Origin of the sequence: Dapis brunnea BLCC-M229, assembly GCF_050015995.1 — a bacterium.
Taxonomy (GTDB): domain Bacteria; phylum Cyanobacteriota; class Cyanobacteriia; order Cyanobacteriales; family Microcoleaceae; genus Trichodesmium.
The window spans coordinates 1-49,450 of sequence record NZ_JBNHEP010000107.1; the positions used below are offsets into that span (position 1 = coordinate 1).

General features: G+C 35.3%; 35 protein-coding genes, 1 other RNA gene and 1 pseudogene. 29 read left to right on the forward strand and 8 right to left on the reverse strand.

Annotated features, from left to right (window positions below):
• The first annotated feature begins 378 nt into the window (after positions 1 to 378).
• Together ACP6PM_RS13000 and ACP6PM_RS13005 are read left to right on the forward strand one after the other, a co-directional pair.
• Positions 379 to 1,308, forward strand: a complete 930-nt coding sequence (locus ACP6PM_RS13000) for a M28 family peptidase (RefSeq protein WP_426585208.1) — start codon at positions 379 to 381, stop codon at positions 1,306 to 1,308.
• Positions 1,309 to 2,088: 780 nt separating this feature from the next.
• Positions 2,089 to 6,564 (forward strand): GUN4 domain-containing protein, encoded by a 4,476-nt coding sequence (locus ACP6PM_RS13005; RefSeq protein ID WP_426585210.1) that lies wholly within the window; start codon positions 2,089 to 2,091, stop codon positions 6,562 to 6,564.
• An 812-nt stretch (positions 6,565 to 7,376) separates the two neighbouring features.
• Here ACP6PM_RS13005 and alr read toward each other — a convergent pair.
• Positions 7,377 to 8,588 (reverse strand): alanine racemase, encoded by a 1,212-nt coding sequence (gene alr / locus ACP6PM_RS13010; protein ID WP_426585212.1) that lies wholly within the window; start codon positions 8,586 to 8,588, stop codon positions 7,377 to 7,379.
• 231 nt (positions 8,589 to 8,819) lie between these two features.
• Here alr and ACP6PM_RS13015 point away from each other — a divergent pair, with 231 nt between their 5' ends.
• The 10 genes from ACP6PM_RS13015 (at position 8,820) to ACP6PM_RS13060 (ending at position 18,390) form a co-directional block, all read left to right on the forward strand.
• Positions 8,820 to 9,317, forward strand: coding sequence for an HNH endonuclease (locus ACP6PM_RS13015; RefSeq protein ID WP_426585214.1), 498 nt, complete (start codon positions 8,820 to 8,822; stop codon positions 9,315 to 9,317).
• Positions 9,318 to 9,668: 351 nt separating this feature from the next.
• Positions 9,669 to 10,175, forward strand: coding sequence for a phosphohistidine phosphatase SixA (sixA, locus tag ACP6PM_RS13020; protein WP_426585216.1), 507 nt, complete (start codon positions 9,669 to 9,671; stop codon positions 10,173 to 10,175).
• Positions 10,176 to 10,272: 97 nt separating this feature from the next.
• Positions 10,273 to 11,415 (forward strand): citrate synthase, encoded by a 1,143-nt coding sequence (locus tag ACP6PM_RS13025; protein ID WP_426585217.1) that lies wholly within the window; start codon positions 10,273 to 10,275, stop codon positions 11,413 to 11,415.
• Between the two features lie 460 nt (positions 11,416 to 11,875).
• Positions 11,876 to 13,249, forward strand: a complete 1,374-nt coding sequence (locus ACP6PM_RS13030) for a chloride channel protein (RefSeq protein WP_426585218.1) — start codon at positions 11,876 to 11,878, stop codon at positions 13,247 to 13,249.
• 402 nt (positions 13,250 to 13,651) lie between these two features.
• Positions 13,652 to 14,134, forward strand: coding sequence for a GAF domain-containing protein (locus tag ACP6PM_RS13035; RefSeq protein WP_426585220.1), 483 nt, complete (start codon positions 13,652 to 13,654; stop codon positions 14,132 to 14,134).
• Between the two features lie 270 nt (positions 14,135 to 14,404).
• Complete coding sequence (gene nuoH, locus ACP6PM_RS13040) at positions 14,405 to 15,523, forward strand: NADH-quinone oxidoreductase subunit NuoH (RefSeq protein ID WP_293101194.1); 1,119 nt, start codon at positions 14,405 to 14,407, stop codon at positions 15,521 to 15,523.
• Positions 15,524 to 15,783: 260 nt separating this feature from the next.
• On the forward strand, positions 15,784 to 16,398 hold the full coding sequence (ndhI, locus tag ACP6PM_RS13045; protein WP_426585223.1) for an NAD(P)H-quinone oxidoreductase subunit I: 615 nt from the start codon (positions 15,784 to 15,786) through the stop codon (positions 16,396 to 16,398).
• A gap of 275 nt (positions 16,399 to 16,673) precedes the next feature.
• The gene (locus tag ACP6PM_RS13050; RefSeq protein WP_426585225.1) at positions 16,674 to 17,297 is read left to right on the forward strand and encodes an NADH-quinone oxidoreductase subunit J; all 624 of its coding nucleotides are present in this window, start codon (positions 16,674 to 16,676) and stop codon (positions 17,295 to 17,297) included.
• A gap of 196 nt (positions 17,298 to 17,493) precedes the next feature.
• A complete protein-coding gene (gene nuoK / locus ACP6PM_RS13055) occupies positions 17,494 to 17,799 on the forward strand; it encodes an NADH-quinone oxidoreductase subunit NuoK (RefSeq protein ID WP_426585432.1) in 306 nt (101 codons plus the stop codon).
• A 390-nt stretch (positions 17,800 to 18,189) separates the two neighbouring features.
• The gene (locus ACP6PM_RS13060) at positions 18,190 to 18,390 is read left to right on the forward strand and encodes a hypothetical protein (RefSeq protein WP_426585227.1); all 201 of its coding nucleotides are present in this window, start codon (positions 18,190 to 18,192) and stop codon (positions 18,388 to 18,390) included.
• 667 nt (positions 18,391 to 19,057) lie between these two features.
• On the opposite strand, the gene ACP6PM_RS13065 is transcribed toward ACP6PM_RS13060, so the two are convergent.
• Entirely contained in the window at positions 19,058 to 19,210 is a 153-nt protein-coding gene (locus ACP6PM_RS13065) for a hypothetical protein (RefSeq protein ID WP_426585229.1), read from the reverse strand.
• Between the two features lie 339 nt (positions 19,211 to 19,549).
• Here ACP6PM_RS13065 and ACP6PM_RS13070 point away from each other — a divergent pair, with 339 nt between their 5' ends.
• The 5 genes from ACP6PM_RS13070 (at position 19,550) to ACP6PM_RS13090 (ending at position 25,709) form a co-directional block, all read left to right on the forward strand.
• Positions 19,550 to 20,836, forward strand: coding sequence for a ribulose bisphosphate carboxylase small subunit (locus tag ACP6PM_RS13070; protein WP_426585231.1), 1,287 nt, complete (start codon positions 19,550 to 19,552; stop codon positions 20,834 to 20,836).
• A gap of 533 nt (positions 20,837 to 21,369) precedes the next feature.
• Complete coding sequence (locus ACP6PM_RS13075) at positions 21,370 to 21,735, forward strand: hypothetical protein (protein ID WP_426585233.1); 366 nt, start codon at positions 21,370 to 21,372, stop codon at positions 21,733 to 21,735.
• A gap of 189 nt (positions 21,736 to 21,924) precedes the next feature.
• Positions 21,925 to 22,125 (forward strand): hypothetical protein, encoded by a 201-nt coding sequence (locus tag ACP6PM_RS13080; RefSeq protein ID WP_426585235.1) that lies wholly within the window; start codon positions 21,925 to 21,927, stop codon positions 22,123 to 22,125.
• Between the two features lie 162 nt (positions 22,126 to 22,287).
• Positions 22,288 to 24,618: a MinD/ParA family ATP-binding protein gene (locus ACP6PM_RS13085; RefSeq protein ID WP_426585434.1), complete on the forward strand. Its 2,331-nt coding sequence runs from the start codon at positions 22,288 to 22,290 to the stop codon at positions 24,616 to 24,618.
• A 764-nt stretch (positions 24,619 to 25,382) separates the two neighbouring features.
• Positions 25,383 to 25,709 (forward strand): hypothetical protein, encoded by a 327-nt coding sequence (locus ACP6PM_RS13090; RefSeq protein WP_426585236.1) that lies wholly within the window; start codon positions 25,383 to 25,385, stop codon positions 25,707 to 25,709.
• 64 nt (positions 25,710 to 25,773) lie between these two features.
• On the opposite strand, the gene ACP6PM_RS13095 is transcribed toward ACP6PM_RS13090, so the two are convergent.
• Positions 25,774 to 26,097 (reverse strand): Uma2 family endonuclease, encoded by a 324-nt coding sequence (locus ACP6PM_RS13095; RefSeq protein WP_426585238.1) that lies wholly within the window; start codon positions 26,095 to 26,097, stop codon positions 25,774 to 25,776.
• 457 nt (positions 26,098 to 26,554) lie between these two features.
• Entirely contained in the window at positions 26,555 to 27,121 is a 567-nt protein-coding gene (locus ACP6PM_RS13100; RefSeq protein WP_426585240.1) for a 2'-5' RNA ligase family protein, read from the reverse strand.
• Between the two features lie 23 nt (positions 27,122 to 27,144).
• On the opposite strand from ACP6PM_RS13100, the gene ACP6PM_RS13105 reads away from it, so the two are divergent.
• From ACP6PM_RS13105 to rsmI, 5 genes are all read left to right on the forward strand, one after another.
• Positions 27,145 to 27,411, forward strand: coding sequence for a YciI family protein (locus ACP6PM_RS13105; protein ID WP_426585242.1), 267 nt, complete (start codon positions 27,145 to 27,147; stop codon positions 27,409 to 27,411).
• A 23-nt stretch (positions 27,412 to 27,434) separates the two neighbouring features.
• Positions 27,435 to 27,531, forward strand: an RNA gene (gene ffs, locus ACP6PM_RS13110) — signal recognition particle sRNA small type.
• Between the two features lie 29 nt (positions 27,532 to 27,560).
• Positions 27,561 to 27,932 (forward strand): phasin family protein, encoded by a 372-nt coding sequence (locus ACP6PM_RS13115; RefSeq protein ID WP_426585244.1) that lies wholly within the window; start codon positions 27,561 to 27,563, stop codon positions 27,930 to 27,932.
• Positions 27,933 to 28,010: 78 nt separating this feature from the next.
• Complete coding sequence (locus ACP6PM_RS13120) at positions 28,011 to 28,424, forward strand: hypothetical protein (RefSeq protein ID WP_426585246.1); 414 nt, start codon at positions 28,011 to 28,013, stop codon at positions 28,422 to 28,424.
• 565 nt (positions 28,425 to 28,989) lie between these two features.
• Positions 28,990 to 29,829, forward strand: a complete 840-nt coding sequence (rsmI, locus tag ACP6PM_RS13125; RefSeq protein ID WP_426585248.1) for a 16S rRNA (cytidine(1402)-2'-O)-methyltransferase — start codon at positions 28,990 to 28,992, stop codon at positions 29,827 to 29,829.
• Between the two features lie 429 nt (positions 29,830 to 30,258).
• Here rsmI and ACP6PM_RS13130 read toward each other — a convergent pair whose 3' ends face one another.
• Entirely contained in the window at positions 30,259 to 30,498 is a 240-nt protein-coding gene (locus tag ACP6PM_RS13130; RefSeq protein WP_426585250.1) for a hypothetical protein, read from the reverse strand.
• A gap of 1,683 nt (positions 30,499 to 32,181) precedes the next feature.
• Here ACP6PM_RS13130 and ACP6PM_RS13135 point away from each other — a divergent pair.
• Entirely contained in the window at positions 32,182 to 33,444 is a 1,263-nt protein-coding gene (locus ACP6PM_RS13135; protein WP_426585252.1) for a bifunctional folylpolyglutamate synthase/dihydrofolate synthase, read from the forward strand.
• Here the strand turns inward: ACP6PM_RS13135 and ACP6PM_RS13140 are convergent.
• Complete coding sequence (locus ACP6PM_RS13140; protein ID WP_426585254.1) at positions 33,424 to 34,713, reverse strand: response regulator; 1,290 nt, start codon at positions 34,711 to 34,713, stop codon at positions 33,424 to 33,426. The two genes, ACP6PM_RS13135 and ACP6PM_RS13140, sit on opposite strands and share 21 nt — an antisense overlap.
• A gap of 599 nt (positions 34,714 to 35,312) precedes the next feature.
• Positions 35,313 to 35,543 (reverse strand): annotated as a pseudogene (locus ACP6PM_RS13145) (transposase); the annotation flags it as partial.
• Positions 35,544 to 35,557: 14 nt separating this feature from the next.
• On the opposite strand from ACP6PM_RS13145, the gene ACP6PM_RS13150 reads away from it, so the two are divergent.
• Both ACP6PM_RS13150 and ACP6PM_RS13155 read left to right on the forward strand, forming a co-directional pair.
• Positions 35,558 to 36,817, forward strand: a complete 1,260-nt coding sequence (locus ACP6PM_RS13150; RefSeq protein ID WP_426585255.1) for an ABC transporter substrate-binding protein — start codon at positions 35,558 to 35,560, stop codon at positions 36,815 to 36,817.
• Between the two features lie 40 nt (positions 36,818 to 36,857).
• Complete coding sequence (locus ACP6PM_RS13155) at positions 36,858 to 38,852, forward strand: pentapeptide repeat-containing protein (RefSeq protein WP_426585257.1); 1,995 nt, start codon at positions 36,858 to 36,860, stop codon at positions 38,850 to 38,852.
• A 722-nt stretch (positions 38,853 to 39,574) separates the two neighbouring features.
• On the opposite strand, the gene ACP6PM_RS13160 is transcribed toward ACP6PM_RS13155, so the two are convergent.
• Complete coding sequence (locus tag ACP6PM_RS13160; protein ID WP_426585259.1) at positions 39,575 to 40,852, reverse strand: ABC transporter substrate-binding protein; 1,278 nt, start codon at positions 40,850 to 40,852, stop codon at positions 39,575 to 39,577.
• A 2,038-nt stretch (positions 40,853 to 42,890) separates the two neighbouring features.
• Between ACP6PM_RS13160 and pilM the strand changes: the two genes are divergently transcribed.
• From pilM to ACP6PM_RS13180, 4 genes are all read left to right on the forward strand, one after another.
• A complete protein-coding gene (gene pilM / locus ACP6PM_RS13165) occupies positions 42,891 to 43,988 on the forward strand; it encodes a type IV pilus assembly protein PilM (protein ID WP_426585261.1) in 1,098 nt (365 codons plus the stop codon).
• 6 nt (positions 43,989 to 43,994) lie between these two features.
• On the forward strand, positions 43,995 to 44,810 hold the full coding sequence (locus tag ACP6PM_RS13170) for a PilN domain-containing protein (protein WP_426585263.1): 816 nt from the start codon (positions 43,995 to 43,997) through the stop codon (positions 44,808 to 44,810).
• 2 nt (positions 44,811 to 44,812) lie between these two features.
• Positions 44,813 to 45,604 (forward strand): pilus assembly protein PilO, encoded by a 792-nt coding sequence (locus tag ACP6PM_RS13175; RefSeq protein WP_426585265.1) that lies wholly within the window; start codon positions 44,813 to 44,815, stop codon positions 45,602 to 45,604.
• A 911-nt stretch (positions 45,605 to 46,515) separates the two neighbouring features.
• Positions 46,516 to 48,939 carry an AMIN domain-containing protein gene (locus tag ACP6PM_RS13180; protein ID WP_426585267.1) on the forward strand — a complete coding sequence of 808 codons (2,424 nt, stop codon included), beginning with the start codon at positions 46,516 to 46,518 and terminating at the stop codon, positions 48,937 to 48,939.
• Positions 48,940 to 49,450: the final 511 nt, after the last annotated feature.

A 49,450-nucleotide genomic window follows, 5' to 3' on the forward strand; every position in this document is an offset into this window, starting at 1 on the left:
GGTCGTTTGCGGAGCAGTCCGTTAGGATGGGATGGCGAGGTCTCCCGCTCTTGCACAGCCACTTCGTTAACGCCATATCCAATCGACCAAGAGAAATGAATTTTTTCCTTATTGGTCAATCCTCTTCCTTTTAGGGAGAGGTAATTATCCATTATCCATTATCCATTATCCATTAATGAATTCTCCCTGTTCCCTGTTCCCTGTTCCCTGTTTTCCGGAGAGGTCTATTCATAAGAATACTTTTAATAATTGTCTATCAAGGTTTGCAAACTACTGACTCCTGACTCCTAACTACCAAAGATATTTAGCCAAACTTTTGTATTTTGTCTGACTCAATTTTATCGATCTTGAATAAATTATTTAACAGAGAATAATTCTATGCTAAAAATGCCTGGAGAAAGTTATCGTGGTCTTTTACCACAACTAACAGAAGCAGAAATTTATCTCAAATATTCACTACAACAGGATTTACACAAATTAGCAGTTGAAATTGGCGAACGTAATTATTCAAATTATTCTAAACTAATAAATACTACTGATTTTATTGCTAGTGAATTTAGTAAATATGATTATCAAGTTAGACGACAAAGCTATCAAGTAGATACTCAAACATTTGAAAACTTAGAAGTAGAAATTCAAGGCTCCTATCAACCAGAACAAATTGTAGTAGTGGGTGGTCATTATGACTCAGTTTTTAATTGCCCAGGAGCTAATGATAATGGTACAGGAACGGCAGCAGTATTAGAATTAGCTAAGGCATTTGCTGGGAAAAAAACATCTAGAACTTTGCGTTTTGTAGAATTTGTGAATGAAGAACCACCTTTTTTTATGACTCCTAATATGGGTAGTTTTGTTTATGCTAAAAATTGTCGGCAAAACCAAGAAAATATTGTCGCAATGTTCAGTTTAGAAACTATTGGTTATTATTCTGATGAATTAGGCAGTCAAAAGTTTCCTCCAGGTCTCGATCATTTTTATCCTTCTACGGGAAATTACATTACTTTTGTGAGTAATATGGCAAATAGAAAATTAGTATGTGATGTTATTGCTTCTTTTCGTCGTCATACTAAATTTCCTTCAGAAGGTGCTGCACTTCCAGGATTATTTACTGGAGTAGATTTATCAGACCACTGGGCATTTTGGCAGCAAAATTATCCAGCTTTAATGATAACAGATACTGCTTTTCTTCGCTATCCTTATTATCATCAACCAGAGGATACTCCTGACAAAATAGATTTTGATAGATTTACAAGAGTTGTGGCAGATTTAGAGAGAGTTATTGCAGATTTTGTTGGAATAATTCAATAGTATTTTTCAGTAAAAAAATATCACAATAACATTACTATTCTTAAAAGAAATAATAAAATTAAAAAAGCAATAATTTTGAGGTTTATAGGAGCCATTTGGTATCTCCAGAAAAGAGGGAGTAGGGAATAGGAAATAGGGATTCATTAATGGATAATGGATAATTGATAATTACCTCGGGTTTTAACCGTTACGGAATTGAATATAAGGAATATTTTCTTTTCTCTTGGTCGATTGGATATGGCGTTAGCGGAGCGGCTCTGCAAGAGCGGGAGACCTCGCCATCCCATCCTAACGGACTGCTCCGCAAACGACCGCTCTCTTGGTCGATTGGATATGCCGAGGAGACCTCGGCATCCCATCCTAACGGACTGCTGCCTCTTGCAGAGGAGCTGCGCTAACGCAAACGACCGCTTTTTCCCCTATCCAAGGGGAGGCTTCAAGGCGCGAATTATTTAATTATTAATTCTTGAATTACCTATTTGTAAGGAGTAGGAAGAAAGAATTAATTTATGGCTCTTAATTTCTACCTTTCCCCATATTTCCCATTGATATCAAAGCTAAAAAACCTACTGGACTGACACACCTTAAATGGTGCGTTACGACGGATTACTTAATCCCTTTCATAGTCTGAACTTAAGCCGTCTAACGCACCCTACAATTTTGCACTAAATTAGCTGTGTCGGTCTACTACCTTTGTAAGCTTCCCCCTCTTCCTCCTCTCCCCCCTCTTCCCCTTGGTTCTATAGGAGCGATCGCTGTTGATGTCTGCCAAAATAGATAATGTATTTTGGAAATAAATTTCTAAATTGGCCTCTGACCATAATGAACCCAGAAGCAAATTCAACCTACTCCTACCAAGTCGGCGGTAGTCTACCTGTGGATGCTCCGACTTACGTCAAACGACAGGCAGATGATGAACTTTTTAATGGCCTAATGGATGGGGAGTTTTGTTATGTCCTCAACTCGCGCCAAATGGGCAAGTCTAGTCTGCGAGTTCAGACAATGCGACGTTTACAAGCATCTGGGGTAGTTTGTGCAGCGATAGATTTGACGGCCATTGGTAGTCAGGATATTACCTCGGAACAGTGGTATGCGGGAATAGTTTATAGTTTGGCCAGTAGTTTTGATTTATTGGATAGTTTTGATATTTTAAGTTGGTGGGGCGATCGCTCTTTTCTTTCTGCTTTACAACGTTTAAATGCTTTTATTGAACAAGTATTACTGAGAGAAATAACGGAAAATATTGTAATTTTTATTGATGAAATTGATAGTATCCTCAGTTTGAGTTTTAATGTTGATGACTTTTTTGCTTTGATTCGTTCTTGTTATAATAAACGGGCTGATAATTCTGAATATCAACGTTTATCTTTTGCTTTATTGGGAGTAGCTACACCATCAGATTTGATAAAAAATCGAAATATTAGTACACCTTTTAATATTGGTCAAGCTATCGAACTAGAAGGTTTTAAATTGCAGGAGGCTACACCTTTAGTTGCGGGTTTTTCGGGTATTTTTAATGATGGCATGGCGGTATTGAGAGAAATTTTAAATTGGAGTGGGGGGCAACCATTTTTAACTCAAAAAGTTTGTCAAATAATTTTATCTTACTGTAGAGAGGTTCAATTTAATATTTCCAGAGAAAATGAGGCTGAGTTAATAGGAGAAATTGTCAGGTCACAAATTATTGAAAATTGGGAAGCAAAAGACGAACCAGAACATTTGAGAACTATACGCGATCGCCTCATTTATAGTAATCAATCTTCTGGGGAATTACTATTATTATATCGGCGGATATTACAGCAGGAAAAAATTAAAGCCGATAGTCAAGAGTTGCACAGGGAATTACGGTTGACGGGAGTAATAGTAAAACACAAAGGAAGGTTAAAAATTTACAACAAAATCTATGCAGAAGTATTTAATCTTGATTGGGTAGAAAATAAATTGCGAGAAGCCGGTTTATTATCAGAATCAGCAGCAGAAAAATTGATATATTCTGAGACAGATATTCAAGAGATTGAAAAAATTACAAATGAGGCTTTATTAGAGTTTGAATTTAATCAAATAGAAGGATTGATTTTAGCAATACAAGCAGGAAAAAAGTTAAAACAAATCGTTCAAGATGATTTATATTTACAAGAATATCCGACTATAAATCCAATATCGACACTACAAAAAATCATTGGTAATATTCGTCAACAGAATAAATTTATTAGCAATTACATCGGAGTTAAAGACATCAGCTTTAGCTCAAACAAAGAATACTTAGCTATCGCAGAAAGAGACGGCACAATTTTATTACAACATTTATTACAACCTCAATCCATCAAACTAAAAGGTCACGAAAAAGAAGTTTTGTGCGTCAAATTCAACCCCAACAGATACCTTTTGGCAACAGCAGGAAAAGACGGCACTATTAAACTTTGGAATTTCCAAGGAAAACAAATAAATCAGTTTAAAAGTAATCAGGGAGCAATTTACCAAATCAGATTTAGTCATGATGGCGAATATTTAGCAACCGTAGCAGAAAAAGGAGTACAACTATGGAATATTTCACGGCAAACCCGTTCGCGTTCCGGAACATCATCCCTCAAGCAACGAAATATTCATTCAAGTTGGATGACAACTGTAAGTTTTACCGATGATGGTGAGTGTATTGCAGTTGCAGTCAGAGAAAATATAGTCAGACTGTGGAAAGGATTAAAACGACAACCATTAGAATTGAAAGCAGATCCGAGCGACGAGTTTACCCTAACAAATGTAAACATGAGTTGGGGTGGAGAATATCTCCTTTGTATTGGTAAAAATGGAATTCTCCGACTCTGGAATTTTCCACAACGACGCTTACTTGACTGGGAAACCCACCAAGCAGAAATTACAAACATTTGTTTTAGTCCGAGCGATCGACATATTGCCACAGCAGCAGCAGATGGTACAACCAAAATTTGGGATTTATCAGGAAAACTTTTAACTGAGTTTAATGCTGACCGGAACTCAGTTACAGCTATCAGTTTTACTCCAGACGAAAAACAAATTGCCACAGTGGGTGCTGACGGTACAGTTCGCATCTGGAATTTATTTCCAAAACAACCGACTCAATGGAAAACTCAACAAGGTACAGTTTGGAGCGTTGGTTTCAGTTTGACTAGAAAAATAGCGACTGGAGGAGAAGATGGTAGTGTCAAAATTTGGAATATATCTGGTCAAATATTGACTCAGTGGGAAAGTAGTCGAGGTAGACTTACCAGCATTAATTTCAGTCCTGATGGCAAATACCTAGCTACAGCAGGGCGTAATAATATTTCAATTTGGAAGGAAGATGGGCAACTTGTCAGTCAATGTCATCCCAAGCAAGACCTAATATTAGATATAAAATTTAGTCCTGATAGTAAATCTCTTGTAGCAGTGGGAGCTAATGGCACGGCAATATTACGCAACTTGGAAGGAGAGCAATTAGCAATATTGAAACGCAGTAACCGTAGAATTGTTGCTAGTGTTAGTTTTAGTCAAGATGGGGAACGCATTGTTACAGGTGGGTGGGATGGAAAAGTCTGTATCTGGAATTTGTCTGGGCAACTGTTAGCAAACTGGGATGGGCATCGAGATAAAGTTAGAAGTGTCAGTTTTAGTGCTGATGGAAACCAAGTTGCTTCTGCGGGTAGAGATAGAATCAAAGTTTGGAATGTATCTGGGGAGTTTTTGAGAGAATGGAGCGCTCATCAGGAAAAATTGGTAGATGTATGTTTTAGTTTAGATTGGCAACGGGTAGCAACTGTAGGAAGTAACTATACTGTTATATTGTGGGATTTTTCTGGGCGGAAACTGGCGGAATGGAAGACTCCAGAAACGGAATTAACCAGTATTAGTTTTAGTCAAGATGGTCAATATTTGGTTGCGGGTGGGAAGGATAGTATAGTTTATTTGTGGCGAGTTGAAAGTTTGGATGAACTTTTGGTGCGTGGTTATGAATGGTTGCAGCATTATTTTGTTACTCATCCCGAAGAGTTGGAAAAATTGGAAGTATCTCAGAATCAAAATAGTGTGGTTGAAAATGTTGATTTAAGTGATGTTGTTTCTCAAGAAATAGTTAAGCAACCTACAGAAATTCCTGTTAGTTTTAGTCTTAATTCTAATTATGAAATTAACTATATTCGGTTACGGGATTTATTAGCAGCAGGAGAATGGCGAGAAGCAGATTTAGAAACTACTGCTATTATGCTCAAAATAGCTGGTAGAGAATCAAAAGGTTGGTTAAGAGCGCAAGATATTCTTAATTTTCCCTGCCACGATCTACTGAAAATAGATAATCTGTGGGTTAAATATAGTAATGGTAAATTTGGCTTTAGCGTTCAGAAAGAAATTTGGAAAAGTTGCGGTGCAACTAAAGATAATAGCTATCAAATTCATGACCATTACAGTTATTATAACTGTGGTCAAAAATTAGGTTGGAAAATAGGAGATCAACTTTTAACTTATGAGGAATTGAATTTCGATATAAATGCCCCAAATGGTCATATTCCTGGAGGAATATTGAATTGGTTATGGTTCAGTTTTTATTTAGGAAAATATAAGATTTCCAGTGAAGAAACTATTTGGTGGGATATCATTCCTGCAATAGCAATGAAATTAGATGTGTGTCAGTCCGACAAATTAGTAAAAATTTATCAATCTGATGGAGAAGGATTTTTGGGTGAATTTTTAGTACATGACAAGGTAGTAAAAATTTATCAAGGTGATATTACTGATTTAAAAGTAGATGTAATTGTTAGTAGTATAGGTGGTCTAGTCTGTGACCGAATTAGGCAAGTAGGTGGAGAAGAAATTTGGCAACAAATGATTAAATCAAGGAGATATATGATGAAAAATACTGCTTTGCGTGGTTCAGCTTTGAGAGAAATAATTATGACAAATGCTGGTAAAATCCAAGATCAAAAAGTATTTTATGGATTATTAAGCCCTCCATATAAAAAAGTAATTCAAGAGTTGGTTAATACTTGTATGATAATAGCTAATAATTGCAGTTTTCAAACTATTGCTTTTCCTTTATTTGGGACTGGAGCAGGTGTTTTATCTGCTCAAGAATCTTGGAAAATTATGTTATCACAAATAGTCAAAAGTTTATCTGACGAAAATCAAACTGTCAGGGAAGTTATTATATGTATATATGGCAGAAAAGCAATAGAGGAAATTGATGTTATAAGAACATTAGAACAAATTAAAATTTCAGGTTGGGAATCAGTTTTTTTCCAAGATATCTAAAATAAACGATCGCTTATTTATTGGAGATATTTAATCAAACATCTCTACATTTTTTTAATGCCTATCTCTCTTAATTAATATGTAATATCATGTTCACTTGAATACTTATAATTATATGAAATAGAAAAAATTATGCTACTTATGAATTTACCGAATAATTAAGGTTTAAAGCCTCTGCTTTAAAGGAGAAACAAGAAAAAATTTTCACGCCCCGTGTCAATCTAATCTGTTTTAGGGAGAGGTAATTATCCATTATTCATGGCTTTGTTGCATGAAAGTATCGATAAAACATCCGTTCCGCTTTTCGGTTGTCCCCGACATGAAAGGTGAACCTAGTGGCAGCTATATCACTCTCTTTCTATAGATTGATGTTTTATTCATCTGTTGGACAATAGTTAATAGCCTCAAAACCTCTACAGGCAAAAGTTTCAGCCTTTTTATATCAAAGTATTGATGTTCTATTTATCTATTGGACAATAGTTGTGTAGAAGTCTGAAGTACAGATGCTTAAGCTTGTGCGGTAGCTATATGCTTTCATACAACAAAGCCATTATTCATTATCCATTATCCATTAATGAACCATCTCCCTATCAATATACCGGTAGCAAACATTAACCTATTTCATATATAGGTTAGTAGTTAGGCTTTAGCGCGCTAAATATCTATCTGGGCTAAAGCCCAACTACAAACTAATACTTTTAATTCTCCCTCAATTTCTCAATTGCTTTTCTCTCCTCCTCTCATCAATAGCTGTTAACGCTGTTAACGTAGTTCCGACCCAGGAGGCTGGCTGAATGCTTACCCTAATATTTCTACACTTCTACACGGGGTAACCTATGCTTAAAACCACAAAGAATTTCCCAAGAAATAGTTCCTAAAGTATTTGCCCAGTCTTCAGCAGAAATTTGATGTTTACCAACCTCTCCTAATAAAGTTACCACTTCACCTGTTTCTAGATCGGGAATAGCACTCACATCTAACATCAACTGATCCATCGTAATAGCTCCCACTTGCGGTATCAATTGATCGCGCACAATGACTTTCATCTTATTAGAAAGGTTACGAGGTACACCGTCAGCATAACCAATACCCACCACTGCCAAACGCATCTGCTTTGGAGCAATAAACTGATAACCATAACTAACACCAGTACCTGCTTCAATAGTTTTGACTTGTGTCACTCTAGCTTTAACCTGCATCGCTGGTTTTAAGTCAATTTTCTGCTGTAGATGAGGTGCTGGATACAGACCATAAATAGCTAAACCCACCCGCACCATATCGTAGTGCAAAGTAGAATCAGTTAAAGTTGCTGCCGAGTTAGCTAAATGAAGTCGTACATCACCAGAAAAACCTTTTTCTCTAATACCACACAAATTTATTGCTTCCTCAAATCTTTCATGTTGTTGTCTCATCACTGTCTGGTCTGGGCAATCTGCTGTAGCTAAATGGGAATAAATACTAGCAATTTTTAAATTTGGTAACCCCTGCACAAATTGTACAAATTCTACTGCCTGTTGCCAAGATGTTCCCAAACGAGACATTCCCGTATCCAACTTGAGATGTACTGGCATTGCTTCAGTATAGTAGGAAAGAGTTTCTGAGAAAACTAAAGCTTGTTGAGGCGTACAAATAGTTGGTTGTAGTTGCCAATGAGCGATCGCTTGAATTTGTTCGGGTCTATCTGTTGCGCCTAAAATTAAAATTGGCGCTTCAATTCCAGCTAACCTTAATTCTATTCCTTCTGGCACTGTTGCCACTGCTAACCAATCTGCACCAGCTTCTAAAATAGTTTGAGATACCTTACACGCTCCATGTCCATAAGCATCTGCCTTTACCACTCCCATTAATTGAGTTTTACCTGATAAAAGACTCTTAAGCTGTTCAATATTATAGGTCAATGCTTGATCGTTAATTTCTACCCATGCTCTTTGACAAATACCCCCATAAACATCACTTTCTATTGCTCCCTGATTTAAACTTTCTGTTGCGAGAGTTTTAAAAGAGGTATTTTCCCAGCTCAACATTTTCACTCACTCCTCAATAAGTTAAATTTTTTATTTATTAAACAATCTACTCCCCAAATTTACAAAATCAGGTTGTATATAGGAAATCAAAAAGATTATTTTTAAAAAAATAAAAAAAGATATTTTTACACCTAATAAATTTGGTGAAAAACTGCTTAACTCTAAACTTTTGTCCCTAAAAATGTCAATTGTGCTAATATCTGAGAAAATATTCTCTTTTCAGAAATATCAATGGCCAATGTTTTAGTGTTGAACGCTTCTTACGAACCGCTCAATATCACGAGTTGGCGACGAGCGATCGTCTTGTTGCTCAAAGGTAAAGCGGAGCAGATTGAACACAACGGGGTATATATCCTCCCTGATATTCCCCTACCTACAGTCATCCGACTGCGGTACTATGTCCGAGTTCCTTACAAAGACATTCCTTTGACGCGCCGAAATATTATGCACCGAGATGGTCATTCTTGTCAATACTGTGATTATAAGGGTGATAATTTGACCTTAGATCATGTAGTACCGCGATCGCGTGGTGGTGGTGATACATGGGAAAACCTTGTGACGGCTTGTGTTCGCTGTAATGTCCGCAAAGGAAGTCGCACTCCAAGAGAGGCTAATATGGCTTTGCGTTATCCGCCTCGAAAACCCCATAGTGGCCTTTACTTTGAATTGACTAAACACGTTAAAAGTGGTAACAACAAAGAATGGCAAAAATATGTGATTGGTCTGTGAAAACCCTGCCCATCTGAGTGCAGGGTTTTTTTGTATCGAAAATAACCATCTGTAATTAATGACGATCGACAGCACATACTATTTCTAAGTCTAAGTTAGGTTTTGATCGATGTGTTACTAATTGCTATTGGTATCGTAAGTAATCGGACAGAATTATTGACAAACTTAGATATATTAGTATCTTCGCTGGATCGGGGTGGAAAATTTAATGAGCGTGTAATTTAATTAATTTTGTCTAACTACTTATTATCAGGGGTTTCATTCAAATAACCCCCTCTATTCAGTCTTTGTACTTGTAAAATTTGACTTTTATCCAGTAAAGTGATAGTAAAACCAAAGCTGGGTATAATAATGATTATAAGTACAAATGTTTATTTGATCCGTCACGGTATAGCCGCTGATGCACAAAACTATGCCACAGATGCAGAACGTCCTTTGACAGAAATAGGCGATCGCAAAACTCACAAAATTGCTCAAAAATTCAAACAACTAGGTCTTCATTTCAACCTAATTCTCACCAGTCCCTTAGTTAGAGCAAATCAAACAGCTAAAATTTTTCAAGCTAATAAATTAAGTTCCAAAGTAGAAGAATTTTCTCCTTTAGCCCCTGGTGGAGATATTAATCTCTGGCTACAATGGCTAGAAACATGGCAACCTAAAGAAAATAGGGAATTAGCTCTGGTCGGCCATCAACCAGACTTGGCAAACTGGGCAGAAATTCTGATATGGGGAGAAGCTAGGCAAGTATTAATACTTAAAAAAGCTGGCGTAATAGGCGTTTCCTTACGGTCAGTTGGTTCACCAGTAGGCAATAGTCAAATGTTTTGGTTGACACCGCCAAGATTTATACTGGATTAACCAAAATTATTAATATTTTATTGTTAAAACAACAACACAACTAAACTACTTGATAATGTAGCTTGAGTATATTCATATCTAAGTAAAGGTGATCGTCATGTCCGTCGTCTGCATCGAATTTAAGCCTGGTTTAGAAGGTGTTCCCGCTACCCAATCAAGTGTCAGCTACGTCGATGGACAAAAAGGCATATTGGAATACCGAGGCATTAATATTGAAGAATTGGCAAAAAAGAGTTCTTTTCTCGAAACAGCATATTTGTTGATTTGGGGCTATCTTCCTAGCAAAGAAGAATTGGAAATCTTTGAGCATGACATTCGCTATCACAGAAGAATAAAATATAGAATTCGGGACATGATGAAATGTTTCCCGGAAACTGGACATCCTATGGATGCTCTACAGACTTCAGCAGCAGCTCTGGGCTTATTTTATTCTCGTCGTGCTCTTGATAACCCAGAATATATTAGGACAGCAGTAGTCAGGCTACTGGCCAAAATCCCCACAATGGTAGCTGCCTTTGAGTTAATGCGTAATGGTAACGATCCTGTACAGCCAAGAGATGATTTGGACTATGCAGCCAACTTCTTATATATGCTAAATGAACGGGAACCAGATCCACTCGCAGCTTATGTATTTGATGTTTGTCTGACTCTTCATGCTGAACATACTATTAATGCTTCTACATTCTCCGCAATGGTAACTTCTTCTACCTTGACCGATCCCTACGGAGTTATAGCTTCAGCAGTGGGAACTCTGGCTGGGCCACTACATGGAGGAGCAAATGAAGATGTGATTACTATGTTGTCTGAAATTGATTCGGTAGAAAATGTTAGACCATATCTAGAAAAATGTTTGGAGACTAAGGCCAAAATTATGGGTTTTGGTCACCGAGTCTATAAAGTGAAAGACCCAAGAGCAATTATCCTTCAGGAACTAGCAGTAAAGTTATTTGACAAGTTTGGCTACGACAAATATTATGAAATCGCTTTGGAGATGGAAAAGGTTGTAGATGAAAAACTAGGCCATAAAGGTATTTACCCAAATGTGGACTTTTACTCTGGTCTTGTTTATCGAAAATTAGGAATATCTAGCGATCTATTTACACCAATATTTGCTATTGCTCGTGTAGCTGGTTGGTTAGCTCATTGGAAAGAGCAATTAGCAGCTAATCGGATTTTTCGTCCGACACAAATTTATACAGGAGACCATAACGTTTATTATACCCCGATCCAAGAACGTTAAGTATTTTAGAATTTTGAATTTTGAATTTTGAATTATGACTTCTGAATTCAGAAGTCATATAGCGCGTAGCGCTAGGGAATAGGGAATAGTAGACTGATAAAGGGTTTTAGGATTTAGAAATGTCCTAACCTCAATGCGTAGCGCTATAAAGTTAAATTATTATTGTTTGACGACGCACTGAATTTGGAATTGAGAAATTGTTTTTTCGGCTTTCCTCTACATGAAACGGTACAGGAAATGAAAAGTTTAGCTTCTCTGGAAGAAACAAGCATGACAGAAGGAAAAAACTCATAAGTGCGTAGCATAGATAGATTGTTCAGGATAAACAATATCTCCAGAGCAACTTCGGGAAAATATCAAAGATGTGGCTACAAATCGATTTTTGTAACCTATGAATATTTTTGTTTCTATCTTTATAATAAACTCGATCATATTAGCGGGATTCCTTAGTCGACAGATTTTGATTGAGAAGAAAATTCCACGGCTTTTCCCCAGTATGGATAATCAAAATGTCAAAGACAACGAACCAAAATTAACCAGTCAGACTCAAGAATTGTTGTATTCCAAAGTTCTGCTTTATACCAGTGCTGTTGGCATTATGGGAGGATTGGTTGCTATAGCTTACTACTTTGTTTTAGAACAGTTTTTAGATTTGGTATGGGAAACAGGGAAGCATTACTTCACAGGAATTTTTCCAGATTGGTTACCAGCATGGAATTATACCTGGATAGTGGCAACAATTGGGGGATTTGGTGTTGGTTTGTGTCTCTATTTCTTTGGTCAACCTGGAGAAATGGCCAAGGTGATTGATAAAATTCACGATCCTGGTCGTTTGGACCCAAGTCAAACACCAGGGATGATTGCTACTTCCTTAGTATCAATTACTGCTGGTGGAAGTTTGGGACCTGAAGCACCTCTAGTACAAATCAATGGCAGTTTAGGAAGTTGGATTGCAGATAAACTGAATTTGAGTCTCAAGGAAACACGAATTATGACGTTTTGTGGTATGGGTGCAGCATTAGCAGCATTCTTTGGCGATCCTGTTGGAGGCCCATTATTTGCCCTGGAGATTCCCCATCGTCGTGGTATTCAGTATTATGAAGCGATTATTCCGGCAGTTGTTGCAGGGATTTTTAGTTTTGGCGTGTTTCGGTTTGGTACTGGGTTAGAAATCGGAGGTATCTATCATTTTGACTACTTTGATACTATTCCTGCTTTGAGTTGGCTAAACCTTCTGGAAGCTTTAGTCTTAGGAATAGTTGGTGGTTTAGCTGGAATTTTGTTTATTGGGATTTTTCGGCTCACAAAGTTGGCGATTCAACCTATTGAAGATAGGCATATTTGGAGAGCAATTTTGGGCGGATTGGGGATTGGTTGGTTGGCAGTTTTATATCCCCAAACTCTATTCTTTAGCGAGCAGCAAATTGAAACTCAATTAATTGAGCCAGCTACTACACTTACGGTTGTGACGTTACTGGGAATTTGTCTGGCTAAAATGATGGCTATTAGTTTTACGATTCATGGTGGATTTCGAGGGGGTTTTATCTTTCCCCTATTTTTTACAGGAGCTAGCTTAGGGTTGGCCATCAGTTTTTTGATTCCAGCGGTACATCCAACTATTGCCATGTTGTGTTGCATGGCTGCCATTAATGTATCGGTTACCAAAACTCCTATTAGCAGTTCGATAATTTTGAGTGTTTTATCTGATACATCTATAATTCCAATTATTGCGATCGCTAGTTTTACAAGCTTTATATTGACTAGTAATATTGGTTTGTTAAGCACTCAACGCCCTAGAAAGCAAGAGGAAAATTTAAGTATTGGTGTTGGTTAATCTGTAATACTTTTCTCCTAAATTTCTATATCAAAAACTATATTTGTAGATTAGATAAATACTGAATATCATTACCAATGGATAATGGATAATTGATAATTAATCAATCCGGCTTTATTGCCTCTCTTAATAGGAGATTTCCTTATATTAAATTCCGTTACAGTTTTAACCAGAGGTCATTATCCATTATCCATTATCAATTAATGAAAATTATCCTATGCTATATCTCAAAACACTATATTGATATAGCAGTTGAAACATAGGTATTGTTTGTCTGAGTTTGTGAGATAGAATAGCTGATGCAATTCATTCTGTGAATGTAAATAAAATTCACAATGTAGATACATTATAGTGTTTCGATAGTGATTAGTAATAACTAACATAACTTGATAAATCAGACCTATGTTGATAAATGAAAATGTTACTATAAGTCTAGAAAAAATTTGTGTATCAACTCACTTTCCCTATGGTGAAGCTTGGATACCAGATGAAGATAAAAATCTACTACAACTTAGTTCCAGCTATTATATTAATCCCCGCCTTGGCGTAAAGGATTTAGAACAATTTTGGATGTGTAGTCAAGATTTTATATTATCTAGAGGTGAAGGTTTACCAGGACGAGTTTGGTTATCAAAACAACCAGAATGGATTATAGACGTCACTATTGAATCTGAGAGATATTTTTTACGCAATGAAATTGCGAAAGCTTTTGGAGTTAAAAGCGGCTTTTCTGTGCCTGTAATTGCAGAAAATAAAGTTTTGATGGTATTGGCTTTTTTTGCGGTACAAACTTGTTATAAAGATACTAAAATTATAGAAATAGCAACAAGCAAAGCCAAAAGTTTAGGACAGCTTCTATCTAATTCAATTTATAATTATCAATAAATATAATTTATCAGTTTTGGATTGACTGAAATTAATGTACTTTACCATACTAAAGAATGCTATATATTGTGTATTGCATAACTCATTAATTTTGGCACCTATCTATTAACTAAAATTGTCAAAATAGGTAATTTCAATGTTATCTATTTTCACTGTGGGAGCCGAGCTATCTCCGCCCTATAAAAATATCAGGTTTAACTTATCCCAGAACCCTATCTTTCTGATACAATCAACAAGCAAAGTAATAATACTTATTTAATCCTACTCTAAATGAATTCAGGAATCGATCTACAAAGAACATTTATTCAAGCCCTCGTAGATTTGGGCTTATCCTCAGAAATAGCTAGAACTCTATGGCTACCATTCCCTATGTTATTAATGATCGTTGGTGCTACTGTCGGCGTTCTAGTAACAGTGTGGCTAGAGCGAAAAATCTCTGCGGCAGCGCAACAAAGAATCGGCCCTGAATTTATTGGCCCTTTAGGGACTCTCGCACCCCTCGCTGATGGTCTGAAGCTAGTTTTCAAAGAGGACGTTGTTCCGGCCAAAGCAGATCCCTTACTATTCACATTAGGACCTGTAATTGTAGCCATCCCCGTATTTCTGTCCTACCTAGTGGTGCCCTTTGGACAAAATTTAGTAATTACAGACCTTGGAGTAGCAATATTTTTGTGGATTGCCCTTTCTAGTATTCAACCTATTGGACTACTAATGTCTGGGTATGCTTCTAATAACAAATATTCTCTACTTGGAGGTTTACGAGCGGCAGCACAATCTATCAGTTATGAAATTCCTTTGGCCTTGGCTGTATTGGCAGTAGTTATGATGTCCAATAGTCTCAGTACAATTGATATAGTTGAACAACAATCAAGTTATGGCATCCTGGGATGGAATATTTGGAGACAACCATTAGGGTTCATAATTTTCTGGATAGCAGTATTGGCAGAATGTGAACGTCTTCCTTTTGACCTTCCAGAAGCAGAGGAAGAATTGGTGGCTGGATATCAGACTGAATATACTGGCATGAAATTTGCTTTATATTATTTAGCTTCTTATGTCAATTTGGTTTTATCTTCCCTATTTGTGGCGATTTTATATCTGGGTGGTTGGGAGTCTCCAATTCCAGTAGAACTTTTATCTAATTTGTTTGGAGTGAGTGATACGACTCCTTGGTTACAAATAACTAACGCCACTTTGGGTATTATTATGACCTTAATCAAAGCTTATCTACTTGTATTTGTAGCAGTTTTGTTACGTTGGACATTACCCAGGGTGAGAATTGACCAATTATTAGACCTAGGTTGGAAGTTCTTGTTGCCAGTGGCTTTGGTTAACTTGTTATTAACTGCTGCCTTAAAGTTAGCTTTCCCATTTGCTTTTGGCGGATAAATCAATAGCTAATTTGAGATTTTTTGATTAAACTGTATCTAAAATCTCAAATATACTTTGGCTAACTATATTTCTAAGTAAAGTTGCTAACATCCTCTGTGATGCAGTTAATAAATTGACAATATACTGAGCTAAAAAGCAAGGTATAGTTTTTGTCAAAAATTTAATATCGATGGGATGTTAACTAACAAAATTTAGATCTTACAGGAAATAAAGCTCAAATTGTCACTATAAGTTTTAGTTTTATCAAGCAAAAACCTATGTTCAAATTCCTCAACCAAGTAAGCGATTACGCTAAAGAAACTCTTCAAGCTGCCAAATATATTGGTCAAGGTCTATCTGTAACTTTTGACCATATGCGCCGTCGCCCCATTACTGTACAATACCCATACGAAAAGTTGATTCCTTCTGAAAGATTTAGAGGTAGAATTCACTTTGAATTTGACAAGTGTATTGCCTGTGAAGTTTGTGTAAGGGTTTGTCCGATTAATCTACCTGTAGTAGATTGGGAATTTAACAAAGAAAGTAAAAAGAAAAAGCTCAAGCATTACAGTATTGATTTTGGTGTTTGTATATTCTGTGGAAATTGTGTAGAATATTGCCCTACTAACTGTCTATCCATGACAGAAGAATATGAGCTAGCTGCTTATGATCGCCATGAGTTGAATTACGATAACGTTGCTCTGGGTAGATTACCATACAAGGTGACAAATGACCCAATGGTTACTCCGATGCGAGAGCTAGCTTACTTGCCGAAAGGAGTTATTGACCCTCATACAGTTCCTCATACTTCCCGTCGTGCTGGTCTCCGCCCTGAAGAAATTCTCGAACAAATAGAAGCTGAAAAGCCACCAGCAGAGACAACAGAAAAATAGTTACAGCACTTCCCGCTGTTATGAGGTACTTATATTTATCCTTTTAGGGAACAGGGAACAGGGAACAGGGAATAGGGAATAGGGAATAGGGAATAGGGAATAGACAAAAAATATTCCCGATTGTTAAGTTGTGCCTCATTAGTACGGAATCTGTTGTATTACTTATTTAGTTATTAGTTGTTAAATGGTTAATGTGATTTTTAGCCTCCAACAACTAATAACTACCAATGAACAAAATATCATTCAAAATTCAGACATATTTAAAGGAATAAAAAGTGGATTTAGCACAAGGGGTTCAATTTGTTTCATTCATTATTTTAGCCGTAATGATGATTGGGGCAGCTTTGGGAGTAGTTTTATTTTCTAATATTGTCTACTCAGCTTTTCTTTTGGGTGGAGTATTTCTGAGCATTTCTGGTTTATACCTTTTGTTAAATGCTGATTTTGTGGCTACTGCTCAAGTTTTGATTTATGTTGGAGCTGTTAATGTCTTGATTTTATTTGCGATTATGCTTGTAAATAAAAGAGAAGATTTTAAAGTTTTGCCTAATGCTTGGTTGAGAAAGGCAGCTACAGGTTTAGTTTGTATTGGCTTGTTTGCTTTATTGAGTACAATGGTATTATCTACTTCTTGGTCAATTCCTGTTAGTGGAACTGTTGCTGAAGAAAGTTCAATTGTGTTAATTGGCAAGCACTTTTTTACTGATTTTTTACTTCCTTTTGAACTTGCTTCTGTATTTTTGTTAATGGCAATGGTGGGTGCTATTATTTTGGCTCGTCGAGATATTTTGCCTGATGAAGTACCGACTGATATGCCTCAAACACCTGTTTTAAGTTTGCCAGAACGTCCTCGTGAATTAGTTTCAAGTTCTAGCGAAAGTTCTGCTCAAAAAGGTTAAAATTAATTACCTTTGCCAAATTAATTTAACATTTCTAAGTAGGGAAGACTGGGAACGAAAAATCTACTTGTATGCTTGATAGGTAAAGCTAAAAAAAATAATTTAGCCTACCTACTTCACTTGAGAATCAAATGTACAATTAATTTTGCTTGACTACTTAATTCAGTAATTTAAAAGGTTTAATAAGTTTATGCAATTGCAACTAGAATATTTTCTGTTATTGGCAGCAGCACTTTTTTGTATAGGAATTTATGGTTTAGTTACCAGTCGTAATGCAGTTAGGGTGCTGATGTCTATTGAGTTACTTCTCAATGCTGTAAATTTGAATTTGATGGGTTTTTCTAATTTCCTAGATGCTCAAAATATTAAAGGTCAGGTTTTTACTGTCTTTGTAATTACGGTTGCTGCTGCTGAAGCTGCTGTGGGTTTAGCTATAATTTTAGCAATTTATCGTAACCGCGACACTGTTGATATGGAAGAATTTAACTTATTAAAGTGGTAATCTTAATGTAAGCATTCAGCTATTAGCATTCAGCATTCAGCTTTTGGAGGTATAACTTACTTGGGTTAGCTTATCGCCTTTTTATTCATAACTTTTCATTTTTCTTGGATATTAATTCTTCCTTACTGTGATAATAAGTTAATAACTGATAGTTCATAGCTCATAGCTGATAGTTGAATGTTTTGTTTGATTTCTTTTAACATATCCCGGTTGCTCTTTTAGAACATATTTATTGTCCTAATAAATTTTTTTTACATACTATGTAAAGAAATATAATTTTATTTACTGAAAAATATTAAGCTTCATTACTAAATTGCAACATAGAGAGAATCTCCATGCTATCCTTCCTTATCAGAGATAAGCTCAAATAATTTAGGGGAGGAGAAAACTTTGAATTCAGAAACTAAACAATATCCATCTTGTTCTTTACATCAAGATGTTAGTGAATATGTGGCTGATTTACAATTTCACATGACTTTACACGCTCGTAATTTAGTTCCTTCTCTGAATCAAGCAAAAGATGGTCGTGAGCAAATGTTGCAGCAAACTCAAGCTCATTTTGAAAAGTTGATTTCCAGACAAACTCTTTAATTATTTTTATATTTATTTTTATTCAAAAACCTAGTTTCTACTAACAAAGGAAATTAGGTTTTTTAGTTGTTTTGAAAACTTCAAGGACCCCACATTGTATAGAACCTCTAAGCGTATCTTTTAGGTTAACTTTCCTTTCTATGACATTTCTATGACATTCGCGATAGTGAAGCGGAACGGGGTCCTATTGCGCTGAAAATTATACTATCTTTAGTTGAATAAAAAGTCATACGTACAGGCGAAGTAGCCCAGTTAATCTTTATGATATCAGAAAAATTGTGAGGAAACAACCGAAAATCCTTTGAGGCGCGGATTTTTTCAGGAGCTTCATAAAATGAAAATATTTCTGGCATTGTTCCTGAGAAAATTCCTGAATATTTCATTACCTCTTAGCCAAGAAAATAAGTTGAAGAAAAAATCATGCATATATACGAGTAACCCCAGTTAAATATTTATGATATCAGAAAAATTGTGAGGAGACAACCGAAAATCCTTTGGCGCGCCGAAATTTTTAGGAGCTTGATAAAATGAAAATGTTGGTGATTTTTCATTGAGGAGGTTATAGATAGAAAGATTTGATGAGGAAAAAACAAATATGAGAGCTTTATGAGATGAAAATATTTTTGCACTGCCTAATCACTACTCCCGACTCATAACTCAAAAATTTTTACGCGGGCAAAGATACTAAATGGCTTCTATATGGCTTTAATTCTATATCTATCTTTTTCTCTGTTTTTGAAGGAGGGTAAATACCAAACCTAACTTCTGGCTGAACTAAAGTCGTATCTTTGTACTGATAAACTAATTTAAAATCACTCATAAAGTAATTCAGAGGGTAACATCGAATTTGCTCCTTTAACTTGACACTTGTCAGAGTCTTTTTCAAGAAAGCGTTATACACTCAAAGCATAACTATTAATTATATCGCAGTTACGGTACTCCTGTGTTAGATAAAAAACCCAAATCCACGGAAAATTTAAAATTCTTCTTAAAGCTTAAAGGAAGGAAATTCAATTCCAAAGAATAATCTTAAACCTCAACAAAAATTAAGTTGATAAATATTGCCAGAAAAATGATATGGTGACTAAGAAATAAGGTTTGAAACCTAGGGTTTCAAGCGGAGGTACTGATAACTGATCGCTGATAACTGATAACTGAAATGCCATATTACATATCACCCAGATTTATAGATAAACTAGCAGTTCACATTACCAAAAACTTCTTAGACTTACCAAGAGTACGAGTACCTTTAATATTAGGAATACACGGACGAAAAGGAGAAGGAAAAACTTTTCAATGCCAATTAGTATTTGAAAAAATGGGAATTGAACCTGTCACAATATCTGGTGGAGAATTGGAAAGTAAAGATGCGGGAGATCCAGCACGTTTATTACGTTTACGTTATCGAGAAGCATCCGAAAAAATCAAAGTTCAAGGTCGAATGTGCGCCTTATTTATTAATGATTTAGATGCAGGTGCAGGTAGGTTTGATGCAGGTACTCAATATACAGTAAATACTCAATTAGTAAATGCTACTTTGATGAATATTGCTGATAATCCTACTAATGTACAATTGCCAGGAAGTTATGATGAAACTCCTCTACATCGAATCCCAATTATTGTGACTGGAAATGATTTTTCTACTCTTTATGCACCTTTAATTAGAGATGGTCGAATGGAGAAATTTTATTGGGAACCAAACCGAGAAGATAGAATTGGTATAGTAGGTGGGATATTTAAAACAGATCAACTTTCTGTTGGAGATATTGAGAGTTTAGTAGATGAATTTTCTGACCAAGCTATAGATTTTTTCAGTGCTTTACGCAGTCGGATATATGATGAACAGATTCGTGATTTTATTCATCAAGTAGGTATCGAAAAAATTTCCAGACGGCTAGTAAATTCGACAGAAAAAATTCCAGATTTTCCTCAACCTAATTTTAATTTATCTCATCTGAGAGAGTGTGGAAAAATTATGGTTCGAGAACAACAACGTATCCGAGAATTACGGTTAGTTGAAGAATATAATAAATCTCGATTGTTCGGTGTTTCTCAAACACAAAGGAAGGAACCGGAAAAATTTACCTTAAATACGCCAAATTCTAATTATTCATCTCCAGAAGTAACTACACCAAATCAGTTAAGAGAAAATCAGCTTAATCATAGTATTGAAAGTAGTAATCTCAGTTCGGAAGTGAGGAAAGAGATACAAAAAATTATCCAAGATGGCTTAAAAATTGGGATGGAATATGCAGATAAACGTAGATATAAAACTGGTTCATGGAACAGTTGCGGAAAAATAGAGAATGAGGGGGAAAAAGAAGTAATTAGTGCTGTAGAAAATTGTTTAGCTGAACATGAAAATGATTATGTTCGTTTGATTGGAATTGACGGGAATATTAAGCGACGGATGGTAGAGAAAATTATTCAAAGACCAAAGATTTAATCAAGCGATCGCTCTAAGATTCTAGAATATCTATAAAAATCAGAAATCTAGTCAATATAATTTGATAGGTTAGGTGAGAATAATTATGAGGTAAGGATTCAGCATTCAGCTAACAGCTATTAATTTCTGAGATAAATCAATTTTCTGCCACAAATTATATGGTTTAATAACTTATATTTCTGGTTGAAAATGTCATAGAAATTCAAATAAAGCTAGGAGCTGACTGCTAATAGCTGAATGTTTAGATGATGAGAAAATCTCATATAGCAATCTTATTTTATTTGTGTATAAAAATCTTACCACTTTTAGGGAATAGGGAAGAGGGAACAGGTAAGAGTTTCAGTTTTTTTATTTACTTTTTGATTACCCGCAACCTATTTAGGATTGCTATAGTTATTTTCATAACCTAAAAATACCTGATATTTGAGGAATATTTTCAGATTATTTTTGATATCCCAGAAATTTTATGAGGGATTTTCTCTTGATTTTCTCAAAGACAAGGTTAAATTATCCAAGCTATATTTTTTTGATTTATGGAAGATTACCAAGCAGCTTTTATAGAGCGGTATTATGATACAGAAATACTAGATAAATCTGGAAGAAAAATTGGAGCTATGCACTTTGGAGGTGTAACGGTTGAATGTTTATTAAAAGCAATGATTTTTGCTACTTTACCAAACAGTGCAACTAAAGAATGGAAAACAGATAACAATAATCCAGGGCATACTTTTACTAATCCAGGACATAGCTACACAGAAGCATTAAAACGGCATAATAAACTTAAATCTAGAATTGATAAATTTCCTCAAGTGCGAAAATGGCTGGATGAAATTGAAAATCCAATAGGTCAACATTTGGTAGTCCTGCATAGTAATGGTGAAGATGTATATTTTTTTTAATTTCTTCCCACACTCCCCACACTTTCCACACTTTCTCTACCATTACTATGCACCACCACCAACATTTTATAGATATACGTTATTCTGCCATTGAAGTTAATAATGAAAATTATAAAAGCCGGTTCAACACATATCAAAAGCTGATAATATGGCTACAAAAACAAGCTACTACAATTTAAGGAGTTTAAAATGCAAGAAAACTGGCAAGTATTACTAAAGCAGAATATCAAAAACCAATATATTCAAAACTCTCAAGAATGGGTTGATGTAAATATTTCCACATCAGGTTTGCTCAATTTAACTTTAGTTAGTAACAGCTTTTTTCGTGTATCTATCCCTCAGCGGAAAGAACAAATTTCTAACTTATTAAAATCTCAAGTACCTCATTGATCTCCTGGGTTTCTTTCCTTATATACACCTCAAGAAGCTGAATCATTAAATATTTTACCTCCACAAATTTCTGATACATTCTCATTAGTAACTTGGCAAGATTTAGCTATCTAAGCAGCAAACCCACAAAATCAACTTCAACTACTCCAACAAGAACCCAGTATACCCAGAACAGTAACATTTTATTCTTTTAAAGGAGGAGTAGGTAGAACTACTGCATTAACTCATGTAGCCTCAATTTTAGCAATGCGAGGTCGTAAAGTTGTAGCTGTAGATTTAGATTTAGAAGCACCTGGTTTAAGTACAGCATTTAACCTTAAGAAACAGCCAAAATATGGAATTGTTGATTATTTCTATGAACGTTCCTATTTACCAGAGGAAGTAAAACCTAGTATTTTAATTACAGACATATTTAGTGAAGTAAAAATACCTAAAGCCACAGGGAGAGTATTTGTTGTTCCTGCTGGATATCTTAGTCTTGATTATGTGTCTAAAGTTGACGATCTTCATGCCACAACTGTTATAGATGGAGATAAAAATCTTTGGTCTATTTTTAAGCAGGAAATTCAAGAACAATTAAAACCAGATATTCTCTTAATTGACTCCAGAACTGGGATTAATCAATGGGGTGCTTTATCATTAATTCAAGCTGCTGATGAAGCAATTATTTTTCTTTTTCCTAACGCACAAAATAAACAAGGAATAGAGCTACTACTAGAATCTCTTCAAAGTCTGAAAAATTTATCCATTAATTTTGTTTTTTCTCCTGTACCTGATGTGACAAAGACTGGTTTAGATAAAGTCAAAAAAATTTGGAACTTCTTGCTTGAAAGGATAAAAAATAGAACAGATGAAAACTATGATACTGATGAAGAGGATTCAAATACAAGTAACGAGCAACCAGAAAATGATGAATTATTAGTAGTTCCTTACCTTGTACCAATTGCCTTTTCTGATAGCTATCCCATACCAGAAATGCAAGATTATTATAGTAAAATTGCTAATCTAATTGATGAAAAAAATGATGAAATTCAACGCAGTAGTGTTTTAAATATTGTTGAACACAGATGGGAAATTATTGAAAGTCTAGAGTTTCCTGAAGTAAATGCCGCCGATCCGAAGCAAGATTTAAGCTTATTGTTTCAGCGCACTACTGATTTTGACAAATTTTTAGATGATACAACCTGCCTAATTCGAGGAAAAAAAGGAACAGGTAAAACTGCCCTATATTGGTTATTTTTAAAACATAAAGAACTGGCTCAAAAATTAGCTCACAGACGGTTAGATAATACTGTGTTTTTGTCAGGACATGGTAGATTTCAGGACAGTAGACCTACTCGTGATGAATTTCAAGTTATTCATCAAAATTTGCAGAAAAAAAATGGAACATGGGAAGCTTTTTGGAGAGCTTATTTACTATTTAGATGTTATCAGGAAGGATTACTGAAATTTCCTAGAAGTAAGAAAGGAGAAAAGTATAGTGAGTTGAAAAAAATAATTAATAATTTACCAAAAGATTGGCAGTCTGAATCAACTGAAGCTTTATTAGAATTATCTACTAACTCTCAACTAATACTTATAGTCAAAGATGCAGTAAATATTATTCTTAATCAAGAAGCAAAAGAAAAGTCTCAAAAACTATGGTTTCTTTACGATGATTTAGATGAAGATTTTTCGGAAGCAGGGGAATTAAGACAACAAGCATTAACAGGATTATTTCAATTAGTTCAGTCTTGTGATGCAAGGAGACTAACGAAAATTAGATTTAAAATTTTATTGAGAGAAGATATTTGGAATCGTTTAAGTTTTGATAATAAAAGTCATTTTACTGGAAGGGATATTATTTTACAGTGGAATCAAATAGACTTTTTACGTTTAGCGCTTCGTCAAGCAATACAATCTCAAGATTTCAAAAATCTAGTTGATCGAGTTTCTCCTGTTGCTGTCGAAAGTATAGATGTAGTGAATGAAGAAGAGCTTGATAAAGCATTAGAATTACTTTGGGGAAGTCGTCGTCGAGGAGGAAATAGAGCGAAAAAAGTATCTAGATGGGTTTATGAACGCTTAACAGACTCAAGTGGCACGACTTTTCCTCGAAGTTTAAGTCTATTACTTGAAGGAGCAAAAGAACAAGAATTAACTTACAGAGGAAAATCATTAACTCAAATCCGCACAGATCGTCTACTGCAAGGAAAATCTCTAGAATCTGGATTAAGAAAAGCATCAAAAAAGCGATGTGAAGAAATTAAAGAGGAATATCCCTATCTAATTAATTTTTTTGATTCTCTTAAGGGAAAATCAGCTTTTTTAATAAAAGAAGAATTACAAGAAATATGGCAGAATTTACCAGAGAAAGTTCTAGACAATTTTGAAGAGTTTGTTTCTTTTCTGGGGGAAATAGGAATTATTGAATTTCGAGAGAAAGAAAAACGCTATAAATTTGTAGATATATATGTTTATGGTTTTGAAATGATTCGTCAAGGTGGAGTATAGAAATTTATATCTGCCAAATTTGCCTAAGTCTTATTACTGGATTATCTCAATCTGTGCTGAGAAAAGGAAAAAGGAAAATTTCTAGAATCTGGATTAAGAAAAGCGATGTGAAGAAATTAAAGAGGAATATCTCGATCTAATTAATTTATTTGATTCCCTTAAGAGAAAATCAGCTTTTTTAATCAAAGAAGAATTACAAGAAATATGGCAGAATTCAGCAGCGAACGTTGTAGGAAATTTTGAAGATTTTGTTTTTTTGATGAGGGAAATAGGAATTATTGAATTTCTGGAAAAAGAAGAACGCTATAAATTTGCAGATATATATGTTTATGGTTTGGAAATTAATCGTCAAGGGGCAGTATAGAAATTTATATCTGCCAAATTTGCGTAAGTCTTATTAGTGAATAATCTGAATTTGTGCGGAGAAAAGCAAAAAGGAAAATCTCTAGAATCTGGATTAAGAAAAGCGATGTGAAGAAATTAAAGAGGAATATTCGAATCTAATTAATTTTTTTGATTCCCTTAAGGAAAAATCAGCTTTTTTAATCAAAGAAGAATTACAAGAAATATGGCAGAATTTACCAGAGAAAGTTCTTGAAAATTTTGAAGAGTTTGTTTCTTTGATGAGGGAAATAGGAATTATTGAATTTCTGGAAAAAGAAGAACGCTATAAATTTGCAGATATATATGTTTATGGTTTGGAAATTAATCGTCAAGGGGCAGTATAGAAATTTATATCTGCCAAATTTGCGTAAGTCTTATTAGTGAATAATCTGAATTTGTGCGGAGAAAAGCAAAAAGAAAAATCTCTAGAATCTGGATTAAGAAAAGCATCAAAAAAGCGATGTGAAGAAATTAAAGAGGAATATCCCAATCTAATTAATTTTTCTGATTCCCTTAAGGGAAAATCAGCTTTGTTAAGAAAAGAAGAATTACAAGAAATATGGCATAATTTACCAGAGAAAGTTCTTGAAAATTTTGAAGAGTTTGTTTCTTTTTTAGGAGAAATAGGAATTATTGAATTTCGGGAAAAAGAAGAACGTTATAAATTTGCAGATATATATGTTTATGGTTTTGAAATGATTCGCTAAGGTGCAGTATAAATAATTAATAATTAATAATTACTGGAGAGTGCAAAGTTCTTCTAAATAATGATTAATTTTCAAGACTGAGAGTATTTTGCTGATAGTTAGCAAATTTATTACCTCTGCCAAAAGCTTCTGTACTTTCCGATAAAACTTGCACTATTAAACAAGGATATTTTTTATGATTTGGCAAAGCTTTATCTCTGCCGTCGCAAGTTACCATAACATCAGGATAGTAGAATGTATTAGTAGTTTCTACATGAGCTTTCATATCTGACATATAGACGCGACAACCACTCCCTCGCAAATAATTTTTTAATGCTGAAGCTAGATTGAGAGAAATAGTGACATGAGCATAACTAGCACCTGCCATTGCGTATACTTTTCCATTCATATTTTATCTGTTCAGCAATTTTAGCGATAAATTATTCGATATATGATTCGAGATAAATGGAATAATTAAACTTAGTATTGGGATTTGGAGAGCTACCCAATACAATAGGATACGACTTTAGAGGTTTAAGATTAGAGAAAATTGTTAATCTAAATTTGGATTTCTCGACAAGAATTGATATACCTTCTCGGTTTGGCTCCTTTTTCAAGAGTTGTTTTAAGGATTTTTCGTAATTTAAAAAGTTTTCACCTTTGCTCGAAGGATGAAAAGATTTCTCAGACTGACAGAAGGGAAAACACGCCACTGATAACACTTCTTTTAGTGGCATTAGGAAGCCAAACTTAGTGAGTAGAAAATAAAATGTCACCCCTCCTGCTAAAAAAACAAAGAGTAATTGTAATCTTTTATTTTTAGGTGCTTTGAACTTCATAATTATTTATATGCAAAAATTATATATTTAGTATTTTTGAAATCCTCTAAAAGGAAACTCATTACAAATATCCCACCGCTTACCATTATGAATTAATAAAGTTAACTGAGAAACTGTAAATTCAAAGTGAAGCGATCGCTCTCGAAATTCTATCCAAGCTGTTCTAAAATTATGTTTAGTTAAGTCTCGAAAGGCTACAGTAACATGAGGAGAAAAAGGACGAATTTTAGAAGGGGGATGCACAATTCCTAAAGTAGTTTCTGTAAACCCAATTAAGTCTTTTTGTATTTTTAAAAGTTCTGGAGTTTTGACAACATTAACATAGATAACACGAGGTGGAAAAGCAGCAAAGCCAGACAAAGTAATAGGAAAAGCAGAGCAATTTTGAACAAAAGTCTCTAAAGACTCCTGCAAAAGAGCTAAATTTTCAGTCGGCCATTTAAAAGGAGGTTGTAAAGTAATATGAGGCACAGACCTTAAAGCATGACTGCTATTATATTCTCTAGCAAAATATTCTTTAATTTCCGTAACTTGGTTTTGAATATTTTCAGGTGGCACAAGAGCCACAAATAATAAACGTTTTGATTGACCCATAAAATTAAAATTCAAAAAAGAAAATGCCTTGGTTTGCCAAAATAGAAAAAGGTATAGTCGAAAAATCTATATTTGACCAATATGTACCAGACCATATAGCTTATGTCCAAGAATTAAATGCTAAAGGACATAAAGCTAAAAGTGGTTACTGGGGAAAACTGGGAGGCGGAATGTTACTATTTGAGGCTGCATCTATGGCAGAAGCAGAAGAAATAGTCGCCGAAGACCCCCTCATCAAAAATAATTGTGTCACTTATGAAATTTATCAGTGGTGCATAGTTGCAGAATAAAAATTTGTGTTATAGTAATAAGTGATTCGGACCAGCGCGACTACAACGCCTAAACCTTGTCAGGACCGGAAGGTAGCAGCAACACGGGATGCTTGTGGTAGGCGTTGACTCCGGGTCACCCAATTTAAAGGAGCCAGGATATATTTTTTATGGATAATTTCGGAGGAATTATTCAAAGGGCGGTTTATCTAGGAGTGGGATTAGCCTCTTATGCAGGTGAGAAAGCTAACCAGAAATTGGCAGAACTCAGGGCAGAAACCCAAAAACTGGCAGATGAAATGGTTAAGCGTGGTGAAATGACTACAGAAGAAGGTCGTAGATTTGTGGAAGACATGATGAGTAAAGCCATGCAGCAAGCACCTGTAGATTCATCTCCAGAAACAAGAGCTAATGAACCACGTCGTATAGAGATTCTTTCCGAGGATGACAATTCATCAGATTCAAATTCTACAGAAGTAGATGAAATGCGCCAAGAAGTACATAAGTTACAAGAAGAATTACGTCGGCTACAAAAAGACTAAATCTATACCCAAAAATCATGGCAAGACTTAAGGAATCTAAGTAGTAATAGTTTTGAAGGAAAGCACAGACAGATAGTAATGGAAGATTGGTCAAAAAACTTTTTTGAAGTAATGGAAACTGCCGTGTTGGAGGTAGAAAATTTTTTCAATGAAATGGCAGAAGAAATTTCAGAAGTTTTTGATGAGTGGGGAAAGCTCTCTGAGGAAATTACTGAAGAAATACAGATTAATATTATTGCCGAAATAGATGAGTATCTAAATGATTTAATTGACCCAATAATTGAAGTCTACTTAGACTTTGATGTTGAGACACAGGAAGAAGATATAGACTACTATTTTGTCGATCATGTAGAACCTACAGTAGAAAAACATCCAGCGTGTAGAGGATGTACTCATTATCATGGTCAAGTTTATGGAGGAAATCTATTAGTTTGTGGAATGCACCCTTATGGTGTAGAAGATGAAAGTTGTCCAGACTGGGAATCATACTAATAGTAGCTTTAACTAAACCAAAAATAAGACAGCTCTCTTCAGTTATCAGTTATCATTACCGACCACTCAAAGTTGATTTTTTTCATCCCCTTAAAAATAAAGGCTATTCACCTTATTTTTTGGTCAGAAATACTTCAAGCTATTAGAGTTAAAACTTCATTATTAATTTGATTATAAGTATTGAACTAGATTTTTTGGGGTTGCACATTAAAGAATGATAATAGACATCTCCAGAAAAGAGGGAACAGGGAACACTTAACTGGGAACAGGGAATAGGGAGAAATAATTAATAATTTATCCATAAGAATTGATTTTATTTTTTATTGTTGGAGATGTCTAATAGATTTTAAACTGTACATATATTAAGGAAAGAATTATCCAAAAATATCAAATGTTCGGATTTCATCATTCCTGATTGTGCAACGCCGATTTTTTTGAGTATTAGAGTCACCTTCTTCAGTTATCAGTTATAGCGCTGCTAACATTTCCGGTAAATTTCGTAGTAGTCATAACCCTGGATAACTTCTAAATTCTAAATTCTAAATTCTTATAGGATAGTCAAATTATGAGTGAAGTAAATTCAGGAACCCTTTACATAGTTGGTACACCAATAGGCAATCTAGAAGATACAACATTTAGAGCAGTTCAAACATTACAAAAAGTAGACTTAATAGCAGCAGAAGATACCCGTCACACAGGCAAACTATTACAACATTTTCAAATCCAAACTCCACAATTAAGTTACCATCAACATAACGAACAAAGTCGCATACCGGAATTAATAGAAAAACTAAGTCAAGGAAAAACAATAGCTCTAGTAACCGATGCTGGAATGCCAGGAATATCTGATCCTGGATATGAATTAGTCAAAGCTTGTGTCGAAGCAAATATTTCTGTAGTACCAATACCAGGAGTTACTGCTAGTATTACAGCATTAAGCGCCTCCGGACTGCCAACCAATAAATTTATTTTTATCGGTTTTTTACCTACCAAAATTAAACTACGGGAAGAACAGCTAGAAAAATTATCTAACTCATTAGAAACTATAGTTTTATATGAGTCTCCTTATAGACTATTACAAACTCTAGAAGATTTAGCCAAAATATTAGGTAGAGATAGAAAAATAGTTTTGGCAAGGGAACTAACAAAACTCCATGAAGAATTTTGGCGTGGTACTGTTGGACAAGCAATTATTTACTATCAAAATAATCAACCAAAAGGAGAATTTACTATTGTCATTGCAGGTGCTGAACCAGAACTACCTGTGTTATCAGAAGATACTATTAAACAGGAATTACAAGAACTTTTTGCCCAAGGAATTTCGCGCTCCCAAGCTAGTCGCCAACTCGCCCAAAAAATTAACCTATCTCGTCGCAAAATTTATCAAATAGCTTTAAAAATATAATATATATAGTTAAGCAGGTACACAAAATTAATTACACATCCATACAAGCTGAATTCTTTGTCTTCTAAAGATTGCAGAGAATTAGAATAGGTAAATAATTTTGTTTAGGTACTTATCAGGATTTAGCTTTATGAGGGAGTAGTTGAAGAGCAATGTTTTTAATGATTATAGTTTAATGATTCTAGGAAAATAGAGAAGATATCTTATGCTTAATTTCCCTCATCTCTACTATCTACTCTCAAGAAAATGTAGCAATACTTTTGAGATTTATTATAAGATTTTTGAAGCGATCGCTCACTATTTCCACTAGCACTTGACTGAGATAAAATTCGCGCCGATCGGGAAATAATATTAGTTATTAATTGCCAATTGACCCAAACATTTCAATACTTTTAAAATCTCATAAAGCTCATTTCCTGGATTTAAAATCTAGAACAATCTAGACAAAGTATATTGTGGTGTTTCTTGCTGAATTAATTTGATAAAAATGAAGCTATTACCATTCGTAATCATGCCGTATACTGGTTTTTCTGGGTTAGGGTTTGCCAACATATATGCTAATAGTTGAGGTTTACCAACTTCTAAGGAAAATGTAGCTTTTTTAGACTCAATTACTAAGATCCAGAATTGATTAAATATAGTTAATACATCAATCTCTCCTCGAACCATAATTTCTTAATCTTGGTCTGAAATTTCTGTAGATTTTTCTGATTTGATATGAAAAGGCGGTAAATAAAATCCGGCTAAATCTAATAGAGGAGATAAGACAACCATTTTGACAGTATTTTCTAAGAGTGGGGGATATTTTTCTAAGTTAGAAAAACTAGCTTGAACTCGGTCGAGACGTTGTTTTTCTGAGTGTGTTATTTCTGGTAAATTATCTTGCCACTAAATTATCTTGCCACTCCCGGAAAAATTTTTCATCCTTTACTAACTGGAGGTTAAAGTTTGTCTCTAATTAGTATAATGTAATATTTCTTGCTAGTATAGTTTGAAGCATAATTTTTTCCTTAGTAATTTGATTTTATTATACGTCTAACATCTCTAGATTGAGAGGAAAAAAATAACATTTATAAAGTTACTTAGGTTTTGAGCAAATATTACTGCTTGATTTATTTTGATAAAATAAAGCAATGGCTAATTATAGCAATATGAAATGATTTGTGAAAAAATCGTAGGGGTTTGGAGGCAAAACAGAGTTAGATAAAATATTACAACCTATGGGCGGATTGCTATAGATAAAATTTCCAGAGCAATATATCTATAATACTCTAAAAATTACTGATATAAAATCTGGCGATTGCTCTATTTTTTGATTTAAAATCTGCCCTTAAGATTGAGGTCTTATTTAAAGGATAAGACAAAAATCAAAAAGTTTAGAGGGTATGGTAGAAAAGAACTTTTTGATAAGTGGATTGAACATGATTTATAGTTGAATAGATATAGTGGGTAAATTTAGCAATAAATACTATGGATACTCAGTCAAAATTAGACACTGCCAGAAACCTACTCCAACAACTAGGAAATTATCTTTCTAATTTAGTTAATGCTGCACCGAAGGAATAGGAATATATTTTTTAGATTTGCTTGGATTAAAATCCGTACAATACCGAGCAAATTTAGTAGTTATTCAACCATTGGAATGAAAAATATTGTTGTAGCGATCGATTACTATTTCCAACAATAGATAATCAAATACTTAGAAACTTTTCTACACAGCAATACTAGAAATATTTTCCAGATGTAAAGCTCCCATAAATAGCGATCTTTCCCTCATCAAATCTTTCCACTTATGGCTACTTAATAGAAAAGTAGAAACATTATCATTTTTTTAAGCATGCCAAAAAATCCGCGGCTCAAAAATTTAGTACCAAAGGCTCACTATGACAAAAAAATCACTCTTATAATTCTTCCAAGTACCTATTCTACAACTCCTATTTATCCTGACTCCTGACTCCTACCCTCATCCATAAGACTTTTTCAGCAAACTCTAACTATAGAATAAATAGCTTCTGCTTTGGAATTAGAAATGGAAAAGGTCAGGCAAGTTGTTCAAGGAAAAAATCATTAATCCTATACTGACTACGACAAAGAGCAAAAAGACTTTTTCAGCACACGCTAATAATAACTTGCTAAATAAATATAGAATCCTAATTTATCGTCATTTTCAGTGGGACTAAATTTGGAAAAAAGTGCTAAAAAATTACGAATTTAACTCTCAAAACTTTTAATTTTTCCTCACAAGACTAAAAAAATACAGAAAAATTAACGCCTGTAAATATATCAAAAATAAGGTAAGATTTAGCTAAACAAAAAAAGCTGATAGCTGATAGCTAATTCCCATAAAAAACTGTGAACTCTATAGACTATTTCCTAAAACGCTTTGAACATTTCGGCGTTGAGCTTGGTCTCGAACGCATCTACCAACTTCTAGATAATCTAGGCAACCCTCATCTCCAAGTACCCATAATTCATGTTGCCGGAACAAATGGCAAAGGTTCGGTCTGTGCTTACCTATCCTCTATCCTCAAAGCAGCAGGATATAAAGTCGGACGTTACACTTCACCTCACCTAGTTGACTGGACAGAACGTATTTGCCTCAACGAAGAAAAAATTTCCTCCAGTATATTAGAACAATTATTGTCAGAAGTAGAAGCAGCCATTCAACCAGAACAAGCTTCACCCACTCAGTTTGAAGTTATTACTGCTGCTGCTTGGTTATATTTTGCCCAACAAGAAGTAGACGTAGCAGTTGTAGAAGTAGGTTTAGGAGGTAGACTAGATGCAACGAATGTTTGTCACCAACCAATGGTAACTGTCATTACCTCTATTAGTTGGGAACATTGGCAAAGATTGGGTCCTACTTTGAGTCATATTGCTGGTGAAAAGGCAGGTATTCTTAAACCAGGATGTCCTGCCATAGTTGGAGTTTTACCCCCAGAAGCAAAAACAGTAGTAGAAAACCGTATTACCGATCTAGAATGTCCTGCTGTTTGGGTCGAACCTGCTGAATTATTAGAAGGGGAGCAGGAAAACAACTCATTGCCAGTAGCTACTTATCAAGGTATTGAATATACATTGCCATTATTTGGAGATGTGCAGTTGATAAATTCAGCGATCGCCATTGCCACAGTTCAAGTGCTAGAAACACAAGGTTGGGAGGTCTCGACCGCAGCAATTAAACAAGGAATAGCTAAAACTAAATGGCCTGGACGTTTGCAATGGACTACATGGCAAAATCGCAAATTATTAATTGATGGTGCCCATAATGCTGATGCTGCCCAAGTATTGGGGCGGTATGTCAGGACACTTGATTATCCATCTATAAGTTGGGTTATGGGTATGCTCTCTACTAAAGAACATTCAGAAATTTTTCGGGCACTGATTAGACCAGGCGATCGCCTCTACCTAGTTCCTGTGCCAGGCCATAGTTCGGCTGACTTGCAGCAACTTAGCACTATGGCTCAGGATATTTGCACAGGACTAGCACTTTGTCAAGTTTACTCCCATCTAACAGCAGCTCTAGAAAAGGCTATTACTGACAGTGAAAATTTAATTGTTTTATGTGGTTCCCTATATTTATTGGGTCATTTTCTAACAATTAGCAGCAACTAAAGACTTAACTACTGAGAGTTGTATTGTTGTATTTTCTGAATCTAGATATTTAGTATTTTCTGAATCTAGATATTTATTAAAAATCGCTTGAATTTTTTCTGGGTTGATTGGTTTGTTTATAAACTCAGAACATCCCACAAACTGAGCACGAATTCGGTCAATCATACCTTCTCTCCCAGTTAAAATTACTATAGGAGTATTTTTAAGATCGGGTATTTTACGAATTTGGCTACAGACTTCATAACCATTAGTAATAGGCATATCTATATCCAAAAATATTAAATCTGGCTTAACTTTTACTACAGTAGGTAAAGCCAACGTAGACTTTTCAATCCCAATAAATTTATAGCCATTTTTGGTAATCATTTTACCAATTACTTGATTAATTATCGGGCAATCATCAATACAAGCTATTAATTTGGTTTGACCTACAGAGATGGAATTTTTGGCAGTTTCTAGTGATGGTGAATTTGTTTTTTTAATCTCTTTTACTTGATTTTCTAAAGCATCAATTTTCACTACAGCTAATGCAGGTAGATCGGGCAAAGTCGCAAGTTGAATTATTCCTTGAGTGACATAATGGATTAATTTTTTAGTCAGACTTAATAAATCCTGCTTTAAGTAAAAAGCCAAATCTCGCAATGTCAGTTGTTTACTTATTAATGCCTGAAATTTTTGGTAGATCGGAGTAGATGTGTGTTGTTTTAGAGTTTCAGGTTTGTTCAATACAGGTGCTAAATTGGGAGAATAGTTGTGTAAATTTGCCTCACACCAACCTTGCCATATTGGCTTAACCTTTTCAAAAGCTTCATAGATACTCAAACGAAAGATAGGTTGCATCATTTCGGCTTGTAGATTACAACTTATAGAAGTAACCTGTAAAGTATCTAAATTATCCTGCTGAATTAAATCAAACAATACTTCTACCAGGGTATTGTTAATTATAGAAATAGCTTGTGAGAGTAATATTTTTTCTTGTTTCAGTAAAATATTAACTATGTAATATTGCCAGCTTTCACAAACATCATGGGTGTAGAAACTTAGAGTTTCCAGAGAAATAGAAGGGCAAAATTGAGTGAAAATTCTGCGCCATCTTCGCCAAGCGCTATTACCACCTGTTGCCCAAGTTAGACATCCCCGATGAAAATATAATTGCCACTGTTGTTCTTCTGTATTCTGAAGTTCTAACTTACCACTAAATTGTTTAGGTATCAGACGGATTAAATGTTTAAAAAATCTCGCTGTAGTTTGTTTTGTTTTAGTAATCATTTTTAATGCTCCATCAATGCAGTCCTGATTGGCGATATTCTTAAGATTATACTTCTAAAAAAATTAACATCCGTCATTTTACTGAATCTTAATTAAAATTTCATCAAATTGATTAATAAGTAGTCGTACAAAATAAATTTCCTAGTTGAAAAAAGCAACAGACAACAGGTAATAGGCAGGATTAGGCAAGGACGATCTGTAATTAATTTTGCTTAGATACTTACAACTGTTTTGATGAAATTCCTAAATATTTTCAAGAGAAAATTACGATTAGAGAATTGGTTTAGTCTATAAGGGAAAGGGATAATTTAGCTAAACTAACTACTGAATAAGAATATTTCATCTCATTCAAGACTCTAGTTTGATGATTCTAGAAGTATCTATTCAAGTTATCGACTCAATCTAATTTTACTTAAAAACTTTATAGATATCGTCAGTTATTGTACGGAGATTTAATCCAATTATTGATATGCTACTCAGGAAATTTAGGATAAAAATTAATAGTTGACGAGAAGATAATCGTTTTTGATGATGGTTTTCCTCAGAATAGAAACTTGAGCAGTTGCTAATCTTTTCTCCTGTGCAGAACCAGGGTAAGCTCATCTAAAAGAGGGTTGACAGAAAACATTTATAAAAGTAATGATGTAATTGTTGTTCATGGCAACTTGCTTCATTTTTGGAGTAAGACTGGATTTAAATATTTTCTCTTGATGAAGAACATGAACTGCCAATCGTCTCAGAAGAGCCAAGTTGTGTAGAGTATGCTCTGACCGAATAGGACATTGATATTCATAAAAAGTTACATCAAGTGTTCAATGAAGATTGTTTTCATTGACAATTTCTTATGAATTTTAAGATTTATTTGACCTTTAAGTTTTTTTTTCATTTTTGCTTTAGTCTTAGCTTAGTAGGACTTACTGCTAGCAAAACATTATCAGATCCCAAACAAGGAATTACTCATCAAACAATTCGACTAGGTTCTATCCTCGCTTTAGAAGGACAAGAAGAGATTTTAGGGAATAGGATGAAATCTGGTTTAAAAGCTGCACTTGATGACCAATTAGTACAGGCAAAAAAAATTAAGTTAATCTTTGAAAATGATTATTATGAGCCTTCAGTTGCTCGTCAAAAGACACAACAGTTGATTAAATCTGGCATTTTTTTGATGATTGGAAATGTCGGTACACCGACCGCAAAACAAACATTGCCAATTTTAAAGAAAAATAATATTCCTGCCATTGGTTTTTATACTGGTTCTGAACTTTTGCGATCGCAATCTGAACTAATCATTAATTATCGTGCGAGTTATGCACAGGAAATAGAAACTGTGGTTAAAATGGCTTTAAATTTTGGCGTAAAACCCTCTGAAATCTGTGCTTATGTTCAAGATGACAGCTATGGAATGTCGGGATTAAAAGGAGTCAGACACGCTTTAGTAAAAGCAAAGGTTGAAGAGAATATCTTACGTCCCTATGACCAAGTTTTAGAGTATAAAGAAAAGGGAAATAAAGACAATCCTTTCCTTAGCCCCGTAGGATTTTATCCCCGTAATACTCCCTATGTAAAAGAAGGTTATAATTCATTAAAAAAGTGGGAAAAAAGCACAGGAATAAACTGTAGATTAGTCGTCACAGCAGGAACTTCTACTAATATCGCACGATTTATTAAGTTAGCTCAAGAGAAAAGAGAGGATTGGGTCATTTCGTCCCTGTCATTTGCTCATGCAGAGGAATTACAGTTTGACTTAGAAGAATACGGTGTCAAAGAGAAAGTGATTATCACAGAAGTTGTTCCCTCATTAGACTCCAATCTACCTATTGTTCAAGAAGCAAAATCCAAGCTAAAAAACGAGTTTGATCGTGTATCTTTAGAAGGATATATTGTAGGAAAAATGACTTTAAAAATTCTCAGAGCAATACCAGGAAAAATTAATCGTGAGAGCTTTTTAAAACAGGTTGCTATTTCCAAATTCGATTTAGGTGGTATTGCAATTGATTTAACTCAAGGCAGAACTCAGTCCTCTGACCTTGTTTCAATAACTGTTCTTACCCCTCAAGGATTTAAACATTTAAAGCCAGATAAACTAAGGGATATATTTCAATAATTATTGATTATTATTGGTTTTTTTATCGGAAAAATAACTAATGGATAAAAGAGAAAAAAATTTACTAGAAGAAATGAGTAATCCTGAGTCTCTCAATTCTGAAAAATCTAAAAGCAGTCCTGAAAAGGCTAGATTAAAAGAACCTAAACTATTGAACCCCATTTCTATTGTAGACGCCAAAATTTATAATTTTGTTGAATGGCTGCAAGATTTATCTTTCTTTAAGTTAACAGTTATGTTAAGTGAGGGCGCACTGTTGTTGGCCGTGGTATCTTATGTGATAACCATACCTGCTCGAAACGAACAGAAGATACAAGAAGCTCGAAATGTTCTGCGTGAAGAATCTGGCCATGAATATAGTGATGGACGGATTGCTGCCCTGAAAGTTTTAAATAATAAAAGTTGCCAAGGTAATCCAGGACTAGAAGCAGCTGGAGCAAACATGGCTAATCTTACCCTGAATCCTTGCCAATCTTTATCTTTCAGTAAGAGTTCACTGAAGGTTAATAAACGTTCAATGGATCTATCCTATTCAAATTTAACAGGAGCCAATCTCTCAGGTGCGAATCTTGTCGGAATTAATTTACGAGGGAGTAATCTCCAGGGTGCAAATTTGGCCAAGGCTAATTTAAAAGGTGCGGATCTAACGGCTGTCCAATTACAAGGTGCGAATTTAACACAAGCCAACTTAAAGAAAGCCATACTCCAAGATAGTAATCTAGATGATAGTAATTTATATGGAGCTAACTTACAATCAGCCGATTTCTCTGAAGCTAGTCTAGTCAAGATTAGAGCCTTATGGGCTAATTCCCGTAATGCTATTTTCCATCGAGCCAAATTACAATCAGCGAATTTTAATCGAGCAGATTTAAGGGGGGCTGATTTTTATAAAGCTAATCTAGAGAATGCCACCTTGCGTTTTGCCGATTTAAGTAGCACGACTAAAGCCACAGGAGCGCAATTAAAGCCCACTAATCTGCGAGAAACCGAATTAAAAGGGGCCGATCTGTGGGGAGCAAAAATGTGGTCAACATTTCAAATTAAACGGTCTAAAAATTGGCAGGAAACTACTAAGATGCCTAATTGGGAACAGCAGATCGAACAAGAACGATTACCTCGTTTACGGATAGCTTTGCTCAAACCAGAAACTGGTCAAAGTCTTTCCGATGCCTATGAATTGGGGATGCGTCGTGCTGCTAACCGTCGTGTGGAAATTTGGGGGATTTCTCATTCCAGTGGTGTGGAGAACGAAGCCCAAATAATTAACCAGTTGATCGAGGATGGTATGGATGGGATTATCTTAACACCTGAAGATCCTGTTAAGTCACTTGATGCACTTAAACTAGCTAGCGATGCTGGAGTGGCTATTATCACTTTAGATTTCTGCTTCGATCCTATAAAAGCACAAGATTTAGCCATTGCTTGCTTTAATACAAATAGTTTCCAAATGGGCTATGATTCAGGGCAATACATAGCACAATGGACTCAAAAGAATTTACTGAGCAATTCCTCCTCACGACAATCGGTTCAAATTGCCTTGGTTGATGGTGCTGTCTACGATCGCTACTACCCCTATCTTCAAGGAGTATCAAAAGCGATAAACGAATCGGGTATCTTGTTTAAAATTGTTGACTCCGCTAGCGTTACTTCTCATAGTGATATTTTAAAAATCAAAAAACTACTTAAAAATAATCCTAATGTTCAGATACTTTGGGGAGGGTCAAATCTAGCAACGGAAACTGCACTTACAGCAGTGACAGAATCTGGTTTGAATAATAAAGTTAAGGTTTTTGGGGTTTTAGACCTGTCGAAAGAGAAAGCAGAAATGTTACTAGATCCCAATAGTCCTTTAGAGTTGATTATCGATCAGTCCGGTCTTCAGATTGGTTATGATGCTGTTAAAAAAACAATTTCTGTCTTGAGAAAAAAAAGTTCAGGAGCAGATTATATTGAATACCCCGTTAAGCATCGTCTATTAACTAAAGATGGCCCAGACACTGTAAGTGATTTTCTCAACGAATATGGCTGGTTCTAAGGTAAATTCCACACTTCAAAGTGTAATAGACCTCTCCTTGACATCCTCCCAACGTTGCGCTTATAAGGGCATCGCGGGATTCCCAAACCTCACGTTAGCGTTAGCGAAGCTCCTCTGTAAGAGGCAGCTCCTCCCTAGGAGGCTTTGGGTTTCTGCTTAAGACCGCACCTGCCTCCAAGGCAAACCTCTTTGCGGTCTTACGGTCGCTCCACAGACAAGACAGCGCCGCCAAAGGGGGTCTCCCCCATGAGCGACTGGCGCGCTCTATTGCTAGACCAGCAGCCATATTTTTTCACTATAGCACAAAAGTCGTAAATACCGCAACATTGATTGGTTTTCCCATGGGACGCTCCCCTGACCGAGAGCGCGGGTCTTCAACCAACGTTGAGATAAATCTCCCTTCGCGCACCAAATTTAGTATGACTCCTCTACAGTTGACATCCTCCCCGGCCTAAAGGCACGGGAATTCATACTGAGCCTAGCTCCTCGTCGGGTTGACGCTTCACAGGGTGCTGCTTCCTTGGCGGTAGTCTAACGCTTCCCTCCACGTCCGTTTAGAGTTTCCGAGTGCCCCCCGGCAACTAATGAAACTATAGCATATATTCAATTCACTTGCATGCTAAAATAAAAAATCGCCCTACAAGGGCGAGGCTTTAAACCCAATTTTTCGGTAAATTGCCATTCCTCCCTACCACCAAAACATTAAAACTTAAATGGGATTGCTATAGTTGATTCCATTCAGATGCAGCATCAGCGATCGCCTGCTCAATAGTTTTTTCTCCCAACATAGTTACCTGCAAATTTTGATAAATAATTTTTTTCAACTTATCCAAATTTTTAACTCTTGGCAGTAAAACTTCTGATTCAAAAATTTGACTAGCACTAATAACTCGCGCCCGATCTTGAGTATAAGCATTAGAAGAAATATCTTGAAAATAACTATTTTCTAAGGTCTTAGTTGTAGAAGGTAAAACATTATTCTCCTGAGTAAAAGCCATTTGATTTTGATAGTTAGTGATAAATAAAACAAATTTCAGCGCTAGCTCTGGTAATTTAGTTTTACTAGAAATAGCAAAATTCATCAACACTATATTCTTCTTATTGCTCTTACCAGTAATTTGGGATGTTGGGTGTGATACTTTTCCAATTTCTGGTGTATTTTCAGAGATAGTTTCAATCAATTCTGGTCCAGAAAATACCATAGCAGTTTCCCCAGTTTGATACAAATCTTCGCCTGCTTGAATCCCTTGTGTCAATACTTCCTCTGGTAATAAACCTTCCTTATATAAATCAATCCAATACTTAAATATTGCCTCACCAACTGGAGTATTAAAAGCAGCTTTTCCATCAACATCTATTAACTCAACTCCCATCTTGCCAAAAGATTCTAATACCTCATTTCCTCCTTGTGGTGAAAAAGAAACAAAAAAAGCATATTTATCAGTTTTTTCTTTAATTTGTTTAGCTACTTTAGCCAACTCTGTATAATTTGTTGGAGGTTCATCAACTTCTGCTTGTTTAAATAGCTCTGAATTATAAATTGTTATATTTGTCGTACAATACCATGGAATAGCAAAACTTTTACCATTAATCTGACTAGCTTGCCAAAGATTAGATAAATATTCATTCCTAACTGAATCTGATAAGATAGTATCCAAATTTAACCAGGTATTAGGTCGAGTTAATAAATGTGCAAAACTTGAATTAAGATTAACAACATCTGGAAGAGTTTCTGTCAAAATAGCATTCTCAATTTTGCTTTCCATCTCCGACCAAGACACATCAACCCATCGCACCGATACACCAGGATTATCTGCTTCAAAATCAGCAATCAACTGATTAAAATAATTAGTAAACTGAGGTTGAAGCTGTATTGTCCAAAATTCAATTTCTTTGGTCTTTAAATTAGGATAGGGAGAATTGCAAGCAATCAAAAATGTTAGTATTAGCCCCAAAATAGCAAATGTCCGAAACCTTTTCCATTTAACTATGATAAACATTTGATAAATTATAAATTTATAAAAATATCTCATACTAGCCGCGATAAATGTTTCCTAGAAATCAAGGTAGATATGATGATAACTGCTGATTTTTTAGACAAAACTATTGATTTGATTGAGGGAGAAAATTTATCATTTTCTTTTCTTCTTTCTTACCTTCTTCTTTCTTCGGAGCCTAGATTATTTGTAACATTATTTTTTCACGCTTGGTATCAGATGCTGTCTGATAATTACAGCAATTTTCACTTTATTAGACCAGAGTAGAGATGTTTCATGGAACCTCTCTACACTATAGTAATTAGCAAAAAGCGTGAGGTACAAAATTCTAATACAAATTTGAGAAAATATTGTTACAGTGGTTCTGTTTTTAGGAGTCAAAACTCAGGAGGTAAGAATTTATAATATTTATTTTATGAGAGTAAAACTGTTCCATGATTGACTAAGAATAGTTTTATAATTATAGTAATTTGTTTTTGTACCGAAAGGATAATGTGATTTTTACCCTCTACGTCGGCAGTAAATTTACTAACACTTTTGTAATCATTTTACTGTAACTATCTATGCATGAATTTGGTATAAGGCAAAAGGCAACAGGGAAGAAAAATAAAACTGTACCTCAAGCTTACTGAAAAATGCTATCATATTTTTGATAGATAATCTCAAAAATTTCTTCAATTTTGTACCTCTTATACCATTTCTCAAAAAGAATGCTATATCTAATTGGGTGGGTAAGTGTGAGGGGTTGTGGCAGAAGTCATTTCAGTTATCAGTTATCAGTTACAGCACTTTGCATGACTAACTGGTACATTGATAAAAATGAGTAAAAAAAATTTTGATTTTATCAACCATATTATGCCTTTAATATGTGTATCTAATTGTTCTGCAAAGGGCTATATCAGTTATCAGTACCTCTAGCTAAAGCATAGGGATTGAAATCTGAAATATTCTCTTTTTTTATCCTCTTAAAAGGGGAGGCAAGAGACCAGAATATTTTGGTAAAAGTAGCTTGAATCAATACTGACCGATTAATAATTGTCAAAACAAAGACTTTAAACCTTGGTAATTATTTGACTTTTGAAGTCTAGCTGAAGCGTAGCATTACTTTTACTAATTGGTATTACTGTAACTATCTTTTTTTGATTTGGTATCATACCAATTTTATAAATGTTTGCTATAAATGACTAGGCTGTTTATTAGGAGGACCGAGTCAGGAGTCAGAATAAATGGCTTCAATACCATTTTTTAGGTCGGAAATTATCTTTTCTGTCAAAGGGAGATATCCTGCACTTGTCTTTTAATCACACTTATTATTGGTATTATTTCCCGTTCTGTCAGGCTGCTAATACCAGAATTATTACTTGATAAAAATGATTGTTTGAGAGAGTAAATGCACAAGCAAAGATTAAGACAGCGTATTGGCTTAATCTTTGGTATGTTTGGTGGTTTACGGGGGAGAATTAAGAGTTTGGTCCGCGACTTATAACTCATAAGTATTGTCGCCAATTCAAGTCGGCGACAGCGGTTTTGTTCCGCAACATGAATAGGGTTTACGGAGCATCACAAATGGAAAGCTATGGAAAGCTTTGGGTTAGCAAAACTCACCCTACGCCCGGATTTAATATTCCTTTAATAAACAGTGTCTGAGATTAAAATTAAACAGTAAAATAATGATATTGAAAATTACTAATATGTCAAAAAAATCTATCACGATGCTATTTCAGTTTTAGTGTTTTACTGACTGCTGAGGAATGACAAAATTATCATGTGAAAGTATTTGGTAGTAATTTCAAAAATGACATTAGTTAGGTCGGTGTTACAATTTATAATTATGACAAGACACAATATAGGAAGCAGAAGGGAAAAAGTTTTTGAACACTTGACTTTTTGTTACATATTTTAGTTTCTTCCTGTCTACCTACTTAATTTCTCACTACCAATTTTTTATTACTATAAAACTAATTATTAATCCCCAAATAACTTTTAATTTATAGCAAAGCAACAAAAGCACATTTTGATTTCAATTCAAACCAGGAGAAAAATGGTTAATTACTTAAAAAACTTATTTAAAAAAAAGAAGCCAGGAATAGGAATAGAACTCGGCCCAGAAAGAATTAATATTGCTGAAATCCGGCAACAAGGAGATAAATTAAAATTAGTAACTTTTGCTACAGCAGAAGTACCAGAAGATGTATTTTTTGAAGGTCAAATAATTGATGCCCCTACCATGTCAGAACTAATAGAGTCAATGATAGAGGAAAATAACATCAAAACTCGCAGAGTAGCAACAGCAATTCCAGGTAGAGAAGCAGTTACCCGTGTAATTCCCGTACCAGCAGAATTAAACGACGAAGAATTACAGGATTACATGAATCAAGAAGCAGGTTTATACTTACCATTCCCCAGAGAAGAAGCAGATGTAGACTATCAAAAATTAGGAGTTATCATAGATCCAAATGATGACTTAGAAAAAGTACAAGTAGCCTTAGTCGCAACTAGAAAAGAAGTAACAGATGCCTACATAGAAGTTTTTACACAAGCAGGATTAGCAATAGATGTTTTAGAAGTAAGTAACTTTGCCCTAATCCGTACAGTAAAAGATATACTTCAACAATATGGACCTCAAGAAGCAACAGTAATTGCAGATTTAGAATTTGACAGTACCGAACTTGCTATCGTAGTAGACGGAATACCCCAATTTAACCGGACAATTCCTATTGGCACCTATCAAATGCAATCCTCCTTAAACGAAGCAATGAACTTACCTCCAACCAGAGATACTACCGAGTTACTAGGGATGACCGTTCCAGTATTAGATACAATGGGAGTCACAGCAAATGAACCAAATCCCGGAACTAATGCTCTACTAAAAGTATTAGCAGAATTAGGAGATGAACTGCGACGCTCAATAGACTTCTATCTCAATCAATTTGAAGATTTGGAAGTGGCACAATTGTTATTAACAGGTTCAGGATCGGCAATAGGACAAATAGATGACTTTTTCATGCAACGTTTAAGTTTACCAGCGTCTAAAGTCGATCCAATCGAAACTTTAGCCTTAGAAACAGAAGCAGAAATTCCGCCAGAAGAACGTTCTGGTTTAGGAATTGTATTAGGTTTAGGACTAAGAGAGGTTTAAATTAATATGTATGGCCTAGATATAAATTTTCTCAACGATCGCCCAGAATATAAGAAAGATATTCCCAAACCAGCAAGTAGTGGACCATCACTAGAAGACCCAAAACCAATTCTAATTGGGGCAGCAGCAGCAGTAGCAGTTAATGGTCTAGTTGCAGGTGGATGGTTATATCTAAATCAGGTAAACACCAAACTCCAGGCAGACTTAGACAAATTAAATGGAGAATTAAGTACATTAAACGCTCAAATTAAAGACCTTGAAGCAATCAAAGAAAAAACTAAGACATTTAAAGCAGAAGCAAAAGCTTTAGCAACAGTTTTTGACCAAATCAAGCCATGGTCAGCATTATTAGGAGAGTTTGGAGCTTTAGTACCTAGTGGGGTGAAAATCACTAGCATAGAACAAAAAGAAGCAAAAGTATCAGCCCCACCTCCCCCCAAAAAATCTGCTAAAAAGGGTGAAAAAAAAGAGACACCACCTCCCCCAAAACCAACACCAATTATATCATTTTCGGGAACTTCAGATTCTTACGGTAAAATTAATGACTTTTTATTACTACTAGAAAACTCCCCCTTTTTCCAAGGAGAAAAAACTAAACTAATTACTGCTGCAAAAAAACCTAATCCAACTAGATTAGAATTACGAGAATCAAATACAAGTTTAGCACCAGAAATACCAGAATTACCCCCAATAGTTGAATATAAAATAGAAACAAATCTTAGTCCTTTAGGTGCATCAGAATTACTGCCTCAGTTAAAAAGTAAAGGAGCAATTGGATTAGTAGATAGAATAGAAACACTAACAGAAAAAGGAGTATTTTAAAAATGGTAGTAGCAAATGAATGGAATCCAGAACTAGAAGAACAAGAAGAAGAAGGAGGGGGTCCGAAAATTCTAGGTATCTCCCTCAAAGACCCCAGATTTATTGGAGGAGCTATTGGTATCATAGGCTTAGGAATAGCAGGTTTCTTGGGATATAATCAGCTTAAACCAGCCATCGAAAAAAGTGCCGAATTAAGAGGAGAAATAAACACAGCAGAAGTCAAAATCAAAGAGCAGAAAAAACAAATAAAAGAACGACCAAAAGCAGAAGCTGAAAGGCAAAAAGCTGAAAAACAAAGAGAAGACGTAACCAGCTTATTTGCCAGTGAAAAAACAATGAAAACTCTGCTATACGATATGAACAAACTAATCGATCAAATTAATGTCGGAATTAGAGATGAAGACCAGCAAGCGAAAATGACGAAATTTCAACCAGTGGAGCCAAAAAATGGTAATTATATAGTTAACGATAACTCATTAGGACCGCTGGTAAATGGCAAATTAAAGCGACGAGAATTCAAAGTAGAATTTGAAGGCAGTTATCCTCAAACAAGAGCATTTATGATTGCTATAGAGAGGATGCAAACATTATTAGTAGTGAAAAACTTAAAAACTAAACTCGAACAAGGAAATCAAGTTATAGAAGTTGAATGGAAACAAAATAAATTTGTACCAGTTAGCAAGCCAGAAAGTAGACTAAGAACATCCTTTGATATGCACGCTCTATTGGCCTTAAGTGAACAAGAGTCATTGGACAAAGAAAGTTCCAAAAAAGAAGAGCCAGAAAAAAAATAACAAAATTTACCAAAAAAATGTTATTTTATCAAAAAAATTCGATCTAAAAATCTCCCCCTTCGAGGGGCACGGCTTTTTGATGATTCAAGAATAGTCCTATGGGATGATGCAGAATTATCAGAATTATAGCGCTACGCGCTAGGGAATAGGGAATAGGGAATAGGGAATAGTAAACTGTCAAAGGGTTTCAGGATTTAGAAATGTCAAATACCTGAATGAGTAGCGCTATACAGTGATTTCCTTTGCTATTGAGGTACAGTCCAATCTTCTTAGTTTTTGACTTGTGACTTCTGTGTTAAAACAAGGTGTACCTTATTAAACCGGGAAGTACTGTCTCTGAATTTGACTCAAACCTTTTAGCAAAATTGCTACAGAAAAATTTTCTCAGTTCCAAAATTTATCAACTTTTCAAAAGTTGAGAATGGGAAAATCCATCTTAGATTAACTAGAACAAAAACAATCAGTTAGAGACCATTATCAATTTGAAAAAGCTTTCTGATTTGCCCAAAACACCCTAGTTTTTTTGACTTGAAATTTCTTTTAGACTTACAACAAACAATATAGCAGTCAAGGCAAAGGTTAGGACATTTATAAATGCTTAAACGAGCGTCAGTAATTACTTTTGACTTTTGACTTTTAACTTGCACGTAGCGCTATACTACCCCTGATAGGGCGAATACATAATATAATCAAAACTTTAATCATAACCTAAAAAGCTAAAGATAGATTTTAATCAACAATTGGTTTTCATCCCCGGTTGAAAAATACCTTGTTATTCATCTTGTTTTTTATATTTTTCAAAAAATAAAAACTTAAAAGAAGGAACTTCCCAAGCTGTGGAGAAAACCCTATACTCTAGCAAAATACCAAAATCTTAATCAATTTAAAGATCCAAGTGTGGAGTGAGGAAAGTGAAACAGCAAATACAATTTAGTAGTGGACTGTTAACTGGAGTCGCGGCAGTAATCATAGCCCAAACCCCAGCCTTTGCAGTAACCCAAATTACCCAAGTCCAGTTAAGTTCAGCAGACGGCGGCATGAATATCGTCTTAGTTACCAGTAATGGCGATCGCCCCGAAGTATTCTCAGTCAACAGAGACAACTCTTTCGTCGCAGACATAATCAATGCCCAACTAAGCTTACCCCAGGGCAACAAATTTCGGAAAGATAGTCCAGCCCCTGGTATAGAATATGTAGAGGTAATGCAGGTAGACGCCAATAGCGTGCGGGTAGTTATCCGAGGTAAAGAAGGTACTCCCAGAGGTAGAATTATCCAAGGAGGAGGCCAAGGAATTATTCTTAGTGCTGCTGTCAGCTCAGGAGAAATAGCTCAAGCACGCCCCCAACCTACACGCCCCCAACCTAATAGTTTTCCCCCACCCTCAGAAGTAGCACCTCCTCCCTCAGAACCTCCAACCCCACCAGTACAACCTGAAAGGACTGCAGAACCCTCAAGAGAAAGAACTACAACCCAAGAATCAGAGGTACTATTACCAGACTCAGGATTAACAGGAGATGGTTTCCCCACTCTACCAGGACAACCATCCCCTAGTGAAGTACCACCCTTTCAACCACGAGCAGTAGCACCACCAGTAGGTGATATAGCAATATCTAATATCAACCCTTCAGTAGAAGTTATAGATTTAAGCACCCAAGAAAGAATACCTCGTTTAGTATTGCGAGATGCTCCAGTTAGAGATGTTTTAGCTTTACTAGCTAGAGCAGCAGGATTAAATGTTGCCTTTAGTTCAGGAGGAGACCCAGCAGCAGAAACAGGCCCTACTATTTCCCTAGATATTGAAAATGAGCCAGTTCAAGATGTTTTTAACTATGTTTTACGTCTAAGTGGGTTGCAAGCCAACCGAGTAGGTAACACAGTATTTGTAGGACAAGAACTACCAGCAGAAGCCAGAAATGTTGTGGTTCGCTCCTTCCGTTTGAACCAAGTTACTGCCCTAGAGGCTGCAGGGTTCTTAGTTAGTATGGGAGCGGAAAGTGCCTTTGCTACAACAAAACAAGAGACTGATGTTGAAGCAGTTCCTATCCCTGGAACTGACCAGGTAATTACAAATACCTCAACCGTTGAAAGAACAGTTATTGAAACACTGCGCTACGACGCCCAAGATGCACCCCCAATATTGAAGGGTTTACAAGTGGTGGCTGATAGGCGACTCAATAGTATCACCTTGGTTGGTCCACCACAAAAGGTAGAAATAGCAGCAGCCCAATTAATCCAGTTAGATTTAAGACAACGGCAAGTAGCTGTAAACGTCAAAGTTATAGATGTCAACCTATCAGGAGAAGAACGGTTTAATAGTAGTTTTTCTTTTGGGATCAATGACACTTTCTTTATCAACGATAATGGGGCAGCATCTCTAAATTTTGGTAGTCTTCAACCTCCTACTATTACACAACAAAATGCTAGTCCTCTTTCTCGTCCTGTAACTAATAACCCACTTGCTGGAAACGACCCCTTCTTTGATAGCCAACGTACATTTGAAGTTCCATTTACAGGTATTCCTAATGTCAATCAAGGTAGAGGTACTTTCCTAAGACCAATAGCTCCCACAACAAGTGAACCTACAAGAGTTGGGATAACAGATTATGAACCATCAGAGGTAGATGTTGATGACGATGGAATACTGGAGGTAGAACTAGGAGAAGCAGAATTTGGTTTGTTCCCCCAAATTTTGTATCCCAGAAGATTCCTGTCACAGTTGCGGGCTACTGTTATAAGCGGTAATGCTAAAATTCTCACCGATCCAACTTTAGTGGTTCAAGAAGGGGAAATTGCTAGCGTCAGACTTGTAGAAAATATCGTCAGAAGTATTGACAGTAATTTTACAGATGATGGCGGTACGAGTCGAGAAACTAGAACTGTTCGGTTTGAAGATGTAGGTCTAACCCTGGCTATACAGGTAGAGAGAATAGACGATAATGGCTTTGTTACTGTAACAGTAAATCCAGAAGTAAGCTTTATTTCGGACAGGGTACGAACAGATGCTAATAATGAAAATGAATTTGGTACAGAAATTGCTAGACGTCGGGTAGAATCTGGTAGAATTCGTCTGCGGGATGGACAAACTCTAATTATTTCTGGCATTATTCAAGAGCAAGAAAGAACAATAGTAAATAAAGTACCTCTTTTAGGAGATTTACCAATTATTGGAACTCTCTTCCGCAGTAGTCAAAATGAAAATCAACGAGCAGAAACAATTGTACTTCTGACACCTCAAATACTGGATGATGGCGATCGCTCCTCTTGGGGCTACCGATATAATCCAAGTCCAGATGCTTTGCAAATGATGGAAAGAGGTCAGCCAAGACCGCGATAGATTTAGATTTAAGGGATGGTTTATATTTATCAGTTTGAACCATCCCAGTTTCCTTGATTATTGAAAAACTCAAACGATCTAGTTTTAACTACCATCCCAGAAAACCAGGCTCAACGAATCAACTAATTTCCATTTTTAATTATAGATGAGCAAATAGTCAGACTCAAAAATCCTGACTTTTGAGTGCTTCACAGGATGATGTTTAACTGCTGAGAAAAACTAGATCGATCTAGTTTTAGTTACTAATTTCCATTTTTAATTATAGATGAGCAAATAGTCAGACTCAAAAATCTTGACTTTTGAGTGCTTCACAGAATGATATTTAACTGCTGAGAAAAACTAGATCGTTTTAGTTTTAGCTACTATCCCAGGAAACCAGGCTCAACTAATCAACTAATTTCCTTTTTTGATTATAGATTAGCCAAAAAATCCGACTCAAACACCTTAGCTTAGGAATGCTTCACAGAATGATATTTAACTGCTGAGAAAAACTAGATCGTTTTAGTTTTAG

What these genes read in the sequence shown, in the direction of transcription:
- ACP6PM_RS13015 (WP_426585214.1), top strand. Translation starts at nt 8,820, where the DNA reads ATGGCCAATGTTTTAGTGTTGAACGCTTCTTACGAACCGCTCAATATC.
- alr (WP_426585212.1), bottom strand. Translation starts at nt 8,588, where the DNA reads ATGTTGAGCTGGGAAAATACCTCTTTTAAAACTCTCGCAACAGAAAGT.
- ACP6PM_RS13095 (WP_426585238.1), bottom strand. Translation starts at nt 26,097, where the DNA reads ATGAATGGAAAAGTATACGCAATGGCAGGTGCTAGTTATGCTCATGTC.
- ACP6PM_RS13150 (WP_426585255.1), top strand. Translation starts at nt 35,558, where the DNA reads ATGAATTTTAAGATTTATTTGACCTTTAAGTTTTTTTTTCATTTTTGC.
- ACP6PM_RS13155 (WP_426585257.1), top strand. Translation starts at nt 36,858, where the DNA reads ATGGATAAAAGAGAAAAAAATTTACTAGAAGAAATGAGTAATCCTGAG.
- pilM (WP_426585261.1), top strand. Translation starts at nt 42,891, where the DNA reads ATGGTTAATTACTTAAAAAACTTATTTAAAAAAAAGAAGCCAGGAATA.
- ACP6PM_RS13130 (WP_426585250.1), bottom strand. Translation starts at nt 30,498, where the DNA reads ATGGTTCGAGGAGAGATTGATGTATTAACTATATTTAATCAATTCTGG.
- ACP6PM_RS13105 (WP_426585242.1), top strand. Translation starts at nt 27,145, where the DNA reads ATGCCTTGGTTTGCCAAAATAGAAAAAGGTATAGTCGAAAAATCTATA.
- ACP6PM_RS13100 (WP_426585240.1), bottom strand. Translation starts at nt 27,121, where the DNA reads ATGGGTCAATCAAAACGTTTATTATTTGTGGCTCTTGTGCCACCTGAA.
- ACP6PM_RS13170 (WP_426585263.1), top strand. Translation starts at nt 43,995, where the DNA reads ATGTATGGCCTAGATATAAATTTTCTCAACGATCGCCCAGAATATAAG.
- ACP6PM_RS13175 (WP_426585265.1), top strand. Translation starts at nt 44,813, where the DNA reads ATGGTAGTAGCAAATGAATGGAATCCAGAACTAGAAGAACAAGAAGAA.
- ACP6PM_RS13070 (WP_426585231.1), top strand. Translation starts at nt 19,550, where the DNA reads ATGCCATATTACATATCACCCAGATTTATAGATAAACTAGCAGTTCAC.
- ACP6PM_RS13120 (WP_426585246.1), top strand. Translation starts at nt 28,011, where the DNA reads ATGGAAGATTGGTCAAAAAACTTTTTTGAAGTAATGGAAACTGCCGTG.
- ACP6PM_RS13115 (WP_426585244.1), top strand. Translation starts at nt 27,561, where the DNA reads ATGGATAATTTCGGAGGAATTATTCAAAGGGCGGTTTATCTAGGAGTG.
- ACP6PM_RS13025 (WP_426585217.1), top strand. Translation starts at nt 10,273, where the DNA reads ATGTCCGTCGTCTGCATCGAATTTAAGCCTGGTTTAGAAGGTGTTCCC.
- ACP6PM_RS13035 (WP_426585220.1), top strand. Translation starts at nt 13,652, where the DNA reads ATGTTGATAAATGAAAATGTTACTATAAGTCTAGAAAAAATTTGTGTA.
- rsmI (WP_426585248.1), top strand. Translation starts at nt 28,990, where the DNA reads ATGAGTGAAGTAAATTCAGGAACCCTTTACATAGTTGGTACACCAATA.
- ACP6PM_RS13140 (WP_426585254.1), bottom strand. Translation starts at nt 34,713, where the DNA reads ATGATTACTAAAACAAAACAAACTACAGCGAGATTTTTTAAACATTTA.
- ndhI (WP_426585223.1), top strand. Translation starts at nt 15,784, where the DNA reads ATGTTCAAATTCCTCAACCAAGTAAGCGATTACGCTAAAGAAACTCTT.
- ACP6PM_RS13065 (WP_426585229.1), bottom strand. Translation starts at nt 19,210, where the DNA reads ATGAGTGATTTTAAATTAGTTTATCAGTACAAAGATACGACTTTAGTT.
- sixA (WP_426585216.1), top strand. Translation starts at nt 9,669, where the DNA reads ATGATTATAAGTACAAATGTTTATTTGATCCGTCACGGTATAGCCGCT.
- ACP6PM_RS13000 (WP_426585208.1), top strand. Translation starts at nt 379, where the DNA reads ATGCTAAAAATGCCTGGAGAAAGTTATCGTGGTCTTTTACCACAACTA.
- ACP6PM_RS13005 (WP_426585210.1), top strand. Translation starts at nt 2,089, where the DNA reads ATGTATTTTGGAAATAAATTTCTAAATTGGCCTCTGACCATAATGAAC.
- ACP6PM_RS13160 (WP_426585259.1), bottom strand. Translation starts at nt 40,852, where the DNA reads ATGTTTATCATAGTTAAATGGAAAAGGTTTCGGACATTTGCTATTTTG.
- ACP6PM_RS13080 (WP_426585235.1), top strand. Translation starts at nt 21,925, where the DNA reads ATGCAAGAAAACTGGCAAGTATTACTAAAGCAGAATATCAAAAACCAA.
- nuoH (WP_293101194.1), top strand. Translation starts at nt 14,405, where the DNA reads ATGAATTCAGGAATCGATCTACAAAGAACATTTATTCAAGCCCTCGTA.
- ACP6PM_RS13075 (WP_426585233.1), top strand. Translation starts at nt 21,370, where the DNA reads ATGGAAGATTACCAAGCAGCTTTTATAGAGCGGTATTATGATACAGAA.